We start from the raw sequence: 57,417 nt of genomic DNA, 5'->3' as shown, positions 1-57,417 counted from the left end.
AGGTGGTGCTGCTGCAGCAGGTGGGCGCGTTCGTGCGCGATCACCCCGCGCAGCTGGTCCGCGTCCAGCAGCTGCAGGAGGCCGCGGGAGAGTACGGTCGCCGACCGGGTCGCGCCGGGCAGGCAGTAGGCGACCGGTGCGTCGTGCTCGATCACAAGGGTGCCCGAATGGTGGGGCAGAGGCTCGCTGAGCAGCCCGATCAGGTGCCGGTGCCGGCGGTGCTGGCGCTGGGCGCGGGACAAGGTCGCGGCGAGGTTGAGCAGCAAATGACTGCCGAGGATCAGCGCCGCGCACAGCATGAGCACGCTGCCGAACGATGTGCCGGCCGGCAGAGTGCCGGTGAAGAGATGGCCGGCCAACGAACGGATGCCGTCGAGCAGGTTCTCGCCGAACGGGATCAGTCCGAAGCTGAGCAGTGAGCCGATCATCGAGAGCCCGCCCGCCAGGGCGAAGGACTGCCACAGCACCAGGGCGATCGCGGGGGAGCGGGACGGCCATCCGGCCTGGGCCAACCAGATCGGAACCGGACCGGCCAGCAGAACGGCGACGACCATGAGCGCTACGGCAGTGCCGAACACGACTTGACCATTCCGGTTCGCGCTGTCTGATGCGGGGACCGGGACAGGGTGCCGGTCACTCGCGAACGAGCGGCGCAGTGCCGAGGAGCACGCGCAGGGCGTCGGCCTCCTGCGGGGTGACGTCGCCGATGAACCGGGCGAGAGCCGCCTGCCGGTCGGGCGCCGAACCGAGCACCTCGTGCATCAGCTCCGCGGTGTGCTCGGCCCGGGTCGCCACGGCCCGGTAGCGGTGCGGCCGGATGTCCCGGTCCCGGGTGACGAAGCCCTTGGCCTCGAGGCGGGAGAGCACCGTGAGCACGGTCGTGGTGGCGAGTGGTTTGTGCCGGGCGGTCGCGGCCGTCGGGGTGAGCAGCCGGTCCCGGAGGTCGTTGGCAGGGAGAGGCTCCTCGGTGTCCCACAGGACATCCATCAGCAGTCTCTCGAGTACACCCAATCGCCCCATAGTGGGGAGTCTAGCGGGCGGGAATCGACTCTTCTACGTCTCGTAGAAGAGTAATATTCTACATAGTGTAGAAAATCCGTGGACGCTGGAGGGCGCATGTACGAGTGGCTGGATCCGTTACTCCTGTCAAGATGGCAATTCGGTCTGACCACCGTCTACCACTTCCTCTTCGTGCCGCTCACGATCGGGCTGGCATTCACGGTGGCGCTCTTCCAGACCGCCTGGGTGCGCACCGACAAGGCCAAATACCTTCAGCTGACCCACTTCTTCGGCAAGATTTTCCTGATCAACTTCGCCATGGGCGTCGTTACCGGAATCGTGCAGGAGTTCCAGTTCGGGATGAACTGGTCGGACTACTCCCGCTTCGTTGGCGACGTGTTCGGCGCCCCGCTCGCCTTCGAGGGCATCACCGCCTTCTTCTTGGAGGCCACCTTCATCGGACTGTGGATCTTCGGCTGGGACAAACTGCCCCGCGGCCTGCACCTGGCCACCATCTGGCTGACCACGGCCGGCTCGATCGCCTCGGCCTACTTCATCCTCGCGGCGAACGCGTTCATGCAGAACCCGATCGCGTTCCGCATCAACGAGGAGCGCGGCCGGGCCGAGTTGACCAGCATCGGTGAACTCCTGACCAACCCGATCGCGCTGGCCTCCTTCCCGCACACGATCTTCGCCTGCTTCATGGTGTCGTCGGGCCTCGTCATCTCGGTGGCGGCCTGGCACCTGCTGCGCAGGCAGAACGAGGACACCATGCGTCCCGCGCTCAAGCTGGGCATGTGGATGATGGTCGTCTCCGGGGCGCTCACCACCTTCTTCGGCGACTCGCTCAGCCTCGCCATGACCGCGGCCCAGCCCATGAAGATGGCGGCGGCCGAGGCGATGTACAAGACCGCGACGGGCGCCGAGGCATCCTTCTCGATCTTCACCCTCGGCACCCCCGACGGCGTGAGCGAGTTGTTCTCGATTCGCATCCCCTACCTGCTGTCCTTCCTGTCGACCCACACCCTCAACGGCACCGTCGAGGGCATCGACAACCTGCAGGCGCAGTACGTCACCCTGTACGGCCCCGGGGACTACACGCCGACGATCTGGATCACCTACTGGGCTTTCCGCTGGATGATCGGTCTCGGCATCGCGCACATCCTCGTCGCCGTGGTCGGCCTCTGGTTGACCCGGAATGGGCGCAGCCCGGAGGCCACCTGGGTCTGGAAGATCGCCATTTGGAGCTTCCCGTTCTCCCTGCTCGCGATGAGCGTCGGCTGGATCTTCACCGAGATGGGCCGGCAGCCCTGGCTCGTGTTCGGCCTCCTGCGCACCCAGGACGGCGTGTCACCCAATGTCAGCGGCGTCGAGATCCTGATCTCACTGATCGCGTTCACGCTGATCTACGGCGCTCTCGCCGTCGTCGAATTCAAGTTGATCCTGCAGGCCGTGCGGCAGGGACCGGCCCCGCTGGCGGAACCCGACCCGGTGTCCGGCAGGGTCAAGCCACAGGTCACGGTCTACTAGGAGCGCATGATGGAACTCAACATTCTCTGGTTCTGGATCATCGGTGCACTCTTCATCGGCTACTTCGTTCTCGACGGCTTCGACTTCGGCGTCGGCATGTCCCTGCCCTTCCTCGGCAAGGACGACCTCGACCGCCGGGTCATCATCAACACCATCGGGCCGGTCTGGGACCTCAACGAAACCTGGTTGATCGTGGCCGGCGCGGCCCTGTTCGCCGCGTTCCCGGAGTGGTACGCCACCCTGTTCAGCGGCTTCTACCTGGCCCTGCTCGTGATCCTGCTTGCCCTTATCCTGCGCGGGGTGTCGTTCGAGTACCGGCATCAGCGCCCAGAGGCGGCGTGGAAGAAGCGCTTCGACCTGATGATCGTGATCGGGTCCGCGGTTCCCGCCCTGCTCTGGGGTGTCGCCTTCTCCAACATCGTGCAGGGCGTGCCCCTGGATGCCGGCCACAACTACATCGGCTCCTTCTTCGACCTGCTCAATCCCTACGCCCTCCTCGGCGGCCTCACCACGCTGCTCCTGTTCTTCACCCACGGCGTGATCTTCATCTCCCTGAAGACCGAGGGGGACATCCGTCAGCGCGCCCAGAAGCTGGCCGTCAAGGCCGGGATCGTCACCATCGTGGTGGCCGCCTCATTCCTGGTCTGGACCACCCTCGCCTTCGGCAGCCTGGCCACCGCAGCCTTCGCCGTGCTCGCCGCCGTCGCCCTGATCGGGGCGTTCCTGGCGAACCTGCGCGGGTCCGAGGGATGGGCGTTCACGCTGATGGCCGCGACCATCGCCCTCGCGGTGCTGACGCTCTTCGCCTCCCTGTTCCCCGACGTGATGCCGGCCAGCAATGACGCGGCGAATAGCCTGACCATCGAAAACGCGTCCTCGACGCCGTACACGCTGCAGGTGATGAGCTGGACCGCCCTGTTCGCCATGCCGGTGATCCTCCTCTACCAGGGCTGGACCTACTGGGTGCTGCGCAAGCGGGTCAGTCGCACGACCGTCTCGGCCGACGTAGAGTCCGCCGTACACTGAATGTAAATGCGCCCATTCGATCCTCGGCTCCTCCGCTATGCGAGCGCCGCCCGGTGGTTCCTGTCGGTGGGTGCCCTGCTTGGACTGGCGCAGACCGTCACGGTCATCACGTTCTCCTGGCTATTGAGCCAGAGCATCACCCTCGCGGTGACGGGGGCGTCGCGGGCCGACCTCGCCTCGACCACCGCCGCCCTTGCGGGGGTGATCGTGGTCCGGGCCGCGCTGGTCTGGCTGCTCGAGGTGGCCGCCACCCGCGGGGCAGCCCAGGTCAAGAGCCAGCTGCGCCGCCAGGTGCTCGACCGCGTCGCCGAGCGCGGCCCGGACTGGATCAGCGGCCGGGCCGGCGCCGGCGTCTCCACCCTGGTCACCCAGGGGCTCGACGCGCTCGACAACTACTTCGCCCGCTACCTGCCCCAGCTCCTGCTGGCGGCGATCAGCACGCCCCTGCTGATCCTGGTGATGCTTGGGCAGGACCTGCCCAGCGGCATCACGGTCATCGTGGTGCTGCCGTTCATTCCGATCTTCATGGTGCTGATCGGCAAGGCCACCCAGTCCGTGCAGCACCAGCAGTGGGAGTCCCTGCAGCGGCTGTCGACGGGGTTCCTCGACCTCGTCGGCGGGCTCGGCACGCTCAAGATCTACGGCCGGGACCGTCGCCAGTTCGCCCGGGTACGCGCCATCACCGAGGACTACCGCGCCCGCACCATGACGGTGCTGCGGGTCTCCTTCCTCAGTGGTTTCGTGCTCGAGCTGGCGGCCAGCCTGTCGGTCGCCCTCGTCGCCGTCTCCATCGGCCTGCGCCTGGTCGACGGCACCCTCGCGCTCGGCGTCGGCCTGTTCGTGCTGCTGCTGGCCCCGGAGGCATTCTTGCCGGTGCGCCAGGTCGGCGCCCAATTCCACGCCGCGGCCGACGGCCTGGCCGCCGCGGCCGAGGTCTTCGCCATTCTCGACGACGCCGGGGCCGCGGCCGTCATCGCGTCCGCCCCGGCTGCCTCGGCCGCTCACCCCGGTCAGGGCCCCGCGGATGCCGGCGAGCTACGGTTCGAGCAGGTCACGATTCGGCGCGGCACGGATGCCCCGGTGCACGACTTCACCGCCGTGTTCCGCCCCGGCGAACTCACCGTGGTCGTTGGTCCGAGCGGCGCCGGAAAATCCACACTGGTGGCCGCCCTGCAGGGATTCGTCCCCTTCGACGGGCGGATCCGGCTGAATGGTGCCGAGCAGACTCCGGGCACACCTCGCCCCTGGCTGGCGTGGGCGGGGCAACGGCCGGGACTGTTCCATGGGACGATCGCCGACAACCTTGCGCTCGGCGACGCATCCGTCGACCCGGAGACCGTGACGCGGGCGCTGGAATGCGCCGGAGCCGCCGACCTCGACCCGGCCACCGTGCTCGGCGTCGCCGGCTCGGGGCTCTCCGGCGGGCAGGCTCAGCGGGTGGCCGCCGCGCGCGCGATCTACCGTGCCGAGGCGCACGACTGTGCCGTGATCGTTCTCGACGAGCCCAGTTCGGCCTTGGACGAGGCGGCGGAAGCTTCCCTCGTGGCCGGGCTGCGCCGGCTCACCGACCAGGGGCGGATGGTGATCGTGGTCAGCCACCGGCCCGCGCTGCGGGACGCCGCCGACCAGATCGTTGCCCTGAACGAGGTGGCCCATGTCTGATTCCCGACCGAGCGCGAGCACGAGCACGAGCACGAGCGCGAGCACGGAGGCGGCGGGCCCTGCCGAGGTGCGCGCCGTGCTGCGCCTGGCCCAGCCGCCGGCCCGCCGGTTCGCCCCTGGCCTGGCCGCAGGCGTGCTGAGCGCGTTCTTCGCGGTGGCTCTGCTGGCGTCGTCGGCCTGGTTGATCACCCGCGCGGCCGAGCAGCCGCCGATCATGTTCCTCTCGATGGCGGTCGTCGGCGTACGTGCGTTCGCGCTCGGCCGGTCCGCGTTCCGGTACCTCGAGCGGCTGGCCAGCCACGACGCCGCGTTCCGCCAGCTGGCGGACCTGCGTCTGGGCGTGTTCGCCCGCATCCTGCCGCTCGCCCCGGCCGGCCTCGGGGGCACGAGCCGCGGCGACCTGCTCAGCCGCCTCGTGCGCGACGTCGACGACCTGCAGGACTTTCCGCTGCGCGTCGTTCAGCCTCTCGCCACGGCCGGGATCCTCGCGATCGTGAGCGTGGCCGGGGTCTGGTCGGTGCTCCCCGCCGCCGGCCTGACGCTGGCGCTCACGCTGCTCGCCGCCGGCCTGCTGGCCACCTTCGCCTCCAGCGCGCTGTCCGCCCGATCGGAGCGGCGGCTCGCCCCTCTCCGCGGCGATCTCGCCGGAGAGGTGCTCGAGGTCGTGGAGAACCTCGACGTCCTGACCGCCTTCGGCGCCCTCGACGCCCGCCTGGCAACCCTCGCCGCGGCCGACGACCGGCTGCGCCGGACCTCGCTGCGCCGGTCCCTGGGGGTGGGCGTGCAGGGCGCCGTGCTGTCCCTGTTCGCCGGTCTGGCCACGGTCGCCGCGCTCTGGGTCGGCATTCCGGCTCTCTCCGGGCCGGCCGGAATCAGCGGTCCGGCCTTCGCCGTCGTCGTGCTGGTGCCCATGGCGGTGTTCGAGGTGTTCGGCATGGTCCCGCTCGCCCTCGGCGTCTGGCGCCAGGTGCACTCCAGTGCCGCGCGGGTGGCTTCCGCGGTGCCGACCGTGGTTCCGGTTGAGATTCCGGCGGAGCCGACCGTGGCCGGGGTGGGCGCGACTGCCGCCGTCGGCGCCCGCCCGGTGCTCGAACTCACCGACGTCGGCGCCCGCTGGCCAGGAGCCCTGACTCCCGGGGTCTCCGGCATCACCCTGCGACTGGCGCCGGGGGACCGCGTGCACCTGGCCGGTCCGAGCGGCGCCGGCAAGACCACGCTGGCCCAGACGCTGGTGCGCTTCCTCGACTACACGGGCTCGTACCGGCTCGACGGTGTCGAGGCACGCCTGCTGGCCCCGGCCGAGGTGCGCAGCCGGGTGGGACTGTGCGAGCAGCGTCCCTGGCTCTTCGACGACAGCATCCGTCAGAACCTGCTCTTCGCCCGCGAAACGGCCACCGACGACGACCTCGAGGCCGTGCTGGGCCGGGTCGGACTGGGGGAGTGGACCGCTCAGCGCGGCGGCCTCGACGCCCGGGTCGGTGAACGGGGCGCCCTGGTCTCCGGCGGTCAGGCCCAGCGGATCGCGCTGGCGCGCGCCCTGCTGGCGGACTTCCCGGTGCTCATCGTCGACGAACCCACCGCCAACGTCGACGAGGCGCAGGGCGACCTGCTGGTGCGGGACATCCTGGCCACGGCCAAGGAGGACGGACGCGCGGTGCTGCTCATCTCGCATACGCCCGTGCCCGACGACCTGATCACCGCGAGGGTCGCCGTGCCCGGACCGGCCCGCTGAAACCGGCCACTGAATGAAGCCGCCCCGCCGTGAGTGGTCAGAGCGTCGGCGGCTCGGGCTGTTCCATGTGCCGCTCCTCGCGCCGGTGCAGCCACCGCTTGACCAGGAAGGCGAGCAGTACGAAGGCCGCGATCGCGCCCACGAACAGATACCCGGCGAAGTGGAGCCGGTCGGAGAGTTCCCGGTAGCCCTCGGCGGCGGCAGAGCCGATCGAGACGTAGGCCACCGCCCAGATCACGCAGGCAGGAACGGTCCATCGCATAAAGGTGCGGTAGGGCATCGGGCTCATCCCCACCGTCAACGGGATCAGCGAGTGGAGCACGGGCAGGAACCGCGACAGGAACACGGCAATGCCGCCACGCCGGGCGAGGTAGATCTCGGCCCGGGCCCAGTTGCGCTCACCGAGGCGGCGCCCGAGTCGGCTCATCCGAATCCACGGCCCGAAATGGCGGCCCAGGGCGAAACCGATGCTCTCGCCGATCAGAGCTCCGACGATCACCGCGACGATGAGCCCCAGGAACTCGGCCGCGTTGCTCACCGCCGTGCTGGCGACGATCACGATGGAATCGCCCGGCACGACCAGGCCGACGAGCACGGATGTCTCCAGCAGCATCCCGAGTCCGGCCAGCAGGGTGCGCAGCACCGGGTCCACGCTGGACACTGTCTCGAGGATCCAGCTGAGGATGTCGTTCACGTCATACAGCCTAAGCCGTGTGCCCGCAGCGGGGCTGAGGACCCACCCTTGCCCCGCGACCGGGGGATACGCTAGCGTCTCCGCAGGGCCGTTCAACGACGACCGGCCCACGTTCGATCCAATCTGAGGGACCCTCATGACACAGAATCGGAATATTCGTCTGGCCGCCATCGGCACAGCCGTGGCGCTGTCCGTCAGCGTCGGGCTGCCTGCCCATGCCGACAACGGAACGGGCACCGGCGCGCTGCGCGAAGCCGTCACCGCGTCCGGAATCATCGAGCACCTGCAGGCTCTGCAGGACATCGCGGATGCCCACGGCGGCACGCGGGCATCCGGTACTCCCGGGTACGAGGCATCCGCCGTGTACGTCGAAGAGCAGCTCAGGGCCGCGGGGTACACGCCGACCCGGCAGCCCTACTCCTATGAACAGTTCGTGATGAACGCGGAATCGTTCGCGCAGCTCGCCCCCACCCCCACCACCTACCTGGGCGGAACCGACTTCGCCACGATGAGCTATTCCGGCTCCGGGCTGGTCGACGCGACGGTGCAGGCGGTCGACATCAACCTGGGGGGCGACCGGGCCTCGACCAGCGGCTGCGAAGCCGCGGACTTCGCCGGCTTCACACCCGGGAACGTCGCGTTGATCCAGCGCGGCACCTGCACCTTCCAGGTCAAGGCCGAGAATGCCATCGCGGCCGGCGCCGCCGGCGTGATCATCTTCAATCAGGGCAACGCCGACGACCGCCTCGGCCTCCTCAACGGCACGCTCGACGCCCCGCAGGCATCCGTGCCGGTGATCGGAACGAGCTTCGCGCTCGGCGAGGCTCTGGCCGGGCAGCCGGCCCCGTCTGTGCGCCTGGCCGTGGACGCCGAGGTCATCGTGACCGAATCCTTCAACATCCTGGCCGACACGGCCGGTCGGGCGGACCGCACGGTCGTGGCCGGGGCGCACCTCGACTCCGTCGCCGAGGGCGCGGGAATCAACGACAACGGCAGCGGCAGTGCCGCCATCCTCGAAACGGCCATCCAGCTCGCCGCCTCCGGCGACGCGCCCACCAACCGGGTGCGGTTCGCGTTCTGGGGAAGCGAGGAAGACGGCCTGGTCGGTTCCGAGTACTACGTGTCGCAGCTGACGAAACGCCAGATCAAGGAGCACGCCGTCAACCTGAACTTCGACATGGTCGCCTCGCCCAACTTCGTGCGCTTCGTCTATGACGGTGACGGCTCGTCCTTCGGCACCACCGGCCCGAACGGGTCGGCGCGGGTGGAGAAGGTCTTCCTGGACTACTTCGCCTCGCAGGGGCTGGCCGTGGAACCCACCGAGTTCGACGGTCGGTCCGACTACTTCGGGTTCATCGAGAACGGGATTCCGGCCGGTGGGCTCTTCACCGGTGCGGAAGACCTGATGACGGATGCCCAGGCGGTCACCTACGGCGGAGTCGCCGGCGCGCCGTACGACGCCTGCTACCACGCCGCGTGTGACGACATCACGAACATCAACGCGGTGGTGCTGGAGCAGATGGCCGATGCCATCGCCCACGCGACAAAGACCTTCGGAGAGACTACCTCCGCGGTCAACGGCACGACCAGGGGCGGCGGCTCCGGCACCATGGACCTTCAGTTCAAAGGCAGCCACGCCACGAAGTAGTAGCACTCTGTCACAGCTCCAGGCGCCTCCGTCCTGACGAATTCGACGGAGATTTTGCCGAAATCGGACCCGATCAACCCGGAACAGCCGATTTTCGCAAGAATCTCCGTCGAATTGGTTCGGAGCCGGTCACGGTGTGCGGAAGGGGTCTCGGCGGGGCGGCGGGGTGCTGCACTCCGGGGAGAATAGTGGCATCTAGGCTGGGAGCGTGACCGGGCCGATTCAGCGCATCCTCCTCACCGAGTGGTGGGACCCGGTCACCGTTTTCGACACCCTGTACCGTGACAGCCCGTACGCGTTCTGGCTGGATGCCGGAGACGGCGCTGCAACCGGCCTCAGCTACCTCGGGGCGGCGTCGTCCGGGTCCCGGTTCGCGATCGCCTCGGTACCGGAGGGGACCGTGACGGTCTCGGCCGCCGGGAACCCATCGGGGTCTGGTTTCGCCTCGCCCGGGACGATCTTCGAGTTCCTGCGCGCGGACCTGGCCGGCTCCACCGACGATTCCAGGGTCGGCACCGACAGCAGTCCGGCCGGCGGCACCGGCGGCTTCCGCCTCGGCTGGGTGGGCTGGCTCGGCTACGAACTCGGTGCCCAGACCGTGGGCACGCCCGTGCACGCCTCGCGCCACCCGGATGCCGCCCTGCTCGAGGTGCACCGGGTCCTCGTGTTCGATCACGCTGCGCGCACGGTCACCGCCCTCGCCCGTTGCGCCCCCGGCGACCCGACGGATGCCCCGCAGGCGTGGGCCGACGCCGTGCAGCACTCTCTCGCCGGGTCGGAGTCGTCACCGGCCGTAGCCGTGACCCGGCCTGTCCTGCAGTTATTCCGCGGCACCGGCACCGCCGATACCGACACCGGCACCGCCGATACCGACACCGCCGGCACCGTCGCGGCCCGGTGGCGGCACGATGCGCACCGATACGCCGAGCTCATCGCAGACTGCCAGGCCAGCATCCGGGCCGGCGACGCCTATCAGCTCTGCCTCACCAACGAGATCCAGGTCGACGTGCGACCGCACCCGGTCGACACCTACCTGGCCCTGCGTGCCGGCAGCCCCAGCCACCACGGCGGGTTCCTGCGCTTCGGGGACACCGCACTGCTCAGCGCCTCGCCCGAGGAATTTCTGGCCGTGACGGTTGACGGCCGGATCACCACCAAACCGATCAAGGGAACACGCGCCCGGTCCACCGGCGTCGTGCGCGACCAGGAACTCCGCGACGAACTCGAGGCCAGCGAGAAGGAACGCGCCGAGAACCTGATGATCGTCGATCTCATGCGCAACGACCTCGGCCGGATCGCCGAGCTCGGCAGCGTCCAGGTCACGACCCTTCTCGCCGTGGAGAGTTACGCGCATGTGCACCAGCTGGTCAGCACGGTCGAGGCGCGCCTGGCCGCGGGGCTGACCGGGGTGGATGTCGTCGAATCCTCGTTCCCGGCCGGTTCCATGACCGGAGCCCCCAAGATCAGTGCGATGACCATTCTCGACGCATTCGAGGACGGCCCGCGCGGGCTCTACGCCGGTGCCTTCGGCTATTTCGGGCAGGACGGCGCCGTCGACCTGGCCATGGTCATCCGCAGCATCGTTCTCGGCCCGGACGGGGCTTCCATCGGCACGGGGGGCGGCATCACGGCCCTGTCCGATCCGCTGGAGGAGATCGAGGAGACCCGGCTGAAAGCGGCGGCGCTCCTGGCCGTGCTCGGTGTTCACCTACCCGGCCCCGCAACGGGCCAGGGCCAGGTTTAGTAGCCTAGGAAAAGGACGCCGCCTCCGCGCGGCCCGGTGCCTGCTGGCGCAATCCCCACTGCAACGAAGAGAGTCACGTGGCACACGAGTACGACCACACCCGCACCGGCCGGGACAGCGACGAGGAAGTCTACGATTTCGCCGCCATCCAGGCGAAGTGGCAGCCGATCTGGGAAGAGCTCGACCCCTTCCGCACGAGCGACCCCGACGACAAGCGTCCGCGCAAGTACGTGCTCGACATGTTCCCCTATCCCTCCGGTGACCTGCACATGGGCCATGCCGAGGTCTACGCCCTCGGCGACATCGTCGCCCGGTACTGGCGCCAGCAGGGCTTCAACGTGCTGCACCCGATCGGCTGGGACTCCTTCGGGCTTCCCGCGGAGAACGCCGCGATCAAGCGCGGCATCGACCCGCGCGGCTGGACCTACGACAACATCGCGCAGCAGAAGAAGAGCATGAAGCTCTACGCGGCATCCTTCGACTGGTCCCGCGAGCTGCACACCAGCGACCCCGAATATTACAAGTGGAACCAGTGGCTGTTCCTGCAGCTCTACAAGAAGGGCCTCGCCTACCGCAAGGACAGCTGGGTCAACTGGGACCCGATAGACCAAACCGTGCTCGCCAATGAGCAGGTGCTCGCCGACGGCACCTCCGAACGCAGCGGCGCCGTGGTCGTCAAGAAGAAGCTCACCCAGTGGTACTTCAAGATCACCGACTACGCCGACCGCCTGCTCGACGACCTGAATCAGCTCGAGGGCACCTGGCCTGCCAAAGTGCTGAACATGCAGCGCAACTGGATCGGCCGCTCCATCGGCGCCGACGTCGACTTCGTGATCGAGGGCCGCGAGGAACGCATCAGCGTCTTCACGACCCGCCCCGACACCCTCTACGGGGCGACCTTCATGGTCGTCGCCCCCGACGCGGACCTCGCCGCCGAATTGGTCGCGGATGCCTCGCCCGCCGTCAAGGAACGGTTCCAGGAATACTTGGTCCAGGCTCAGAACAGCACCGAGATCGAGCGTCAGGCCACCGACCGGGAGAAGACCGGCGTGTTCCTCGAGCGCTACGCGATCAACCCGGCCAACGGTGAACGCCTGCCGATCTGGGCCGCGGACTATGTGCTCGCCGACTACGGCCACGGCGCCGTGATGGCCGTGCCGGCCCACGACCAGCGCGACCTCGACTTCGCCCGCCGTTTCGACCTGCCCGTGATCGTGGTCGTCGACACGACCGCCGCGGTCACCGGAATGGTTCCCGTGATCACCCAGGAGATGGTCGACGGCACCGAGGAGCTCCCCTCCCTCGAACCCGCCCGCACCGGGATCGCGCTGACCGGGGAGGGTCGCCTGATCAACTCCGGCGCGCTCAACGGCCTGAGCAAGAACACCGCGATCAAGCGGATGATCGAACAACTGGCCGCCGACGGAACCGGACGCGCCGCCAAGAACTACCGCCTGCGCGACTGGCTCATCTCCCGCCAGCGCTACTGGGGCACGCCGATCCCGATCATCCACGGCCAGGACGGCGCCGAGATCCCCGTTCCGGAAGACCAACTGCCCGTGCTGCTGCCGCCGACCGACGGCCTCGACCTCAAGCCCAAGGGCACATCGCCGCTCGGCGGAGCGACCGACTGGGTCAATGTTCCCAACCCGATCGACGGCACCCCGGCCCGCCGCGACGCGGACACCATGGACACCTTCGTGGACAGCTCCTGGTATTTCCTGCGCTTCCTCAACCCCACCGACGACACGTTGGCATTCGATCCCAAAGAAGCCGAGAAGTGGGCGCCCGTCGACCAGTACGTCGGGGGCGTCGAGCACGCCATCCTGCACCTGCTCTACGCGCGCTTCATGACCAAGGTGCTCTTCGACCTCGGCTATGTCAGCTTCACCGAGCCGTTCACGGCGCTGCTGAACCAGGGAATGGTCATCCTGGACGGCGCCAAGATGTCCAAGAGCAAGGGCAACCTGGTCTACTTCACCGAGGAGGTCGACAAGTTCGGCGTCGACGCGGTGCGGCTCACCATGGCCTTCGCCGGACCACCGGAAGACGACATCGACTGGGCGGATGTCTCGCCGGTCGGCTCCGCCAAGTTCCTGGCCCGCGCCTGGCGCGTCGCCCGTGACGTCACGAGCACACCGGACGTCGATTGGAGGGCCGGCGACGCCGGTCTCCGAAGGGTCACGCACCGGTTCCTCGCCGACGCCCCCGGCCTGGTCGAGTCGTTCAAGTTCAACGTGGTCGTCGCCCGCCTGATGGAACTTGTCAACGCCACCCGCAAGGTGATCGACACGGGCTCCGGCCCCGCGGATGCCGCGGTGCGCGAGGCCGCGGAGGTCACCGCCATGGCGCTCAACCTGTTCGCGCCCTACGCGGCCGAGGACATGTGGCAGCACCTCGGCTATGAGCCGTGTGTCGCGCTCGTTCAGTGGCGCAAGGCCGACCGCACCCTGCTCGTGGAGGAGTCGGTCACGGCGGTCGTGCAGGTCGACGGCAAGGTGCGCGACCGCATCGACGTGTCCCCGAAGATTTCCGGCGACGAGCTGGAGCGTCTCGCGCGCACCTCGGCCGAGGTCATTCGCCGGATCGGCGACCGCGAGATCATGAATGTGATCGTGCGCGCGCCAAGGCTGGTCAGCATCGTCACCCGCGGCCAGTAGCCCCAAAGGCCAGTAGTCCCACGTCCTTGCCTCCCCAGGGTGGCGCCTCACGGTGCCGCCCACAGCGTGCGGCCGCGCACCGGGGCTCCGGCTTACGTCGGCGTAGCCTGCCGGGATGGAGCCTGACCCGATAGTCGCGGCACTCGACCGCTTGGCCCCGAGCGCGCAGGGGCGTGCCCCTGCGCGCGTGCGCATCGGGGTCGGTGCGGCCGTGGTGCTGCTGATCGCGGCGCTGGCCACCGCGGTGGTCGTGTCCGCGCTCGGACAACAGGCCGGTCATCAGGTGGTGTCTCCGGCGGATTCGACTGCGGGATCGGGCTCGGGCGCCGGTGCCGGCACGGCTGCCGGCGGCGCCGACACCGGCCCGGCCCCGAGCTCGTCGGGGGCGGCTTCGGCATCCGGTGGCCTCATCTTCGTGCATGTGCTCGGTGCCGTGCGTCGTCCCGGGCTCTTCGAACTCTCCACCGGTGCTCGGGTGATGGATGCCGTTGCCGCCGCCGGCGGGCTGACCGAGACCGCCGATCCGGCCGGCACGAATCTCGCCCGCAAGCTCAGCGACGGGGAGCAGGTGTATCTGCCGCAGCTCGGGGAAGTGCCCGTCGGACCGCCGCCGGGTGCCGGCTCGGTCCCCGGTGGCGCACCCGGCCCGGGTGCCGGCCCGTCGGCCCTGGTCAACCTGAACACGGCCACCCTTGTCGACCTCGATACCCTGCCGCGCATCGGACCGGCCATGGCCCAACGCATCCTGGACTACCGCGACACCAACGGGCCGTTCGCCACCGTCGAGGACCTGCGCAATGTCACCGGCATCGGCGAGAAGACCTTCGAGGGGCTCAGCGCCCTGGTCACGGTGTGAGCGCGGGCGATCGGATTCGTCCGGCGAATCGGAGCGGCGCCAATTAGGAGCGGCGATCGTACTCTGTGCGGCATGACGGATGGCACTCTGATCGGTCCGGTGAACGCCCCTGACCTGCACATGATGACGAACAACATCCGTCGGCGCCGGACACCGCTGCGGCCGGGGAGCCCCGATCATTGGGGCACCCGGAAGCAGCTCGTGCGGCGTCTCCTCACCGCCGAGCAGCCGACACTCCACGGCGTGCAGGAGGCGCCGGCCGACCAGGTCGACTTCGTCGCGGACACGCTCGGATCGCACAACCGGTGGGTCGGTCACGGGCGCAGTGCCTCCGGAGATGGTTCTCCTGGCCGTGTGGCGCAGCGTGCTGCAGATCTGCACCTCGATCCGGCGGTGGGACCTTCCGATGCACTTCCTCACCAACGGGCTCTGCGCCGCGCTGTGCTACCTCCTGTCGGTGAGGCTCGGAGTCCTGGCCGACGCCGTGACCCTCCCACGACTGATGCTCTCGGCCGTCGTGATGACAACCTCGTTGAGCCTGGCTCTCGGAGTGCTCTGGGAGATTTTCGAGTGGTTCGGCCACACGTTCATCGATGAGGAGATCTTCGTCGGGTACGTCGACACGATCGGAGACGTGGTCTGGGGCGGTGCCGGCGCGCTGCTTGCCGGGTTCAGCGTGTCGTTCCTGAACACCCGCACGGCTGCCGTGAACCGGCTGGCAGAGGACATCCTCGAATAGTGGGCACGCCTCCCCACCCACGGGCCGGAGGGAACGGCCCACAGATCATGGAGGGAACCGAGGAGAGTCACGGGCGCGCTTAGCCTCCCGGTATGACGCGCAGACCCCCCGCTGCAGGATTCGCTCAGCGGATCACGGCATGACCGGGCTCGACCTGCGCCTGGTGCTCCCCGCGGCGGCCGCGTGGCTGGCGGCCTGGTTGCTCATTGCCGTCCCCGAGTGGGCGGCCGGTGCGCAGGCCGCGCTCTGGAGCGTTTCACTCTGCGTGGGTCTGGTCGTGGCTCTGCGTCTGGTCCGGCCCTGGGGAGCACCGGTGTGCGGAGTGCTCCTGGTCTGCTGCGCGGCGGCCGCGCTGCTGGCATCCGCCGTCACGGTCGCCGCGCCGGGGCGGTTGCCGGACGCCGTGCGGGAGGAAGCGGCCCGCCAAGCCGGCGTGACCCTGCTCCTCACGGTGTCGTCGATCCCGGTGCAGACGCAGTCGTTCGGTGCGCCCACCCTGTTCGGCCCTGCAGGGGCCGACTCCGACACCGACCTCGGCGCATCTCCCCGGGTGCGATTCCGCGGCATCCTGACCGGGATCGAGCGGGGCGGGGCTGCCAGCGGCGATACGGCCAGGGACGACGCTGTGCGGGACGATGCCGTGCGGAACGGCACTCTGCGGAGCCTGTCGGTTCCAGTGGTCGTGTTCGCAGAGGCCGCCCAGGACACGGCGGCGACGCTCCAGATCGGCAGCGTCCTGCGGCTGGACGCCACCCTCCGGCTCACCGCGGCCGGGGATGCGGCGTCCGCCCTGGTCTTCGGGCGCGGAATGCCCGAGCTCGTCGATACGCCGCCCTGGTGGCTCGGCTGGGCCGCGGAGCTGCGCACCCTGTTCACGGCCGCCGCGGGGGAGCTGCCCGGTGACGGCGGCGACCTGCTGCCCGGCCTGGCTATCGGCGACACGAGTTCAGTCGAGGCTGATCTGGATGAAGCGATGAAGACGAGTTCCCTCAGCCACCTCACAGCCGTGTCTGGGGCCAACTGCGCCGTGGTGATCGCGGGCGTTATGCTCCTGACTGGGTTTCTGGGACTGCGCCGCGGCATCCGGATCGGGATTTCGCTGCTCACCCTGCTCGCGTTCGTCGTGCTGGTGACACCCGAACCCAGCGTGCTGCGCGCCGCCCTGATGGCCACGATCCTGCTGCTCGGGATTGCCTCGGGGCGGCCGGGCCGAGGCGTGCCGCTGCTCGCCCTCGTCGTGATTCTGCTGCTCGCGGCCGACCCGTGGCTGGCCCGTAGCTACGGCTTCGCCCTGTCGGTGCTCGCGACGGCGGGCCTGCTCGTACTGGCCGCGCCGCTCACCCGGCTGCTGCACCGCTGGCTGCCCGCCTGGCTCGCTGCGGTGATCGCCATCCCGCTGGCCGCACAGCTGGCCTGCCAGCCGGTGCTCGTGCTGCTCACCCCAACCCTTCCGCTGTACGGGGTGCCCGCGAACCTGCTGGCCGGTCCCGCGGCTCCGGCCGCCACCGTGATCGGTCTGATCGCGTGCCTGCTGCTGCCGTGGTTGCCCGGCGTCGCCGGGGGAGTGCTTTACCTGGCTTGGTTGCCAGCCGCCTGGATCGCGGCGATCGCCCGCACGTCCGCAGGGCTTCCCGGCAGCCGTCTGCCCTGGCTGGGGGGCGCGATCGGTATGCTCGTGACCGTCCTGCTGACCGTGGCGGTGGTTGCGTTGGTGCTGCGCGGCCGGGGGCAGGTCCGGGCGCACTGGCCGATCGCGGCGATTGCGGTTCTGGTCCTGGCCACCGGCAGCTACGGCGGAAGCCTGATCGGAGCCGGCGTCGGCCGGGCCGTGGCGTTTCCGGCGGACTGGCAGATCGCCGCCTGCGACATCGGGCAGGGTGACGCGATCGTCGTGCGTGACCGTGAACGCTACGCGCTCGTCGATGTGGGGCCCGACCCGGTTCTCCTCAGCGAATGCCTAGACACGCTCGGCATCGACCGGATCGACATCCTCGTGTTGACCCACTACGACCTGGACCACATCGGCGGGGTCTCCGCCGTGATCGGCCGGGTCGACACGGCTCTGGTCGGCATCCCGGAGAATGCCGACGATGAGCGCCTGCACGATGCCCTTGCCGCGGGCGGGGCCGAGATCCGGGAGGCCGCCCGCGGTGACACCGGCACCCTCGGGGAGCTGCGCTGGGAGATCCTCTGGCCGGTGCGGGGCTCGCCGGTGATGCAGACCGGCAACGAGGGCAGCGTGACGATCGGGTTCGACGGTCGGGGCATCCGTTCCCTCTTCCTGGGAGATCTCGGCGAGGAGTCCCAGGACGCGCTCCGGCGTCGTGATGGTCCGGGCTCGGTGGATGTCGTCAAGGTCGCCCACCACGGGTCGGGGGACCAGAGTCCGGCGCTCTACGCCGATCTCCGGGCCACGGTGGGGCTGATCTCCGTCGGCCGGGAGAACGGCTACGGGCATCCCACGGACACGATCCTGGACATCCTCGGGTCCGTGGGCACGCTGGCCTTCCGCACCGACCAGCAGGGGCTGCTCGTGATCGCCCCGGGGCCGGGCGGTGGTGCGCTGACGGTCTGGACCGAGAGCGTGCGGGGCGAGACCGTGGCGGTCGCCGGCCCCGGATAGTCTTGACAGAACCTGCACCGCCTCGACCGAAGGAACCCCGAGTGGCCGCACGAACCGCCTCATCCGGCCGGGCCGCACCCCGCGCCGCGCCGAAAACGGCCGCCATTCCGCAGTTGGCCTGGCATCAGGTGCGGCCGGCCCCGATCATCCTGGTGTCCGGAACCGAGGTCTTCCTGGCCGAGCGTGCGATCCGCCAGCTGCGGGACTTCCTCAAGCTCGAAGACCCCAGCCTGGAGATCAGCGACGTGCAGGCAGACAGTTATGCGCCCGGCGAGCTACTCACCATGGCCAGCCCGTCTCTCTTCGGCGAACCGCGGCTGATCCGGGTCAGCTCGGTGGAGAAGTGCAGCGATACCTTCCTCGCGGAGGCCCTGGACTACCTGCAGAACCCGGCCGAGGACACCTACGTGGTGCTCCGGCACGGCGGCGGTGTGCGCGGCAAGAAGCTGCTCGACACCATCCGCTCCGGCATCGGAGGCGGCATCGAGGTCGTCTGCGCCGAGTTGAAGAAGGACTCCGACCGCCACGACTTTGCCTCCGCCGAGTTCAAGACGGCCGGCAAGCGGGTCACGCCCAGCGCGCTGCGGTCCCTGGTCGCCGCGTTCTCCGGCGACCTGGCCGAACTCTCCGCGGCCTGCCAACAGCTCATCGCGGATGTGGGCGCCGAGGTGACCGAGACGACCGTGGACCGCTACTACGGTGGCCGGGTCGAGGCCAACGCGTTCAAGGTGGCCGACGCGGCGATCGCCGGGCATCAGGGTGAGGCGCTCGTCATCCTGCGCCACGCCCTGTCCTCCGGTGCGGACCCGGTCCCCGTGGTGGCCGCGTTCGCTATGAAGATCCGCACCATGGCGAAACTCTGCGGGGCGCGCGGCGGCTCGGGCCAGCTGGCGTCGCAGTTCGGGCTCGCCCCCTGGCAGGTCGAGCGTGCCCAGCGCGACCTGCGGAACTGGACCGACGAGGGTTTGGCCCGCTGCGTCGTGGCACTGGCCGAGACGGATGCCGCGGTGAAGGGTGCCGAGCGCGACCCCGTGTTCGCCCTCGAGCGGCTCATCGGCGTGATTGCCCGACGGGGTGAGAACTGACCGGGCTCGGCCCGGCTGAGGTCAGCTGCTCCGGCACCTGCACGGCAACGTCTTCCTCTCGCACTCCCCGTTGCGGTCCGGACCGCCCGAGGGGACCATCGAGACATGACCAAATACCTCATCTCCTTCCCTGGTGAAGCCATGGTGCTCACCGATGATGACTTCCCGCTCGCCGTCGCGGAATCCCATGCGGTGATCGAGGAGGCCAAGGCCGCTGGCGTCTATGTGTTCGGTGGCGGAATCGAGGAGGGAATCGATCCTGTCCTGGTCTCCGCCGACGGGACGGTGAGTATGGATCTCTATCCGGGAGCGACCTCACGGGCGGGTTCACCGTGTTGGAGCTGCCCACGCGGGAGGCCGCGGTCGGGTGGGCGAGGAAGCTCGCGCAGGCCTGCCGGTGCTCGCAGGAGCTCCGCGAGTTCGGGTATGACTCGGCGAGCTAGGAACAGGACTGAATCATCGGCGAAGAGTCAGGGAGAGGCCGGCTCCTTGTCGACCCGGTAGCACCTCCCGCAACATTTGGAGCCTAGGACCGGACACACGAAAGCCCCCACCGAAACGGAGGGGGCGATTGTGTGCGCCGGTCAGGGCCGGTGAAGGGTCCTGAGCCGGGTCAGGCGGAGACTAGACGAGGGCGTTGACCGACTTGGCGATCGCGGACTTCTTGTTCGCGGCCTGGTTCTGGTGGATGACGCCCTTGCTGACGGCCTTGTCGAGCTTCTTCGAAGCAATGGCGAGGCTGGCGACGGCCTTGTCCTTGTCGCCGGAGGCGATCGCGAGGCGCGTCGCGCGGACGGCGCGCTTGAACTCGCTCTTGACCGACTTGTTGCGCTCCTGGGCCTTCTTGTTGGTGCCGATACGCTTGATCTGCGACTTGATATTTGCCACGTTTATACGCTTTCGTTAGGTTCTTGTTCGGATGGGCCGCTTGGCGGTAGAGGGCGCCGTGCGGCAATAATCGTGTGGGGTGGGACCCAACACGCAAGCCAACAGGAAACGATACCAGTTATTCGCTCAGGCCGACAATCGGACCCGGCCGGTCGATGGCAATGTCCTTGAGGATGCCGCGCAGCACCGCCGCGAACCGCTCCGGCTGGGCAAGGCTGACGAGGTGCGACGCACGGGGAACGATCACGAGGCGGCCGTCCCGGCAGGCGGCGAGGAAACGTCGCTCATGTAGCCGGAACTGGTCGAGTGAACCGTTGACCAGCCACACCGGTCCGGGATAGCGTGCCAGGCTGTCGAGCGGGCGGAGGGTTCCGGTGGCGCCGAGCCCGGCATCCATCACGCCCAGCGGTACCCCACCGGAGAGCGTGTCGGCGGCCCCGTGCGGTGGCAGGAGCACTCGCACGAGCGTGGTGTGGAGCCACAGTCCCTGGTCGGGCAGCCGGCGGATCAGCCGGGCCAGTCCCCGGTAGGCGTCAAGCGGCCAGCCGGCGGGAACCGCACAGCTTCCCGCGGCGACCAGCCCGGCCACCTTCTGCGGGTGGCGTGCGGCGTACTCGATGGCGTAGTAGCCGCCCAAGGACAGTCCGACCAACAGCACCCGGCCACCCAGGGCGTCGACTCCTTCGTCGATGGCGGCCAGGGCGCCCGCCACGGTGAACGGTTCGTCCATGCGGGAGCCGTGCCCCGGCAGATCGATCGCGAGCGCCGGATGCCCCGTCTCGCCCAGCATGAACAACTGGTGCCGCCACATGGTGCTCGACGTGCGGATCCCGTGGACGAAGAGAACGGGGATGGCGGGTGTCATTCATTCCTCCTCAATGAGCAGCGATATTACAGAGGTGGCCCGTACCGAGGGAGCCTCACACGGGAACCGTTGCTCGGTGCAGTCGTGAGAACGAATTCGACGGACATTTTTCCGAAATCGGACACAGATGGGTGGAAAAAGCTCATTTTCGGGAAATTCTCCGTCGAAGTGGTTCACGGCAGTGATGCACGGCAGTGGTTGGCTGCGAGCGTCGAGCGTCGAGCGTCGAGCGTCGAGCGCTGAGCGCTGAGCGTCGAGCGTCGAGCGTCGAGCGTCGAGCGTCGAGCGCTGAGCGGTCCAGAGCGGCCGCCTGGAACGCGGAGCAGCAGCGGCGAAACGGGGACCCAGCCACCTATGGGAGAATTGCCAGACCATGTCACCGAGACCCCTCACGGCGCTTGAACCGGCCGCCACCCCGCCCGAGTTCATCCGCAACTTCTGCATCATCGCCCACATCGACCACGGCAAGTCCACGCTGGCCGACCGGATGCTGCAGATCACCGGCGTCGTCGACGACCGTTCGATGCGCGCCCAGTACCTCGACCGGATGGATATCGAGCGCGAGCGCGGCATCACCATCAAGAGCCAGGCCGTTCGGATGCCGTGGGAACTCGACGGCCAGACCTACGCACTGAACATGATCGACACTCCCGGCCATGTGGACTTCACCTATGAGGTGTCCCGCAGCCTGGCCGCGTGCGAGGGAGCCATCCTCCTCGTCGACGCCGCCCAGGGCATCGAGGCGCAGACCCTCGCCAACCTCTACCTGGCGCTGGAGAACGACCTCACCATCATCCCGGTGCTGAACAAGATCGACCTGCCGGCCGCTGACCCCGACAAGTATGCGAAGGAGCTCGCCAGCCTGATCGGCGGCAGCCCCGACGACGTGCTCCGGGTCTCCGGTAAGACCGGCGTCGGCGTCGCCGAACTCCTGGACCGGGCCACCCGCCTCATCCCGGCCCCGGTGGGCGACCCGGCCGCCCCGGCCCGCGCGATGATCTTCGACTCGGTCTACGACAGCTACCGCGGCGTCGTCACCTACGTGCGCATGATCGACGGCAAGCTGGGCCCGCGCGAGAAGATCCAGATGATGTCGACCCGGGCCACGCACGAGATCCTCGAGATCGGCGTCACCTCGCCCGAGCCCACCAACAGCAAGGGCCTCGGAGTCGGCGAGGTCGGCTACCTGATCACGGGCGTGAAGGATGTGCGCCAGTCGAAGGTCGGCGACACGGTCACCACGGCGCTCCGCCCCGCGACCGTCGCCCTGCCCGGTTACACCGAGCCCAAGCCGATGGTCTTCTCGGGCCTGTACCCGATCGACGGCAGCGACTACCCGGCCCTCCGCGAGGCCCTCGACAAGCTCAAGCTCTCCGACGCGTCCCTCGTCTACGAGCCCGAGACATCCGTCGCCCTCGGATTCGGTTTCCGCTGCGGCTTCCTCGGCCTGCTGCACCTCGAGATCATCACCGAGCGGCTCGACCGCGAATTCGGCCTCGACCTGATCACCACCGCTCCCAGCGTGATCTACGAGGTCACCACCGACGATAAGAAGTCGGTCACGGTGACCAACCCGAGCGAGTTCCCGAACGGCAAGATCGCCAAGGTCGAGGAGCCCATCGTGAAGGCGGCCATCCTCGCGCCCAAGGACTACGTCGGTGTGATCATGGAACTCTGCCAGAGCCGCCGCGGAACCCTGCTCGGCATGGACTACCTCGGTGAAGACCGGGTCGAGATCCGCTACACGATGCCGCTCGGCGAGATCGTGTTCGACTTCTTCGACAACCTGAAGAGCCGCACCGCCGGCTACGGCTCGCTCGACTACGAGCCGATCGGCTCGCAGGAGGCCGACCTGGTCAAGGTCGACATCCTGTTGCAGGGCGAACAGGTCGACGCGTTCAGCGCGATCGTGCACCGCGACAAGGCCTACGACTACGGCGTGCTGATGACCGGGCGCCTCCGGAAACTCATCCCGAGGCAGCAGTTCGACGTTCCCATCCAGGCCGCGATCGGCGCCCGTATCATCGCACGCGAGTCGATCAGCGCCATTCGCAAGGACGTCCTCGCCAAGTGCTACGGCGGTGACATCTCCCGCAAGCGCAAGCTGCTGGAGAAGCAGAAAGAGGGAAAAAAGCGAATGAAGATGGTCGGCCGGGTCGAGGTTCCCCAGGAGGCGTTCATTGCCGCCCTGTCCGGCGACGAACCCCCGAAGAAGAAGTAGACGGATGCGCCGCGCCACCTTCACCGACACAGCCGTCACCTACGCGTCCATCGGCGGCACCCTCGCCCCCGACCTTCTCCGGTTCCCACCCAAGGGGTACCGGCCCCTCGAGCGCACCGTGCGCCTCGGCAGCGGCGAGGAGCGCTTCGAGCTCGCCTCGAAGTCGCTGATGACCTGGGGTGTGCAGCGGGGGAGCGGCATGACCGTCACCGACCTTCTGGACGGCACCGGTCAGCAGTACACGGGGCTCGTCTTCGACGCCGACGGTCAGGCCGCCCGCAACCAGAAGGTCGAGCCGGACGAGGCCGTCTTCGCCGAGGACGGAACCCCCTACATCGTCAACGGGATGTCCGCGCACCTCACGACCAAGTTCGGGCCCTTCACGATCGACGCCCCCGTGCGTGTGGTCTACGTGATCGATGAGCCCAACCGCCTCGGCTACGCCTACGGCACCATGGCCGGGCACCCAGCCAGCGGTGAGGAGTCATTCATCGTCGAGAGGCGCGCGGACGACTCGGTCTGGCTCACCATCCGTGCCTTCTCGCGCCCCAGTTCCTGGGTCTACCGGCTCGGCTGGCCGCTCGTGCGACGGCAGCAGTCGAAAATCACAGCACGGTACCTGCGCGCGCTGCATCCGATCGGCGCGGTCTAACCGAATGGGCAGTGCCCTCCCTCTCGGCGACCCCGCACCCCGCGACGGCCTGCTACCGGCCTCGGCCGCCGTGGGGGCGGCCGGGCGCGACTTCGGCGTCTACCTGCACGTGCCGTTCTGCCGGGTGCGTTGCGGCTACTGCGATTTCAACACCTACACCGCCACCGAGTTGCGCGGCGCATCACAGCACGACTATGCCGGTCAGGCGATCAGCGAGGTCGAGGCGGCCGGCCGCATCCTGACCCTGTCGGGCGTGCCAGCCCGCGAGGCGGCGACCGTCTTCTTCGGCGGCGGAACCCCCACCCTGCTTCCGGCCGACGACCTGGTGCGGATGCTGCAGGCCGTGCGCTCCACCTGGGGCATCGCGCCCGACGCGGAGGTGACCACCGAGGCGAACCCCGACTCTGTCGACGCCGCCTACCTCGCCCGCCTCGCCGAGTCAGGCTTCACCCGGGTGTCCTTCGGCATGCAGTCCGCTGTGCCGAGCGTGCTGGCCACCCTCGAGCGCACCCACGACCCCGAGCGCGTGCCACTGGTCGTGCAGTGGGCCCGCGAGGCCGGCCTCGACGTGTCCCTCGACCTGATCTACGGCACTCCGGGGGAGACCCTCGCGAATTGGCGCACCAGCCTCGAGCACGCCATCCGTCAGGCACCCACGCACATCAGCGCGTACTCGCTCATCGTTGAGGAGGGCACCAAACTCGCCCGCCAGATCAAGCGCGGCGAGTTGGCCTCGGTCGACGACGACGTGCAGGCGGAGTTCTACGAGTTGGCCGATGACCTTCTGTCGCGGGCCGGCTACAGCTGGTACGAGGTGAGCAACTGGGCCACGGACCACGCTCACCGTTCCCGCCACAACCTTGCCTACTGGCGCAGCCAGGACTGGTGGGGCGTCGGGCCCGGAGCGCACAGCCACATCGGCGGGGTGCGCTGGTGGAACGTCAAGCATCCGTCGGCCTATGGCGACCGGATCCGCGCCGGCGACTCACCGGCCGCGGGTCGGGAGACCCTCGACGCGGCCACCCAGGAAGTGGAGCGGGTGCTGCTGCTCACCCGCATCCGCGAGGGAATTCGCATCGACTCCCTCGGCCCGCTCGGCCGCCGCGAGGTGGCCGGGCTGATCGCTGACGAACTCATCGACGCGCGAGCAGCCCTCTCCGGGTCCGTCGAACTGACCCGAAGAGGACGCCTCCTGGCGGATGCCGTCGTGCGCCGACTGGTCGCGGACTGACTAGTTCACGAACTTGATCGTGAGCGGGTACGTGTAGTACTCGCCCCGGTTCGCCGCAAGGGCGGCCATGATGCCGAAGACGATCGCCAGCACCCAGGCGGCAGCCAGGAGCAGGAAGCCGACGACGACGATGGTGAGGACCGAACCCACGATGTAGGCGAGCAGCAGCGTCAGCTGGAAGTTCAGGGCGGCCGCCGTGTGTGCCCGGATGAACGGGCCGCGTTCCTTGAGCACGATGTAGCCGACCAGAGCGGGCAGCGGGCCGAACAGAATCCCACCGATGTGGATGAGAGTGGCCCACAGCTTCTCGTCGGCCGGGTTCAGTTGAGTCGGTGCCTGGTACGGGTTAGGCGGAGGCGGGGTGTAATCGGACATGTTGCTCCTTCGATAGAAAAGACTGGCTCGGGCCGGCTACTTGATGAGGCGCAGGGCGAACGGGTACCGGTAGTGGTTCCCATCCTTGGCCTGGAGATAGCCGAGCACCGAGAAGACTACGCCGAGGATGTAGAGCACCCAGGCGAGACCACCGATGACGCCGCCGATGCCGAACGTGAGGAAGCCGATGACCGTCGCAAAGAAGTTGACCGCGAAGTAGCCGATCAGAAGTGTGATCTGAAAATTGAGCGCTTCCTTGGCCTCGACGCCGGTCAGGGGTCCGCGGTCCTTGAAGAGCAGCCACAGCACCAGGGACGGCAGGAACATCAGGATCCCGCCGAGGTGGGCGAGGGACGCCCACTGGCGGTCATCCGCCTCGGACACAGGTGACGGTCCGGGGGCGGCAGGCTGATACGGCGGTTGCGGCGGCCGCTGGCCCTGGTAGGGATCATCGGGTCCGGGTCCGGGACCGGTGAAATTGCTCATGATCGTGCCTTTCAGTGCACAGGGGAAGGGGTGGTACATGCCAAAGTTACCGCGCCCAGACATTCGGGAGCAATGGGGAAGCCCAGCCGGTCGCGGTATGATTGGCAGTCACATACCCCGAGTGCCAACCAGTGCTGCACTCACGACGCTGGGAGGAGGCGAGAGTCATGGTGTCCGATCGCAGTCTCGAAGTCCTGCGGGTGATCGTTCAGGACTACGTTGCCTCCCGCGAACCCGTCGGGTCCAAATCTATCGTCGACCGGCACTCCTTCGGGGTCTCGGCGGCCACGATCCGCAACGACATGGCCCTGCTCGAAGAGGAGGAGTTGATCGCGGCCCCGCACACCTCGTCGGGCCGGATCCCCACCGACAAGGGTTACCGCCTGTTTGTCGACCACCTCGCCGATCTGCGGCCGCTCTCGGCGGCGCAGCGCCAGGCCATCGAGACGTTCCTCGGCCAATCGGCCGACCTCGACGAGGTGCTGGCCCGCAGCGTGCGGCTGCTCTCCCAGCTCACCCACCAAGTCGCGCTGGTGCAGTATCCGTCGCTGTCCCGCGCGAAGGTGCGCCATATCGAACTGGTTCCTCTATCCGAAACCCGCCTCCTGTCCGTTCTGATCACGGATGCCGGACGTGTCGAGCAGCGCGTCGTCGACCTGCCCCGGCCGCTGGCGGAAACCGTTCTGGTCGAGCTGCGGGCCCGGCTGAATGCGGCCCTGGTCGGTCTCGGCATGAGCGAGGCCGCCGGTTCCCTCACCGCGGGCACCCTGACCGCCGCCGCCGACCTCGGCTCGTTCGATCAGCAGGAAGCCGTGGAGCTGATCATCGGCACACTGCGCGACCAGGTCGGCGCGAACCGGCAGGACCGGCTCGTGATGGCCGGCGCCGCCAACCTCGTGCGCACCGAGGAAGACTTCACCGGCAGTATCTACCCGGTGCTCGAGGCCATCGAAGAACAGGTCGTGCTCCTGCGGCTGTTCGGTGAGATGGCCACCGACCAGCACGGCGTGTCTGTCAGCATCGGCCGGGAGAACGCCCCGTTCGGTCTGGCCGAGACATCCGTGCTCACCAGCGGCTACTCGTCGCAGGGCGGCAACCTGGCCCGCCTCGGCGTGCTGGGCCCCACCCGAATGGACTATTCAAACAACATGGCGGCCGTCCGAGCGGTCGCCCGCTACCTTTCACGCCTTCTCGGCGAGAATTGACCAGGTCCCCCTGCCCAGAGGTCGGGGGCCCGCATTCAGAACGAACCCATATTTCAGAACAGACCTAGGAGAGCCAGCTTTGGCTGACCATTACGAAGTACTCGGCGTTGCACGCGACGCCTCGACCGACGAGATCAAGAAGGCCTACCGCAAGCTCGCCCGGCAGCTCCACCCCGACGTGAACCCGGGAGCGGATGCATCCGAACGTTTCAAGTCCGTCACGCACGCCTACGACGTGCTCAGCGACGCCAAGCAGCGCGACAACTACGACCGCGGCGGCAACGGCCGCTCGGGGGGAGGCGCGGGTGGCGGTTTCGACGGCAACTTCGGCAACTTCGGCGACATCTTCGAAACCTTCTTCGGCGGCGGCGGGGGATCCACCCGCGGCCCCCGGTCTCGCCGCGAGCGCGGCCAAGACGCCCTGATCCGGGTCGAACTCGACCTCGACGAGATCATCTTCGGCACGCACCGCGACCTCGAGGTCGACACGGCCATCGTCTGCGGTACCTGCAGCGGAACCTGCTGCCAGCCGGGCACTGCACCCGTCACCTGCGACATCTGTCACGGCACCGGCAACATCCAGCGCGCTGTGCGCTCGCTGCTCGGCAACGTCATGACCAGCAGCCCCTGCGGGTCCTGCCGCGGCTACGGCACGATCATCGCCACGCCCTGCGTCACCTGCCAGGGCCAAGGCCGCGTGCGCGCGCGACGCACTGTCCCCGTCGACATCCCCGCCGGGGTCGACACGGGCCTGCGCCTGCAGATGCCCGGAAGCGGCGAGGCCGGCCCGGCCGGCGGCCCCAACGGCGACCTCTACCTCGAGATGAAGGTACGCCACCACGACGTCTTCAGCCGCGACGGCGACGACCTGCTCGCCACCCTCGAGGTGCCGATGACGGATGCCATCCTCGGCACCTCCGCGACCGTCAAGGCGCTCGACGGCGACATCGAGGTCGAACTCAAGCCGGGCACGCAGAGCGCCGAGGTCATCACGGTCAAGGACCGCGGCGTCACCCGACTGCGCGGAAACGGGCGCGGTGACCTGAAGATCGGCGTTCACGTGGTCACGCCGACCCGCCTCGACCACAAGGAACGCGAACTGATCGAAGCCTTCGCCGCCCGCCACAAAGCGCCGGAACCGTCACTCAGCGCCTTCCAGCAGGGCCTGTTCGCCAAGCTGCGCGATCGGTTCCGCGGCTAGACGTCCATGGCACATTTCTTCATCGATGAGGCGCTCCTGGCCACCGACTGCGTGCCGGGGGCAGTCGTCGGGATCACCGGCGCCGAGGCGCGGCACGCGGTCACCGTCAGCCGGGTGCGACCGGGTGAGCACCTGCAGATCGGGAACGGGGCCGGGCTGATGCTCTCCGCCACCGTGGTCGGCGCGGACGCGAGCCTGTTGACCCTGCGCGTCGAAACGGTGACCGTGACCGCGCGCGTGACGCGGCGCATCCGTTTGGTCCAGGCCCTCGCCAAGGGAGACCGGGACGAACTGGCCGTGCAGGCTGCCACGGAGCTCGGCATCGACGGGGTCATCCCCTGGGCCGCATCCCGGTCGGTGACCCGCTGGGAGGGTGCGAAGGTGCAGAAGGGCCGAGATCGCTGGTCCAGCATCGTGCGCGAGGCCTCCAAGCAGTCGATCCGCGCGTGGCTGCCCACTGTCGCGGACCTGATGAGCACAAAAATGCTGGCCGAGCTGGCCGGCTCCACCCGAATGCTGCTATTGGAACCCTCCGCGACTGAACGCCTCACGTCGCAGGCGGCGCCGACCGACGACCGGGAGATCCTGCTCGTCGTCGGCCCCGAGGGCGGTATCTCCCCGGCCGAGCTGACCCTGCTGGAGCAGGCCGGCGCCACCCCGGTGCGGCTGGGGGACAACGTGCTGCGCACCTCCACCGCGGGTCCAGCCGCGCTCTCCATTCTGAACTCGACGCTCGGCCGCTGGTAGCGCGCGAGCTTAAGATAGAGATATGTCTTCCACCGGAGAACCGTCCATCTTCACCCGTATCGCCGCGCGCGAGATCCCGGCGACCATTGTCGCCGAAACCGACCGGATCATCGCCTTCAACGACATCGCCCCGCAGGCGCCCGTGCACATCGTGATCACGCCGAAAACGTCCCAGTACAGCAACGTCGTCGAACTCGCGGCCGGAGACCCCGGGCTCCTCGTCGAACTCGTCGAGGTCGCCAACGCTGTGGCGGCCACGGTGTCGAACGGCCAGTTCCGGCTCGTGTTCAATACCGGTGCCGCAGTCGGACAGACCGTCTTCCACGTTCATGCGCACCTGCTCGCCCCGCAGACCGCCGCCGGAACCCTCGGGGAGGGAACGCTTGGCTTCCGCTGAGACCACGGGGCCCGGAACGGAGGGTCCCGGCCAGGCCGAGGTACACATCACGGTCGATGGCGTCGCCATGGTGCGCCTGCTGGGCGCCGACGACCGCCTGCTCGCCACCGTCGAGAAGGAACACCCCGGAGTCAGCGTGCACGTGCGCGGCAACGAGATCACCCTCACCGGCCAGACCGAGCAGGTCGAGGCGGCGCGGCGCCTGATCGAGGAACTGCTGCTCATGGTGAGCGGCGGCCGCGACCTCGCCGAGTCCGAGGTGAGCACGTCGTCACGGATGCTGCACGAGGACAGTTCCACAAGCCCGTCCGAACGCCTCGGCCCGGCCATCCTCAGCTCCCGAGGGAAGAGCATCCGCCCCAAGACCATCGGGCAGAAGGAATACGTCGACGCCATCGACACCGACACCATCGTGTTCGGGGTCGGGCCGGCCGGCACCGGAAAGACCTACCTGGCGATGGCCAAGGCCGTGCAGGCGCTGCAGCGCAAGGAGGTCGACCGGATCATCCTCACCCGCCCGGCCGTCGAGGCCGGGGAACGGCTCGGCTTCCTGCCGGGCAGCCTCACCGAGAAGATCGACCCGTACCTGCGCCCGCTCTACGACGCCCTGAACGAGATGATGGACCCGGAGCTCGTGCCCAAGCTGCTGGCCGCCGGAACCATCGAGGTGGCCCCGCTCGCCTATATGCGTGGACGCACGCTCAACAACTCCTTCGTCGTGCTCGACGAGGCGCAGAACACCACCCCCGAGCAGATGAAGATGTTCCTGACCCGCCTGGGGTTCGGTTCCAAAATGGTCGTGACCGGGGACATCACCCAGATCGACCTGCCGGCTGGATCGAGCGGGCTGCGCCTGGTGAGCCGGGTGCTCGACGGGGTCGACGACATCCGTTTCGTGCGTCTGACCAGTGCCGACGTCGTGCGGCACTCCCTCGTGGGCCGGATCGTCGACGCCTGGACCGAGTACGACGCGCAGAAGCAGGCCGACCGCTACGAAAGCGACCAGGCGCGTGAATTCGCCAGTCGAGGACCCGGCCGCCCCAACACTCCCCGCGACCGCCTTCCGAAACGGAGATCCTCTTGAGCATCGACATCAACAACGAATCGACCATCCCGGTCGATGAGGCCGCCATCCTGCGCCTGGCCGCTTACGCTCTGGACTCCATGCACGTGCACCCCGACGCCGAACTGGCGATCGTGCTCGTCGACGAGGGCGCGATGGAGCAGTTGCACGTGCAGTGGATGGATGAGCCGGGCCCCACCGACGTGCTCAGCTTCCCGATGGACGAGCTGCGCCCGGGCACCGAAGAGGCCGAAACCCCGCCGGGGTTGCTCGGCGACATCGTGCTCTGCCCGCAGGTGGCCCAGGGCCAGGCCGAGACGGCCGGGCACAGCACCCTGGAAGAGCTGCTGCTGCTCACCACGCACGGCGTGCTGCACCTGCTCGGATTCGACCATGCGGAACCCGCCGAGGAGAAGGAGATGTTCGGCATCCAGCGCGACATTCTGATCGGCTTCGCCCTGCAGGAACGCCTCCGCGACCGATGATCGGGTGGTTTCTCACGTCGGCCATCCTGTTGGTCGCCTTCGGCGGCCTGATGGCCGCGGTAGATGCCGCCGTCACGAGCCAGTCACGAGCCGACATCCACGACCTGGCCGAGAAGTCCCGGGCGAGGCGCTCCCTGACCGCCATCGCCGCCGACACCGGCGCGCACCTGAACACCATCAGTTTCGTGCGGATCATCGCCGAGACCACGGCGGCCGTGCTCGTCACCCTCGTCTTCGCGACCACAATCGAGGAGCTGTGGCTGGCACTGCTGCTGTCCTCCCTGTTGATGACCGCGGTCTCCTTCGTGCTCGTCGGCGCCAGCCCGCGTAGCGTGGGCCGGGCGCACCCCGTGGAACTCCTGGCCGCGACCGCGCCGCTGGTGCACTTCCTCCGGGTGCTCCTCGGCCCGATCGCCAACGCGCTCGTGGCGCTCGGCAACCGGGTCACCCCCGGGCGCACGCGGCTGGCCACGTTCACGTCGGAGGACCAGCTGCTCAGCATGGTCGACGAGGCCACCGAGCTCGACGTCCTCGAGGAGGACGACCGGGAACTGATCCACTCCATCTTCGAGTTCAACGAGACCGTCGTGCGCGAGGTGATGATCCCGCGCACCGACATGGTCACCATCGAAGCGGACTCCTCGATCGGCGCGGCGATGGGCTTGTTCCTGAGCAAGGGCTTCTCCCGGGTGCCGGTCATCGACGGCGAAGTGGATGACGTCACGGGCATCCTGTACCTGCGCGATGTGGCCCGCCTCGTCTACGAGCGGCCGCCGAACGTGGAGAGCCTCACGGTGCGCGAACTCGAGCGGCCCGCCGTCTTCGTGCCCGAGTCCAAGAAAGCCGACGCCCTGCTCCGCCAAATGCAACTCGAGTCGAACCACCTCGCCATGGTGGTCGACGAGTATGGTGGAATCGCCGGACTGGTCACCCTCGAAGACCTGATCGAGGAACTCGTGGGAGACATCTCCGACGAGTACGACCGCGACGTGGTGGAAGTCGAAGACCTCGGCCACGGCCGCTTCCGGGTCAGTGCGCGGCTCCCGGTCGACGAGCTCGGCGAACTGTTCGACCTGGAACTGGATGACGACGACGTCGACTCGGTGGGTGGCCTGCTGGCCAAGGCCCTCGGCCGGTTGCCGGTCGCGGGTTCGGTCGCCCGGGCGAGTGGGCTGGTCCTCACAGCCGAACGCACCGAGGGCCGCCGCAAGAGAATCAGCACCGTGCTGGTTGAACGAGACCAAGCGCTGATAGACGCGCAGAACGCATTCCTCGGAGTGTCGGACGATGAGAGAGTGAACGGTCATGACTGAAGTAGAGGGATTCCGAGCGGGGTTCGTGTCGTTTGTGGGGCGCCCCAACGTGGGCAAGTCCACCCTGACGAACGCGCTGGTGGGGGAGAAGGTCGCGATCACGTCATCGAAGCCGCAGACCACCCGGCGTGCCATCCGCGGCATTGTGCACCAGAAGAACGGCCAGCTGATTCTGGTCGACACCCCGGGCATCCACAAGCCGCGCACCCTGCTGGGCGAACGGCTGAACAGCCTGGTGCAGTCGACGCTGTCCGGCGTGGACGTGGTGGGCCTTTGCATTCCGGCCAACGAACCGATCGGCCCGGGCGACCGGTTCATCAACGAACAGCTGGACAATTTTCCGCGGGCCCGGAAGGTGGCCATCGTGACCAAGATCGACATGTCCTCCAAGACCAGTGTGGCCAACCAGCTCCTCGCAGTCTCGCAGCTGCGTGACTGGGAGGCGATCGTGCCGATCTCGGCGACCAGCCGCATCCAGCTCGATATCCTCGGCGCCGAGTTGTTGCGACTGCTGCCCCTGTCGGATGCTCCGCTCTACCCGGCCGACGCGGTCACCGACGAGAGCCTCGAATCGCGTATCTCGGAGTACATCCGCGAGGCGGCGCTCGAGGGCGTCACCGACGAACTGCCGCACTCGATCGCCGTGACCATCGACGACATCATCGAGCGCGACGACCAGGAACTGGTCGAGATCTACGCGAACCTGTTCGTCGAGCGGGACAGCCAGAAGGGCATCATCATCGGCAAGTCGGGCAGCCGGTTGAAGGACGTCGGCGTGCGCGCGCGCAAACAGATCGAACCTCTCGTGGGCAAGCGGGTCTTCCTCTCGCTCCGGGTCAAGGTCGCCAAGGAGTGGCAGCGCGACCCGAAACAGCTGGGTCGCCTGGGCTTCTAGCGGCCCGTCGGTTGACCTTCCCGCGGGGGATGGTAGCCTGCACTTATGTTTTTCGGTGAGCTCCTTCTTCGCTGCCGCGACGAGTCCTAATCTGAGGCCTCCCTCGTCGCGGAGTTCGTCGTTGGCTACCCACCATTCGCGAGGAGATCACAGATCATGAAGAACAACCAGTCCGCATCCCGGATGCCGATTCATAAGTACCGCCCATACCAGGAGCAGTTCACGGTCGAACTGCCCGACCGCACCTGGCCGGGCAAGCACATCACCGAGGCCCCGCGTTGGTGCGCGGTCGACCTGCGCGACGGCAACCAGGCGCTGATCGACCCGATGAGCCCCGAGCGCAAGCGCATCATGTTCGACATGCTCGTGCGCATGGGGTACAAGGAGATCGAGGTCGGCTTCCCGTCGGCGAGCCAGACCGACTTCGACTTCGTGCGCAGCCTGATCGATGACAATGCCATCCCGGATGACGTGACCATCCAGGTGCTCACGCAGGCGCGCGAGCACCTGATCCGGCGCACCTACGAGTCGATCGCGGGGGCCAAGCAGGCCATCGTGCACCTCTACAACTCCACCAGCGTGCTGCAGCGCGAGGTCGTGTTTCGCGAGGACAAGCAGGGCATCATCGACATCGCACTGGCCGGCGCGCGTCTCTGTCGTGCCGCTGAGGCAACCGTCCCCGGCACAACGGTCTATTACGAGTACTCCCCAGAGAGCTACACCGGCACCGAGCTCGAATTCGCCGTCGACGTCTGCAACCAGATCCTCGAGATCCTCGAGCCGACTCCCGAGCGCAAGGTCATCATCAACCTGCCCGCAACCGTCGAAATGGCCACCCCCAACGTCTACGCCGATTCGATCGAGTGGATGTCCCGGCACCTCGCCCACCGCGAGAACGTGCTCATCTCCCTGCACCCGCACAACGACCGCGGCACCGCCGTCGCGGCCGCGGAATTGGGCTACCTCGCCGGCGCCGACCGCATCGAAGGCTGCCTGTTCGGCAACGGCGAACGCACCGGCAACGTGGACCTGGTGGCGCTGGGCGTCAACCTGTTCACCCAGGGAATCGACCCCCAGATCGACTTCAGCAACATCGACGAGGTCAAGCGCACCGCCGAGTACTGCAACCAGCTGCCGGTTCCCGAACGCAGCCCCTGGGCCGGCGACCTGGTCTTCACCGCGTTCAGCGGCTCGCACCAGGACGCCATCAAGAAGGGCTTCGAGGCCATGGCCGCGAATGCCGCCACACAGGGTTGCAGCGTCGACGACCTCCTCTGGGCGGTTCCGTACCTGCCGATCGACCCGAAGGACCTCGGTCGCAGCTACGAGGCGGTGATCCGGGTCAACTCCCAGTCCGGCAAGGGCGGCGTGGCCTACCTGCTCAAGACCGACCACGCCCTGGACCTGCCGCGCAAGCTGCAGATCGAATTCTCCGGCGTCGTGCAGTCCAAGACCGACCAGGAGGGCGGCGAGGTCACCAGCGAGCAGATCTGGGCGATCTTCAACGACGAGTACCTGCCGGCCAGCCAGACCACGCCCGACGCCAAGTGGGGTCGGTTCGAACTGCACGCCACGCGCACCTCGAGCGACCTCTCCGGTTCGGTCGAGCTGTCTGTCGACCTGCGCGATGATGCGAGCGTGTCCAGTGCGGTCGCTTCGGGCAACGGCCCCATCGCGGCGTTCCTCGGCGTGATGGCCGAGCGCGGGATCGCGATCACCCTCTACGACTACGTCGAGCACGCCATGTCGGCCGGCGGCGACGCCCTCGCCGCCGCCTACGTCGAACTCGACGTCAACGGCAAGCGGTTCTGGGGTGTCGGCATCGACGCGGACATCTCGACTGCCTCGCTCAAATCGGTGGTGTCCGCGGTCAACCGCGGTATCCGCGCCGAGGCGGGCGAGCGATCCCTGGCAGACGCGACCGCCTGAACCGGTGCGGCCTCAACCGCTGCGTGAACTGAGAATCGCCGTCCCGGCCGAAAGACCTCCCTCCGGGGACACGTTCGGCCGGAACGGCGATTCTGGTGGTGCGTGCTGTGGTTCTCAGAGTCGCGCGGCATCCTTCGACCGTGCCCGGTTGGCCGGAGCAACGTGGGTCGGCTCCGCGGTCGGCGTGGCCGGCCGGGTCGCGGGCTCCGGGGTCAGCACCATCGTGCAGTCGTCGATCGCCCCGGCGAGCAGGTCGTAGAGCTGGCCGTCCGGGTCGGGAACACACGCTTCCGCGATGCCCTGCACGGACACCCGGATGATGGTCTCCGCCGTGCGATCCGTGAACTTGCTCCGGGACCAGGATCCCATCGACGAGATGAACTCCCGTGCCCACCGTTCGGTCGTCGGTGCCGCGTCGAACGCAGTGCGGATGCGCAGGGCGACGTCGTCTGGAATCATTCCGTCGGCCTCGGTCAGGTGCCGTTCGCAGTTGAGGATCCCCACGGCGAGGGCCCGCTGGTGGTCGGCGCTGGTGACCGGGAGCGCCGAGGTGGCCGCGCGCAGCGCGATCAGCAGTCGCACCCTCGCGTTGTCCCCGCGCAGACCGATCACCGGCGGAATCAGCGGGACCAACCGGGCACGGGCGGTGTCCGACGTGCAGTCGTTCACCATTCGGGCCACGGAGGCGAGCAGGGGATGCGTGCAGGCCGGGTGGTCGCTCCACGCCTCACCGGCGAGATAGGAGGCGAACTCCATGAAACAGGCGCCGGAACGCGGGTTTCTGTGCTTGCCTCGGGACAGGACCGGCATCAAATCCGGCATGGAATCGGGCACGTTGCCCTTCAGCATGTTCATGAGGTTCCTCCAAACGACGTGAGTTCTTCTCATTAGTTTCACCCGGGACGCAGGGAAAGGCGAGAGCGGATTCCGTCGTATGTGGTCCAGTTTCGGAACTGTTCGGACTCAGGCCCCGGGGCCCCTGTGCCGCCGGAAGGCCACGATATTGTCGCGCCGCCACCGCGGCCAGCTGCCGATCGCCCGCTGCTGCGGCAGGCTCCAGCCATATCGGGCGGCGAGGATCCGGATGACCGTCGTCACCACGACGCAGGCGATCCCGGCCACCGTGATCGGCACCTGCAGAAGGAAGAGCACCACCAGCAGCCCGCTGCCGACCCCGGCCGCGACGGCGTAGAACGACCCCACGTGCATCACCGCGATCGGCACGTTCAGCATCATGTCCCGCAGGGCCGACCCGCCCACCGCTGTGATGACCCCCACGAACAGGGCGGGAATCTCCGGCAGGCCGGCAGCGAGCGCCTTGCTGGTTCCGAGGGCTCCGAACAGTCCGATGGTCACCGCGTCGAGGGCGATGATGAACGGGCCGAGCCGGTTGAACAGGCTCTGCAGCAGCATTCCCAGCAGGGCAGCCCCCGCGCACACCGGCAGGTACCAATTGCTCTGCAGGGCGGCGGGCACGCCGCCCAGCAGGATGTCGCGGAGCAACCCGCCACCGAGCCCGACGGTGACCCCGATCAGTGCGATCCCGAGCAGGTCGAAGCGGCGGTCGGTGAAGCGGCCGGCGAACATGGCGCCCTGCACGGCTCCGATGGCGACGGCAGTGAGGTCGAGCCAGAGCGGGATGAAGAAAGAGGTCGAGGGCACCCCTAATGAAACCACTGAAACGGTGGGCGTCGGCGCGCTCGGCATCCAGTGCTCCCGCCAGGTGGGAGAATCCTAGGGTGCCTGTCTACCGTGATGATGTCGTCGTGCTGCGCACCCAAAAACTGGGCGAAGCCGACCGCATCGTCACCATGCTCACCCGCCAGCACGGCAAGGTGCGCGCGGTCGCCAAAGGCGTGCGTCGCACCGCGTCGAAATTCGGCGCCCGACTGGAACCGTTCATGGTCGCCGATGTGCAGCTCTGGGAGGGTCGGAGCCTTGACGTCATCACGCAGGCGGAGTCCATCGCGTCCTACGGGGCCCTGATCACAGCGGACTATCCGAGCTACACGGCGGCCAGTGCAATGGTGGAAACAGCCGACAAGCTCACCGAGGCGGAGGGGTCGCTGCAGCAGTACCTGCTGCTGGTGGGTGCCCTCCGGTCGTTGTCCCGCCGTGAGCACGGCGCCGGTCTCACCCTCGATTCCTATCTGCTCCGGGCGCTGTCGATGGCCGGCTGGGCTCCCAGTTTCCAGGATTGCGCGCGGTGCGGCGCCCGGGGTGACCATTCCGCGATGGTCGTGCAGGTCGGTGGGATCGTGTGCGACGACTGCGCGGCCCCCGGCTCGCCCCGGCTCGATCCGGCCACCATCGCCCTGCTCGGCTCCCTGCTGACCGGGGACTGGGAGCACACCACGTCCACCCCGCCGCAAACCAGAGCCCAGGCCACCGGGGTCGTCGCCGCGTACACGCAGTGGCACCTCGGACGCGGCCTCCGATCGTTGGAACACGTGAGTCGATGACCTCCAAGCCGTTCAACCTCAACCCCTTCGGCCAGAAGCCCCTCACCCACAAGGATGCGGTGCCGTTCAAGCCTCTGGACTGGACGGGCCTGTACCCTTCCTCCCTGCCAAGGAAGGCCGTGCCCGAGCATGTGGCGGTCGTCATGGACGGCAACGGCCGGTGGGCGAACGCGCGCGGCCTGCCGCGAGTGGAAGGCCACAAGGCCGGGGAGGCGGCGCTCCTCGACGTCGTCGCCGGCGCCATCCAGATCGGCGTCAAGCATCTGAGCGTCTACGCGTTCTCAACCGAGAACTGGAAGCGGTCGCCGGACGAGGTGCGCTTCCTGATGGGCTTCAACCGGGATGTGCTGCACCGCCGGCGCGACCAGCTCAATGAGTGGGGAGTGCGCGTGCGGTGGGCCGGACGCAAGCCCCGGCTCTGGGCATCCGTCATCACAGAACTTCAGTTCGCCGAACGGCTGACCGCGGGCAACGACGTGCTCACCCTGACCATGTGCGTCAACTACGGCGGGCGCACCGAGATCGCGGATGCCGTGCGTGCGCTGGCCGAGGACGTCGCCGCGGGCAGGCTGAAACCGGCCGGCATCACCGAGAAATCGATCCAGCGGCACCTGTACACCGCGGACCTCCCCGACGTGGACCTGTTCGTGCGCAGCTCGGGGGAGCAGCGCACCAGCAACTTCCTGCTCTGGCAGAGCGCCTACGCGGAGATGGTGTTCCTGGACACCCTCTGGCCGGACTTCGGCCGGGTGGACCTGTGGCGGGCGATCGAGATCTACGCGTCCCGCAATCGCCGGTACGGCGGCGCGGTGGACACGCCGACCGCGTAGGCCGGAAATCCCCGGTGATCGAGCACCCCCGGGCACCGAGTTCGTCGAGATCCGGGAATAGACGAGCACCCTCCGTCGGTTGGTCCCACAGTGAGTGAAACCATCAAAGTAGACATCTGGTCCGACGTGCAGTGCCCCTGGTGCTACATCGGAAAGCGCAAATTCGAGGCCGGGGCGGCCCTGTTCGACGGAAACGTCGAGGTCGAATACCACAGCTTCGAACTCGCGCCGGATACCCCGGTCGACTTCGACGGCAGCCCCGTCGATTACCTGAGCCAACGCAAAGGCCTGCCGGTCGCGGAGGTCGAGCTGATGCTCGAGCGCGTCACCGGCATTGCCGAGAACGTCGGGCTGCACTACGACTACGACTCGGTGCACCAGACCAACACCGTCATCTCGCACGAGCTGCTGCACTACGCGAAGGCGCACGGCCGCCAGCTCGACATGAAGGAACGCCTGCTCAAGGCCTACTTCGTCGACGGCCGCCACGTGGGCCGGATCGAAGACCTCGCCGACCTGGCCGCCGAAATCGGCTTGGACCGCGACGACGTCGTCCGCGCCCTGACCGCCCACGACTTCCTCCCGGACGTCAAGGCCGACGTCGCCCAGGCCAACGCGTACGGAATCCAGGGGGTGCCCTTCTTCGTCATCGACGGAAGATACGGGATCTCAGGTGCACAGGACCCGGACACCTTCGCCGAGGCCCTCCGCCAGGCACAGACCGAAAAAATCGAGGAGAAGAACGCATGAGCACCGCCCCCGACACCACCACCCCGACCGTCCCCGTCGAGGCCCCGGCCCATCCCCCGATCAAACTTCTCGGCCGAGCCGACGCCGGCGGATGCTGCGGCGGCGGCTCCTGCGGCGTCTAGCCGGGTCGTCAGCGGGGCGCCCCGGCGTGGGAGAGAATTGAACGGATGACTTCCGCACCCCAGACCAGCCCGGCGCCCCTCACGATCGGCCCGCTCACGCTCGACGTGCCCGTCGTTCTCGCGCCCATGGCCGGGATCACCAACACGGCGTTCCGCCGACTGTGCCGGGAATACGGCGCGGGCCTCTACGTCAGCGAGATGATCACCTCCCGTGCCCTGGTCGAACGCACGACGGAGTCGATGCGCCTGATCAACCACCACGAGAGCGAAAAGACGCGCTCCATCCAGCTGTACGGCGTGGACCCGAAAACCGTGGCCGAAGCGGTCACCCTGCTCGTGGCCGAGGACCGAGCCGACCACATCGACCTGAACTTCGGCTGCCCGGTTCCCAAGGTCACCCGCAAGGGCGGTGGCGCGGCCCTGCCCTGGAAGCTCGGGCTCTTCCGTCAGATCGTCGAGGGGGCCGTCACCGCGGCCGGCAACGTTCCGGTGACCGTGAAGATGCGCAAGGGGATCGACTCCGACCACCTCACCTATCTGGAGGCCGGCAAGGCGGCCGAGGGGGCCGGTGTCGCGGCCATCGCCCTGCACGCCCGCACGGCCGCCGAGTACTATTCCGGCCAGGCCGACTGGTCCGCCATCGCAACCCTCAAGGACACCATCACCAGCGTGCCCGTGCTCGGCAACGGCGACATCTGGTCCGCCGAGGACGCCCTGCGCATGGTCGCGGAGACCGGCTGCGACGGCGTCGTCGTCGGCCGCGGCTGCCTGGGCCGGCCCTGGCTTTTCGGCGACCTCGCCGCGGCCTTCCGTGGCGGCGAGTCGGGTGCGGCGGCCGCCAGGATCCAGCCCGACCTGGGACAGGTTGCCGACGCCTTCCGGCGCCATGCGGTGCTATTGACCGAGTTCTTCGAGAGTGAGGAGCGGGCCTGCCGGGACATCCGCAAGCATGTGGCCTGGTACTTCAAGGGCTACCCGGTCGGCGGAGACCTGCGGGCGAGCCTGGCCTCCGTCGTCTCGCTCGCGCAGCTCGACGACCTTCTCGGCACGCTCGACGGAGACCAGGAATACCCCGGCGAGGGCGCGGAGGGTCCCCGGGGGCGGGCCGGAAGCCCGAAGAAAACCTCCCTGCCCGAACACTGGCTCGACTCCCGGGAGCTCGTGTCGGCGGAGCGCGCCAATCTGACCGAAGGTGAAGGGGACACAAGCGGTGGCTAACGAGACCGGATACAGCAGGCACGACGAGGAACGCTGGCTGCCGGAGGAGCACGGCTCACGGCGCAGCGATTTCGCGCGCGATCGCGCCCGACTCCTGCACTCGAGCGCGCTGCGTCGGCTGGCCGCCAAGACGCAGGTGCTCAGCCCGGCCGCCGGCCTCGATTTCGCGCGCAACCGACTCACCCATTCCCTCGAGGTGGCCCAGGTCGGGCGCGAGTTGGCCCTGCGGCTGGGCCTCGACCCGGACATCGTCGACACCGCCTGCCTGGCGCACGACATCGGCCACCCGCCCTTCGGACACAACGGCGAGAAGGCTCTCAACACCTGGTCCGCGGACATCGGCGGCTTCGAGGGCAACGCGCAGACACTGCGTCTGCTCACCCGCCTCGAGCCCAAGGTCTTCGGCCGCGACGGCCGCAGCTACGGGCTCAATCTCACCCGTGCGAGCCTCGATGCGAGCTGCAAGTACCCGTGGCCGGCGGAGTCGTCGGTCGCCGATCCGAGCGGCCGCGCCAAGTACGGTTTCTACCCGGATGACCGGGAGGCATTCGAGTGGATGCGTTCCGGGGCCCCGGAGCGCCGGCTCAGCATCGAGGCCCAGGTCATGGACCTCTCCGACGACATCGCGTATTCCGTGCACGACTTCGAGGACGCCGTCGTCAACGGCTACATCGACGTCGGCCAGCTCGGCAGTCGGGCCAACCACGAGTCGCTCCTGGCCACGATGACCGAATGGACCGGCGACGGTCTCTCCGAGGAAGACCTGGCCGACGCCTTCGACCGACTCGACTCGCTCAACGCCTGGCTCGAGACCTGGTCGGGCAGTCGCCACGACCAGGGCCTGCTGAAGAATCTGACCAGTCAACTGATCGGCCGTTTCAGCGGTGCCGCCGTGCGCGCCACCCGCGAAGCCAGCCCGGGCGCAGACCTGATCCGCTTCGGTGCCCACGTGGTCGTACCACGGGAGGTCGAGGCGGAGATCGCCGTGCTCAAGGGGATCGTGGCGACCTTCGTGATGACGCGCCAGACCCGAAAGCCCATCTACGTGGAGCAGAGGCAGGTGCTCACGCTGCTGGCGCGAACGCTGCACGCGACCGGGGACGAACACCTCGACGCGGGGTACCGGGAAGACTGGCACGCGGCCACCGACGACGCCGCCCGCAAACGCGTGGTCGTCGACCAGGTGGCCAGCCTCACGGACCAGTCCGCGCTGGCCTGGTACACGCGCCTGGTGAAACACTGACCATCAGCGTGGACGACGGCACGGTCAGCTCCGACAGCACCGCACAGAACGATGGCACCGCACCGAACACCGACACGGGCAGGACTAACATTCAGCTATGGCAGGCCTGATTCGACAAAACGACATCGAAGAAGTCAAGGCCCGTACCAACATCGCCGACATCGTCGGTGACTATGTGAGTCTCAAGTCCGCCGGCGTCGGGTCGATGAAGGGGCTGTGCCCCTTCCACGACGAACGCAGTCCGAGCTTCCACGTGCGCCCGCAGGTCGGTTTCTACCACTGCTTCGGTTGCGGCGAGAGCGGCGACGTCTACTCCTTCCTGCAAAAGATGGACCACGTCAGCTTCAGCGAGGCCGTCGAACGGCTCGCCGGCCGGGCCGGTGTCGAACTGCACTACGAGGGCGGCGCCGGCGACGCTCCGGACCACACCAATCGGGCCCGCCTGTACGCCGCCAACCAGGCCGCGGCCGATTTCTTCGTGGAGCGCCTCGGCAGCCCCGGCGCCCTGGTCGGGCGCACCTTCCTCGGCGAACGCGGCTTCGACTCCCTCGCGGCCACCCGGTTCGGGGTCGGCTTCGCCCCGAAAAGCTGGGACGAGCTCACCAACCACCTGCGCGCCAAGGGATTCTCCACCGATGAACTCACTCTCGCCGGTCTGGTCTCCAGCAGGGAAGGGGCGAGCGGGGTGTACGACCGTTTCCGCGGACGCCTGGTCTGGCCGATCCGCGACATCACCGGGCAGACCATCGGCTTCGGGGCGCGCCGGCTCCTCGACGACGACAAGGGACCCAAGTATCTGAACACCCCCGAGACGCCGATCTACCACAAGGCCCAGGTCCTCTACGGTCTCGACCTCGCCAAGCGCGACATTTCCCGCGGTCACCAGGTCGTGGTCGTCGAGGGCTACACCGACGTCATGGCTTGCCACCTCGCGGGGGTGACGACCGCGGTCGCCACCTGCGGCACATCCTTCGGTGTCGACCACATCAAGGTGCTGCGCCGGGTTCTCGGCGACGACAGCGGGGTCGGTGAGGTCGTGTTCACGTTCGACCCGGATGCCGCCGGCCAGAAGGCCGCCGTGCGTGCGTTCAGTGAGGAGCAGCGTTTCTCCGCCCAGACGTACGTGGCCGTCGCCCCCGAGGGGCTAGACCCCTGCGACCTGCGGCTGCACCGCGGCGACGACGCCGTGCGCCGGCTGATCGACTCGAAAAAACCCATGTTCGAGTTCATGATCCGGCAGCTGCTGGGCCAGTACAACCTGGACACCGTGGAGGGTCGCGTTGCCGCGCTTCGCGCCGCGGCTCCGATCGTCGGCGACATCCGCGACCCGACCCTGCGCCCCGGCTACACGCATGAGCTGGCACGCATGCTCGGCATGGAGCTCGGCGAGGTGGGCAAGGCAGTCTCCGCGGCCCTGTCCCGCTCCCGGAGCACTGGAACGACCACTCCGAGTGCCCGGCCGGGGGAGGACGAGCCGGCCGCGCGGGAGCAGCCGTTCTCCATGATCGACCTGGCGACCGACCCGGTGACCCGGCTGGAACGCGACGGCCTGATGGCCATGCTGCAGCGCCCGACCGTCGTCGGGGTGGACCTGATCCAGCGTGCCGCGGCGACGAGTTTCGTGAACAGCTCACTGGCGGTGGTGCGCGACGCCATCGCGGCCAGCGTTCCGCACCACGACGCCGTCGACTGGCTCGACCGCATCGTCACCGAGGTGCCGGCTTCGTTGGAGAACCTGGTCAAGGAGCTGGCGATGGCCTCGCTGCCGGAACGCTCCGAACGCGAAATCGGACGCTACGTGCGCGACATCACCGTGGCCCTGATCGACCGGGACCTGCTGCGTCAGAAGGCCGAGCTGCTCGGCCGGCTCCAGCGTGCGGATGCGACCAATCGCGAGGTCTACGTTGCGTTGCAGCGGGAGCTGGTGCGGGTCGAGGCCGAGCGCCGCAACCTCAGAGAGGAGTGAGCGCGCCTCGTCCCGCCCGGCTCCTCCTTGATTGCAGCTCGATAAAGTTGATTGCAGCTCGATATAGATGCGCCATATTCCGGCTGGATTGCGGCGGGGCGCCGGGAATTCTGTGCTAGTTCTGTTCCTACAGCAATGCCGGCGCGCATGATTCGTGCGCCGCGGCATCGGTTTTCTAGAGGAAGAGGCTCACGGCTATGGCATTCTCATCCACTTCACGCGCGAGAGGGCTCAGCGCCGCTGCGGTTGTCGCGGTCGCCGCGTTGACCCTGGCGGGCTGCTCCGCCGGCGGAACCGACGACGAGACCAGCACCGGTGGCGAAGCCATCACGATCGGCACGACCGACAAGATTACGTCGCTCGACCCGGCCGGGTCCTACGACAACGGCTCCTTCGCCGTTCAGAACCAGGTCTTCCCGTTCCTGATGAACACCCCCTACGGCAGCCCCGACGTCGAGCCCGACATCGCCACCGCGGCCTCGTTCACCAGCCCCACGGAGTACACGGTCACCCTCAAGCCAGGTCTGAAGTGGGCCAACGGCAACGAGCTCACCTCCTCTGACGTCAAGTTCACCTTCGACCGCCAGCTCGCGATCGCGGACGACAACGGCCCCTCCTCGCTGCTTTACAACCTGGACAGCGTCGCGGCGCCCGATGACACGACCGTCGTCTTCACCCTCAAGCAGGCCGACGACCAGATCTTCCCGCAGATCCTGTCAAGCCCGGCCGGCCCCATCGTCGACGAGGACACCTTCTCGGCGACGGAGCTCACGCCGGACCAGGACATCGTCGACGGGAACGCGTTCGCCGGCCAGTACGTCATCACCAGCTACGACTTCAACAACCTGGTCGGCTACAAGGCCAACCCGGACTACCAGGGTCTCCTCGGCGCCGCCAAGACCGACGTCGTCAACGTGAAGTACTACGCCGACGCCTCCAACCTGAAGCTCGAAGTACAGCAGGGTGACATCGACGTCGCGTTCCGCAGCCTGTCGGCCACCGACATCGAGGACTTGCGCGGCAACGACAAGGTCAAGGTCGTCGATGGCCCCGGCGGCGAGCTCCGCTACATCGTCTTCAACTTCGACACCCAGCCGTTCGGCGCCAAGACCGCCGAGGCCGACCCGGCCAAGGCTCTCGCAGTGCGCCAGGCCGTGGCCGACCTGGTCGACCGGGATGAAATCGCCGAGCAGGTCTACAAGGGCACGTACACCCCGGTGTACTCCTACGTTCCGGCCGGACTCACCGGCGCCACCGAGTCCCTCAAGGGCCTCTACGGCGACGGAGAGGGTGCCCCCGACGCCGACAAGGCGGCGGCAACCCTCGAGGCCGCCGGCGTGACCGGTCCGGTCGAGCTGAACCTGCAGTACAGCAACGACCACTACGGCCCGTCGTCGGGCGACGAGTACGCCCTGGTCAAGGACCAGCTGGAAGCATCGGGACTCTTCAAAGTCAACCTGCAGACCACCGAGTGGGTTCAGTACTCGAAGGACCGCACGACGGATGTCTACCCCGTGTACCAGCTGGGTTGGTTCCCGGACTACTCCGACGCCGACAACTACCTGACCCCGTTCTTCCTCGAAGGCGGATTCCTCAAGAACCACTACAGCGACACGGTGGTCGACGCCCTGATCCTCAAGCAGGCCGTCACGGCCGATCCCGACGCGCGCACCGCGATGATCGAGGAGATCCAGGACAAGGTCGCCGCGCAGCTGTCGACCGTGCCGCTGCTCCAGGGTGCCCAGGTCGCCGTCACCGGCACCGATGTGACAGGAACCAGCGACACGCTCGACGCGTCGTTCAAGTTCCGCTACGCGGCGCTGGCCAAGGGCTAGTCCGTCAACCGGTTAGAGTTTCTCTAATTTGAAACCCGGGGGCATCCAGACGCTTGCGCGCTGGGTGCCCCCGTCCCGCTCCGGTGGTCTAGCCAATCGCACGCCCAATCGCACAGCCCAATCGTTAGGCAGGAATGACCACTGTGACCACGCGGTCCCCGTCGCCTCGCGCGACGGGTCGCACGAAACGTCCGGCATCCGAAAGCGGGATCGGCCGCTACATCCTGATCCGCTTCCTGCTGATCTTCCCCACCATCTTCATCCTCGTCTCCATGGTCTTCTGGCTGATGCGCACGACCGGAGACCCGATCACGGCCGCACTCGGCGGGCGCCTCGGACCTGAGCAGCTGGCCGAGCGCATCCAGGCGGCCGGTTACGACCGGCCCATCTTCGTGCAGTACGTCGAGTATCTGGGCCAGGTCTTCACCGGCAACTTCGGCACGACCATCAGCACCAACCGCCCGGTCGCCGAGATCCTGCTCACCTACGGGGTGGCCACGTTCGAGCTCGTCTGCTACGCCCTGCTCGTGGCATTCATCGTCGGGATCCCGCTGGGCATGGTCGCCGCCTACTGGCGGGACAAGCCCGCTGACGCCTTCCTGCGCGTCTTCGCAATCCTCTGCTACGCCACCCCGGTGTTCTTCTCGGGGCTGCTGTTCAAGCTCGTCTTCGCCGTGTACCTCGACGTGCTGCCCGTGTCCGGGCGGGCGTCGACCGGCTCCGAGCTGCAGATGCAGCTGTTACCGAACAAGACGGGCCTCTACACGATCGACGCCATCATGACCGGAGACCCAGGCGTGCTCGCAGACGTGCTCGAGCATGCCGTGCTTCCCGCGCTGACGCTTGGGCTGCTCACCGCGGGGATCTTCCTCCGCCTCGTGCGCACCAACGTGATCGGAACCCTCGGCACCGACTACGTCGATGCGGCCCGCTCGCGCGGGGTGAGCGAATTCCGCCTCGTGCGGAAGCACGCCTACCGGCCGGCCCTGATCCCGATCATCACCGTCATCGGCCTCCAGATCGCGCTGCTGCTCGGCGGCGCGGTTCTGACCGAAACCACCTTCGAATGGAAGGGGCTGGGATTCATCCTCTCCGAGTTCCTCAGGGCCCGGGACTTCGTGGCCGTGCAGGGGATCGTCGCCCTGCTCGCCGTGATCGTGGCCCTGTCCAACTTCGTCGTGGACATCATCGCCGCACTGATCGACCCGAGAGTGAGGTACTGACATGAGCGACGCCACCGGCAGTCCCGCCGCGCAGAAACGCAGCGCCTGGTCCCGCCTCCCCATCGTGCACCAGCTCCGGCAGAGCATCGGACTTCAGCGCGGGATGCTGATCGCCGGCCTGACCATCACCACTCTGTTCGTGCTGACCGCCATTTTCGCGCCCGTGCTGGCGCCGTACGGCTTCAGCCAGCTGCGCGGCGCCGACGGCGCCTTCGGGGCCCAGCAGCCGCCCGGCGGCGCGCATCCGCTCGGCACCACCGTCGGCGGTTACGACGTGCTCTCCCGGGTGCTCTGGGGTGCCCAGACCGCCCTGTTCGTGATCGTCGTGGCCGTGCTGCTGTCGATTTTCGCCGGGGTGTTCCTCGGCCTGGTGTCGGGCTACTTCGGCGGCTGGCTCGACCGCATCTCGGTGGTCGTTTCCGACGCCGTCTACGCGTTCCCATCACTGCTTCTGGCCATCGTGATATCGATCGTCATCTCCGGCGGCAAGTCCAACCTGATCGGCGGCGTGCTCGCGGCGGCGATCTCGATCACCGTGGTCTTCATCCCGCAGTACTTCCGGGTGATCCGAGCCGAGACGGTGCGGATCAAGGCCGAGGCCTACGTGGAATCCGCCCGCGTGCTGGGTGCCGGCAGCGGCCGGATCATGTTCCGGCACGTGTTCCGTAACGCCACCCGCACCCTGCCGCTGATCCTGACCCTGAACTCGTCGGAGGCCATCCTGACCCTCGCGGGCCTCGGCTACCTCGGGTTCGGCATTGAACCGACGGCCGCCGCCGAGTGGGGCTATGACCTCAACAAGGCCCTCTCGGACGTGACCAGCGGCATTTGGTGGACGTCACTGTTTCCCGGCCTCGCCATCGTGCTGGTGGTGCTCGGCATCACCCTGGTCGGCGAAAGCCTGAACGACCTCGCCGATCCCCGGCTGCGCGGTCGCCGCGCCGTCGGCCAGACGGCCGGCGTCGTCGCGCAGACCTCGGTCGTTCCCGGCGGCACCCTGGTCGCCGGTCCCGGCGGGCTCGGCGGGCGCGAAGGCGCCGCAACCCATCCCACCGACGGACTCGAGGACCGACCATGACCGACGTGCTCACCATCACCGACCTCGGCATCTCCTTCGCGACGGATGCCGGGGCCGTCCGGGCCGTCGACGGTGTGACCCTGCGGGTCGCACCGGGCGAGGTGCTCGCCATTGTCGGCGAGAGCGGCAGCGGAAAGACCGTCACCGCCAAGACCATCCTGGGGCTACTACCGGAGACGGCGACCGCCTCGGGCGCCGTCATTCTCAGCAGCAAGGACGGTTCGAGCGAGAGCAACGTCATCGCGCTCAGCACCGCGCGGTTGCGGCAGGTGCGCGGCACCGACGTGGCCATGGTGTTCCAGGAGCCGTCCATGGCGTTGAACCCGGTCTACACCGTGGGCTGGCAGATCATGGAGGGCATCCGCGCGCATGGCCGGTTCAGCCGCAAGGAAGCACGGGCCAAGGCGATCGAGATCCTCGGGCGGGTCGGCATTCCCGACCCGGAGACCCGCGTCGACTATTATCCGCACCAGTTCTCCGGCGGTCAGAAGCAGAGGGTGGTGATCGCCATGGCCCTGGTGCTCGACCCCGGCCTGATTGTCGCCGACGAGCCGACAACGGCGCTCGACGTGACCGTGCAGGCGGAGATCCTGGACCTGCTGCGACGCTGCCGTGACGAATTCGGCACGGCGATCGTGCTGATCACCCACAACATGGGCGTCGTCGCCGACCTCGCCGACCGGGTCGCGGTGATGTACCAGGGCAAGGTCGTCGAAGAGGCGGATGCCCAGACGCTCTTCAGCTCGCCGCAGAACGACTACACCAAGAGGCTTCTCGCCGCCGTGCCGCACGTGGGCCAGGGGGTCGTGCACGCCGCCGAGCGCGCCCGGGCGCGCACGGACGACTGGGAAGAGCAGGCCCCGGTCGTGGTCGCCGACCAGCTCCGGATCGAATACCCCGGCAGGCTCGGCCGGTCCGGTTTCACCGCCGTCGACGGGGTGAGCTTCCTGATCCGGCCCGGCGAGGTCCTCGGTCTGGTGGGGGAGAGCGGCTCGGGCAAGACCACGATCGGGCGGGCCATCGCCGGCCTGACCCGGGTGACCGGCGGATCCCTGACCGTGATGGGTCACGAGATGAACGGGTTCAAGGAGCGTGCGTTCAAGAAGTTCCGCAGTGACATCGGTTTCGTATTCCAAGACCCGGCGTCGAGTTTCAACCCCCTGCTCACCATCGCCGACTGCGTGGCCGAACCGCTGGTGGTGCACGGGCGGGCGAAGAACGCCGCCGATGCCCGGACACGGGTCAACGAGCTCCTCGAGGCCGTGCAGCTGCCGCGCGCCTACGCCGACCGCTACCCGCACGAACTGAGCGGTGGCCAGCGTCAGCGCGCCAGTCTGGCACGGGCGCTCGCCCTGGAACCGCCGCTGCTGATCGCCGACGAGCCCACCAGCGCCCTCGACGTCTCGGTGCAGGCGCGGGTGCTGGAGCTGTTCGCCGAGCTCCAGCGGGAGTTCGGATTCGCGTCCTTGTTCATCAGCCACGACCTGGCCGTCGTCGACCTCGTCGCGGACCGGATCGCGGTGCTGTACCGCGGCAAACTGGTCGAGGAGGGCACGAGTGTCGCGGTGCTCGGCGCGCCAAAGGATCCCTACACTCAGCGGCTCCTCGCCTCATTGCCTGTGCCTGACCCGGCCGAGCAGGCCCTGCGCAGGGAGGGACTGCGGCGGCTGCGTGAGGCAGGATAGACACATGATCCGCGGCGCCGAACCGACCAGTCCGACCAGTCCGACCAGTCCGGTCTCCACCAGTGACCTCACGGTCGAGTATCCGGCCCACGGCGCCAGTGGTGCCTTCCTGGCCGTGCGCGGCCTCACCCTCCAGATCAGGACCGGCGAGGTGCTCGGACTGCTCGGGCAGAGCGGTTCGGGCAAGAGCACGCTGGCTCGGGTGCTCTCGGGTGCCGCGTTCGGCTCCGGCGGCGGGGGCTCCGGCGACGTGCGACCAGAAATCACCGGGGGAGAGGCGACGGTGCTCGGGTACCGGCTCCGCGGCATCCGTCGGCGCAAGCTGACCCGGCTGACCTTCGAGGTCGGGCACCTGCCTCAGGATGCCTCCGACACCTTGCCCTCGACCCTGACGGTCGCGGAGATCGTTGCCGAGCCAGTGCTCGACCGGGACCGGCGCTACAACAGGCAGGACCTCGACGATCAGGTGGCGACCATGATCGACGCGGTGCGCCTGCCGCTGTCGGTGCTCACCAAGTTCCCCTACGAGCTCAGCAACGGGCAGCGCCAGCGGGTGGCGCTGGCCCGGGCCCTCGTGTTCGGGCCTGCGCTCCTGATCGCGGACGAGCCGACGGCCGGCGTCGACGCCACCGTGCGGGACGCCGTGGTCGATCTGATTGCGGAGCTTCAGCGCGAGCGGGCCTTCTCGGCGCTGGTGATCAGCTCCGACCTCAGCGTGCTCCGACGGGTCGCGGATCGGATCGCCGTGCTGCACCAGGGAGTGCTGGTGGGGCTGGGCACCATCGATGAGGTGTTCGACGACCCGTGGCATCCGTATGTCGCCGGCCTGGCCGCGGCCCTGATACGGGATACGCCGGGCGACGAGAACGGCGACGAGAACGACGACGAGAACGACGACGAAAGTGAATTCGAGGACGATGTCATCGAAAATTGAATCCGTTCAACACCAGGCCGTGCTTGCCGACGATGTCACCCCGCTGTCGGCGGACCGGCTTCCGGTTCCCGGCCCGATCACCATCCTGCCGCGGCCGGAGCCGGCCTTCGCCCAGGCCGTCGAGGCCGCCGGGGGCACCGTGGCGGAGCTCACCCGGGAAACGCGGGGACTGATCTGGCTCGACTACGGCCGCGCCGACGAGCTGCGCGCCACCCTCGACGCCCATCCCGGGATCGGCTGGGTGCAGCTTCCCTGGGCCGGGGTGGACGCCTTCAGTGGTGTGCTGGCGGGCATGGACCGCGCAGACCTGCTCTGGACCAGCGCGAAGGGCGCGTACGCGCAGCCCGTCGCCGAACACGCCCTCACGCTCACCCTGGCGTTGCTGCGCGTGTTGCCGAAGCGCGCGCGCTCCACACGCTGGAGCACCCTGCCCGAGGGGCGCTCGCTCTACGGTCTCAACGTGACCGTGATCGGCGCCGGCGGGATCGCCCGCGAGCTGATCCGCCTGCTCGCGCCCTTCGGCACCCACATCACCGTCGTGCGCCGCAGCAGCGAGCCGGTGTCCGGGGCCGAGCACACGGTGGCGACGGATGCCCTCCCAGGAGTCCTCCCGACCAGCGACGTCGTCGTGGTGGCGGCAGCCCTCACGGACGGCACCCGCCATCTGATCGGCCGGGCCGAATTCGAGCTGATGCGGCCCGAGGCCGTGCTCGTCAACATCGCCCGGGGCCCGCTCGTCGACACGGACGCCCTCGTGGCGGCGCTGGCCGCGGCGTCCATCGCCGGTGCGGCCCTTGACGTGACCGATCCGGAACCGCTGCCGCAGGGGCATCCGCTTTGGGTCGAACCGCGGTGCCTGATCACGCCTCATTCGGCCGACACGCCCGAGATGACCGCGCCGCTCCTGGCTGAGCGGATTCGCCTGAATGTGGGTGCCTTCCTTGAAGACGGGCGGTTCGTCGGGGTCGTCGACCCACGAATCGGCTACTGATCGACCCCGTGGATTTGGCAGATCGCCAACTTTTGATAAAGTAGTAGGGCTGCTCAAGCAGTATTCCTCGATAGCTCAATTGGCAGAGCAGCGCACTGTTAATGCGCAGGTTCTTGGTTCGAGTCCAAGTCGGGGAGCGAAAGGCCACCAAGGGCTCCACCCCTGGTGGCCTTTTTTGTATCCCGTTCGTTTCCGTGCGGCGTGGAGTGAGAAAAGGCGGCATCCGTGGAGTCCTGGCTCACTCTGAGCACAATTCTGGCCGTGCTCGTCGTCGTGTTGCTGGCCCTGTGGCTGGTCACCCTGTTCCGGGCCCGGCGTGTGGTGTTCGATCGCAACGCGGCCGAACGGATGCGCATCGACCTGCAACTGTCCCTCGCCGAACAAGAGGGCCGCCTCGGCATCATCCGGGAGCTTCAGGACGTGGCCGTGCTGTCCGTCGCCCGGCTGATCACCCGCGCCGAGGGTGCCCGCTACACGGCCGAGAGCGACCCGTCCAGCGCCGTCCGCGTGGCGACGGCACTGGTCGAGGACGGTCGGGTGGCCCTGGCCGACATGCGCCGTGTCCTCACGATCGTGCGCGAGGGCGAATCCGTCGGTTCGGCGCAACCGGACCTGCAGTCGGCGCGGGACCTGTTCCGGGTCATGCAGGGCGCGGGCGTCTCCGTGGCCTTCACCGAGTCCGGCGAACGGTTCCCGCTCAAGCCGGGCGCCGAACTGGCCGTCTTCCGGATCCTGCAGGGCGCGCTGGCCAACACTCTCACTCACGGCGGCCGAGGCACGGAGGCCCGGGTCACGTTCACGTGGACTCAGGACGGGCTGCAGCTGGTGGTCGCCGACGACGGCATCCGTGCTGCGGCTCGCCGGGACAGCGCCGACGCCGCCGACTTCCAATCTCGCACGAAATACACCATCGACGATGATCTCAAGGCCCTCAGTGCTAACGTCTCCGGGGCAGGAATCACCCGCATGCGCGAGCGCACCGAGATGTTCGGTGGCATCTTCAACGCGGGGACCGTGCCCGGTGTGGGGTTCACGGTCACGGCCGTCTTCCCGTCGCTGCGCTTCCATAACGGGATCCACGGCGTGGACCTCACCCGCGGCTGACCCGGATCCGGGCCTGCGGGTCCTGCCGGTTCAGCCGGTCCTGCCGGTTCAGTCTTCGAGGTTGTCGACGCCGGGTATCCAACTGAGGCCGGGCACGCCCCAGCCGCGCTTGCGGGTCACCTTGGTGGCGATCTTGGCGTAGAAGTGCTCGAGGCGATCGACGTACAGCGTGCCGTCGAGATGATCGTATTCGTGCTGGAAGATGCGTGCCAGCCAATCGTCGGCTCGAATTTCGAAGGGCTTCTGTTCGAGGTCCACCGCGCGAAGGATTGCTGAGGGGGAGCGCAGCAGCGGAAAGCGTTCGCCCGGGTAGGACAGACAGCCCTCGACGTCCTCATCCTCGTCGGCCTCGCCCGCGGGAACCGGGGTGATCCAGAGTTCGGGATTGATGGCCACGCCCCGCCAGAGGTGGTCGTCGTCGTCGAGGAAGCTGTAGGTGAAGAGTCTGAGCGGCACACCCACCTGCGGGGCCGCCAGACCGACGCCGGGCGCGGCATCCATCGTCTCGAACATGTCCTGCACGAGTTCATGCAGATCGTTCCCGAAATCGGTGACGGGGAGGGCGGGGGAGTGGAGAACGGAATCTCCTGAAATAACTATCGAGCGAACGGCCATTCAGCAAGGATAACGGCCTGATTCTCTATAGGCTGGCTTGAGTGAACCCCGACTTGACCGACCTGGCTGCGGAAATCGCCATCGATCCCCGTCAGGCCATCGGGATTCCGCTCGCTCTGGTCGGTGCGGTCTTCCTGTCGCTCGGGGCGCAATTTCAGCACAGCGGCGTGACCAAAGTCGAGGCCAAAACGGCTGAGGTTACCGGCGGGCTCAACCCGCGCCAGCTGATGCTGCTGCTCGGCCGGCCGTCGTGGGTCTTCGGCACGGTCATGCTCGGACTGGCGATCGTGTTCCAGCTCTCCAGCCTGGCTTTCGCGCCCATCATCATGGTTCAACCGCTCGGCGCCGTCGCCCTGGTGATCACGTCGATCCTGAACTCCCGCATCACCCGGGTCCCCGTCAACCGCGCGTCGAAGATCGCGATCGCGATGTGCGTCGGCGGAGTGGCGCTCTTCGTCACGGTGGCCGCATTCACCGCGGTGGACAAACCGGTCACCGACGGTAACCTGATCACGATCCTGATCGTTCTCGGTGTCGTGTTGTCGGTCTTCGGCGTCGCTTTCTTCAAGCTCCGCACTCGGTTCAAGGCGATGTTCTACATCGTTGGCGCCGGGGTGCTCTACGGGTTCGTCGCCACGTTGGCCAAGGTCGTCATCAACCGCACCCAGAACGGCAACTTCGAGTGGCTGACTCTGACCTGCGTCATCGGGCTGCTGCTGGCGGCGGGCCTTGGTGCCTACTTCGTGCAGAACGCATACGCGTCTGGCCCACCGGACTTGGTCATCGCCGGGCTCACCGTAATCGATCCGCTGATTGCCGTCGGCATCGGTATCGTCGTTTTGGGCGAGATCGAGCAGGCCCCGCCGTGGGCGGCTGTCGCCTTCCTTGTCGCGGGTGTCATCGCGATCGTGGGGGTCTTCCTGTTGGCCCGGTACCACCCTCTCGCCGACGACTGAAGCAGCAAAGGGAGCTCCGTTCGGTGTTTGTATGGGCGCGCCGCCCCTGTATGGCGGTTGCAGCGCCGGTTTAGAATAGGGTTCTAGAAGACCACGTCAGCGTGCGCGTCGTCGAAAACCTGAATTCTCGCCGGATGACGAACTCCGGCCCACATACGTTGGGACAGTGTCTTTTGTCAGATTTGACCGATTTGCCGAGCGAGTCGACTCGCAGCGAGCCGGTGTTGAAGAAGCCGCTGCGCATCCTGATTGCGGCAGACACCTTCGCGCCCGACGTGAATGGCGCTGCCCGGTTTGCCGAGCGTCTTGCTGCGGGGATGGTGGCCCGCGGGCACGAGGTGCACATCATGGCTCCGTCCGCATCTCGTAAGCACGGCACCTGGACCGAGGTGCACGAAGGCCAGCCGATGGTCGTGCACCGCCTGCAGAGCTGGCGCTGGTACCCCCATGACTGGTTGCGCTACGCCCTGCCGTGGTTCATCCCGCGGGAAACCCGGCGCATCCTCGACACGGTGAAGCCGGATGTCGTGCACTTCCAATCCCACATCAACGTGGGCCGCGCCGTCACGATCGAGGCGGCGAAGCGGGGCATCCGCATCATCGGCACGAACCACTTCATGCCGGAGAACATGCTGGAATTCACTTTGGTTCCCAAGGGCCTGCACGATCGCCTCATCAAGGCGGCCTGGCGTGCAGCGAGGCGCACCTACGGTCGGGCGGAAGCGGTCACCACGCCCACCCTCCGAGCCGCGGAGTTCCTGGAGCGCTACACCGGGCTCGAGGGTGTGCTGGCGATCTCGTGCGGCCTCAACGCCCAGAACTACTCGCCGAGCTTCGCTCCCCGCACCGAGAACCGCATCCTCTTCGTCGGCCGTGTGACCGGCGAGAAACAGATCGACGTGCTGCTGCAGGCCGTGGCCCTGCTGTCGCCCGACCTCGATGTGAAGGTGGAGATCGTCGGGGGCGGCGACCAGAAGCGCAATCTGGAAAGTCTTTCGCAGACACTCGGCCTCACGCGCCGGGTCACTTTCGCCGGTTATGTGACGGATGCTGAACTGGCGGCCGCTTACACCCGCTCGACCGTGTTCGCTATGCCGTCGATTGCGGAGCTGCAGAGCATCGCAACCATGGAGGCGATGGCATCCGGCCTGCCGATCGTGGCCGCAAACGCCATGGCACTCCCGCACCTCGTGCACGACGGGCAGAACGGCTATCTGTTCGAGCCCGGCAACGCACAGGACCTCGCCGACAAGCTCACGACAGTCCTGACGGCCGCACCCGACGATCTGAACGCGCTCAAGAATGAGTCCCTGCGGCTGATCGGTGTGCACGACATCAACCGCACCCTGAACACCTTCGAGTGCCTGTACCGCGGCGAGCCGGTCATCGACGCGGTTACGTCCGACGCGGGAACCCGCGGCGCAGAGTAGCCGGGCACGGTCGCCATTCGAGTGCCTGTATCGTGGGAGCCGGTGATCCATCCGATCACCGCAGAATCAGTCGCACTCTCGTCGGAGGAGTCGCGTCGATTGGGGCGGTAGCTCAGCTGGTTAGAGCAGCGGACTCATAATCCGTCGGTCCTGGGTTCAAGTCCCAGCCGCCCTACTGTGAATTAGATCTGATCGGGGTTTCTTGTCTGTACCGAAAGGGCAAGACTTGATGCACTATCCGTTTATTCACCGTTTATTCGAAAATTTTCACCTTCTACAGTGGCTTGTGAAGAAGGTGCACGACCCGGTTCGAATCGTCTGGAGTGACCTCGAACACCTACGGGTTATGGACACTGAAAGACTCACGGGGCTCGGTCTCGAGCCTGTATTGACGACAAGCGAGCTCGCCGAATATCTCGGCCTTCAGGTGCAGGCCATGTATGACCTCCGTACCGACGGACGCGGCCCCTCCGGCATTCGAGTCGGCCGGGAGATTCGCTACCGCGCCTCCGATGTCCTGCGGTGGCTGGACGGGCTCCATGAGCCCGAGTCAGCCCTCAGTCGTCGTGGAGTTGAGCACTGATGGCTGGACGACCCCGACTGCCGATCAGTACGTTCGGCGCAATCACGACGACACAGGTCAGTCTTGGAGTCTTCCGTGCGGTGACCCGCTTCCGCGACTGGGACGGTCAGACGCGGAAGGTGACAGCGACCAGCTCGAGCCGTAACGCCGCACAGGCAGCCCTCAAAGCGGACCTGGCGGCTCGGTTGCATGCCGGGGACGTCGGCGACTCACTCCATGCTGGCTCACCATTCCCCCTCCTCGCTGCCGCCTGGATGGAGGACGTGATGAACGATGTCGACCGTTCCCAAGGCACAAAGGACACCTACCAGCGTCAACTGCGTTTGCTTGTGCTGCCCTTTTTCGAGAACTTCACGGTTCGCGAGGTGACCGTCGGGCGCATCGAGCTCTTCTTGAAGAAGCAGCGCGAGACGTCGTATACGCGAGCAAAGCACTCTCGTACGATCCTCGGGATGATCCTGGCATTCGCGGTGCGGCGGGGGATCATTCCGCGAAATCCCATCAAGGAGGCCTCACGCATGAAGAAGCCCTCTCACGCCCCGAAGGCACTCACGACGGAGCAGATAGCCGCTATCCGCCTCGCGGCACGCGAATGGCGCACGGGGGAGGGCCGGATGGGGCCGCGGTCAGACGGGCAGGTTCGAGACATCATCGAGGTGATGCTCGGTACCGCTACTCGCATCGGCGAGGCGCTTGCCCTTCGGCAGTGCGACGTCGACATGGACGCCGATCCGCCACGGGTGAACATCAGCGGCACGCTTGTGGTGCATAACGGCGCCGGCGTGCACCGCCAAGCACATCCCAAAACACACGAGTCGAACAGGGTCATTGCTGTGCCACAGTTCGTGGCCGACGTGATTCGCCAGCGGTTGGCGCTTCTCGACCCGGAAGACTCCGAGCACCTGCTCTTCTTCTCGCGGGTCGGTACACCGCTCGCACCGTATAACGTGAGGCGCTCGTTCCGGGGGATACTCTTGAACGCTGGCCTCGAGGGCCTGGAAATCACGCCCCACTCCTTTCGGCGCACGGGGGCGACGCTGCTTGCCAAGGAACTCGGCATTCAGGCCGCAGCCGACATGCTCGGTCACACTTCGACTTCGACGACCAAGGCACACTATGCCGAGCCCGACCGCACGGTGAAGTCCGGCCCGGCGGATGTCCTGCAACAGCTGGCGCCACCCGTGAAGTGAGGGACGGCGCCATCCGGCTCATCGATACTCTGGCGAGAACATCGGGGAGATTGAGACCCACACGATCCTGATCGAGCTCAAAGGCGAGGCCCCTGGCATCATCGACGGTGCCGTTATGCACCATAGGCGTGCTACTGATGTTGGTCACGTCCCGCTGAGTGGTGGAGTTTCTCAACACCGTGCGGGTCAGCTGTTTTAGTTTAGGCGGCGGCGAGTTCGGGGAGGATCACCGCCTCGTCGATGACCTCGAT

51 protein-coding genes, 2 tRNA genes and 1 pseudogene (1 of these 54 only partly in view) are annotated in these 57,417 nt (G+C 67.7%); 44 read left to right on the top strand and 10 right to left on the bottom strand.

Going from position 1 to position 57,417, the window contains the following annotated elements; all coding sequences use genetic code 11:
- Positions 1 to 578: the 5' portion of a M56 family metallopeptidase gene (locus E3T28_RS13580; RefSeq protein WP_134432270.1), read on the bottom strand. 361 nt of this gene lie to the left of the window's left edge; 578 of the gene's 939 nt are visible here — the first part of the coding sequence; it begins with the start codon at positions 576 to 578; its stop codon lies beyond the left edge, outside the window.
- Between the two features lie 55 nt (positions 579 to 633).
- Positions 634 to 1,020 carry a BlaI/MecI/CopY family transcriptional regulator gene (locus tag E3T28_RS13575; protein ID WP_134432268.1) on the bottom strand — a complete coding sequence of 129 codons (387 nt, stop codon included), beginning with the start codon at positions 1,018 to 1,020 and terminating at the stop codon, positions 634 to 636.
- A 96-nt stretch (positions 1,021 to 1,116) separates the two neighbouring features.
- Here E3T28_RS13575 and E3T28_RS13570 point away from each other — a divergent pair, with 96 nt between their 5' ends.
- Genes E3T28_RS13570 through cydC form a run of 4 tightly spaced genes read left to right on the top strand, consistent with a single transcriptional unit; the run spans position 1,117 to position 6,949 of the window.
- Positions 1,117 to 2,529 (top strand): cytochrome ubiquinol oxidase subunit I, encoded by a 1,413-nt coding sequence (locus E3T28_RS13570; RefSeq protein WP_134432266.1) that lies wholly within the window; start codon positions 1,117 to 1,119, stop codon positions 2,527 to 2,529.
- A 9-nt stretch (positions 2,530 to 2,538) separates the two neighbouring features.
- A complete protein-coding gene (cydB, locus tag E3T28_RS13565; RefSeq protein WP_134432264.1) occupies positions 2,539 to 3,555 on the top strand; it encodes a cytochrome d ubiquinol oxidase subunit II in 1,017 nt (338 codons plus the stop codon).
- A 6-nt stretch (positions 3,556 to 3,561) separates the two neighbouring features.
- Complete coding sequence (gene cydD, locus E3T28_RS13560) at positions 3,562 to 5,217, top strand: thiol reductant ABC exporter subunit CydD (RefSeq protein WP_134432262.1); 1,656 nt, start codon at positions 3,562 to 3,564, stop codon at positions 5,215 to 5,217.
- A complete protein-coding gene (gene cydC / locus E3T28_RS13555) occupies positions 5,210 to 6,949 on the top strand; it encodes a thiol reductant ABC exporter subunit CydC (protein ID WP_134432260.1) in 1,740 nt (579 codons plus the stop codon). Before cydD ends, cydC begins: the two co-directional genes overlap by 8 nt.
- 37 nt (positions 6,950 to 6,986) lie before the next feature.
- Here cydC and E3T28_RS13550 read toward each other — a convergent pair whose 3' ends face one another.
- Complete coding sequence (locus E3T28_RS13550) at positions 6,987 to 7,643, bottom strand: DedA family protein (protein WP_134432258.1); 657 nt, start codon at positions 7,641 to 7,643, stop codon at positions 6,987 to 6,989.
- Between the two features lie 136 nt (positions 7,644 to 7,779).
- Between E3T28_RS13550 and E3T28_RS13545 the strand changes: the two genes are divergently transcribed.
- From E3T28_RS13545 to E3T28_RS17435, 8 genes and pseudogenes are all read left to right on the top strand, one after another.
- The gene (locus E3T28_RS13545; protein WP_134432256.1) at positions 7,780 to 9,291 is read left to right on the top strand and encodes a M20/M25/M40 family metallo-hydrolase; all 1,512 of its coding nucleotides are present in this window, start codon (positions 7,780 to 7,782) and stop codon (positions 9,289 to 9,291) included.
- Positions 9,292 to 9,499: 208 nt separating this feature from the next.
- Positions 9,500 to 11,035: an anthranilate synthase component I family protein gene (locus E3T28_RS13540; RefSeq protein WP_134432254.1), complete on the top strand. Its 1,536-nt coding sequence runs from the start codon at positions 9,500 to 9,502 to the stop codon at positions 11,033 to 11,035.
- A gap of 77 nt (positions 11,036 to 11,112) precedes the next feature.
- Positions 11,113 to 13,695, top strand: a complete 2,583-nt coding sequence (gene leuS, locus E3T28_RS13535) for a leucine--tRNA ligase (RefSeq protein ID WP_134432252.1) — start codon at positions 11,113 to 11,115, stop codon at positions 13,693 to 13,695.
- Between the two features lie 115 nt (positions 13,696 to 13,810).
- Positions 13,811 to 14,551: a helix-hairpin-helix domain-containing protein gene (locus tag E3T28_RS13530; protein WP_134432250.1), complete on the top strand. Its 741-nt coding sequence runs from the start codon at positions 13,811 to 13,813 to the stop codon at positions 14,549 to 14,551.
- A gap of 337 nt (positions 14,552 to 14,888) precedes the next feature.
- On the top strand, positions 14,889 to 15,290 hold the full coding sequence (locus E3T28_RS13525) for a DUF2238 domain-containing protein (protein ID WP_134432248.1): 402 nt from the start codon (positions 14,889 to 14,891) through the stop codon (positions 15,288 to 15,290).
- Positions 15,291 to 15,429: 139 nt separating this feature from the next.
- Positions 15,430 to 17,913, top strand: coding sequence for a ComEC/Rec2 family competence protein (locus E3T28_RS13520; RefSeq protein ID WP_134432246.1), 2,484 nt, complete (start codon positions 15,430 to 15,432; stop codon positions 17,911 to 17,913).
- Between the two features lie 41 nt (positions 17,914 to 17,954).
- Positions 17,955 to 18,998, top strand: coding sequence for a DNA polymerase III subunit delta (gene holA / locus E3T28_RS13515; RefSeq protein ID WP_134432244.1), 1,044 nt, complete (start codon positions 17,955 to 17,957; stop codon positions 18,996 to 18,998).
- Positions 18,999 to 19,103: 105 nt separating this feature from the next.
- Positions 19,104 to 19,441 (top strand): annotated as a pseudogene (locus tag E3T28_RS17435) (YciI family protein).
- Between the two features lie 181 nt (positions 19,442 to 19,622).
- Here E3T28_RS17435 and rpsT read toward each other — a convergent pair.
- Positions 19,623 to 19,886, bottom strand: coding sequence for a 30S ribosomal protein S20 (gene rpsT / locus E3T28_RS13505; RefSeq protein WP_134370311.1), 264 nt, complete (start codon positions 19,884 to 19,886; stop codon positions 19,623 to 19,625).
- Positions 19,887 to 20,004: 118 nt separating this feature from the next.
- On the bottom strand, positions 20,005 to 20,751 hold the full coding sequence (locus E3T28_RS13500; RefSeq protein ID WP_134432242.1) for an alpha/beta fold hydrolase: 747 nt from the start codon (positions 20,749 to 20,751) through the stop codon (positions 20,005 to 20,007).
- A 373-nt stretch (positions 20,752 to 21,124) separates the two neighbouring features.
- On the opposite strand from E3T28_RS13500, the gene lepA reads away from it, so the two are divergent.
- From lepA to hemW, 3 genes are read left to right on the top strand one after another with little or no spacing between them, the layout of a single operon-like run.
- Positions 21,125 to 22,972 (top strand): translation elongation factor 4, encoded by a 1,848-nt coding sequence (gene lepA, locus E3T28_RS13495; RefSeq protein ID WP_134432240.1) that lies wholly within the window; start codon positions 21,125 to 21,127, stop codon positions 22,970 to 22,972.
- A gap of 4 nt (positions 22,973 to 22,976) precedes the next feature.
- The gene (locus E3T28_RS13490) at positions 22,977 to 23,624 is read left to right on the top strand and encodes a DUF1990 family protein (protein ID WP_134432238.1); all 648 of its coding nucleotides are present in this window, start codon (positions 22,977 to 22,979) and stop codon (positions 23,622 to 23,624) included.
- A 4-nt stretch (positions 23,625 to 23,628) separates the two neighbouring features.
- Positions 23,629 to 24,855, top strand: a complete 1,227-nt coding sequence (hemW, locus tag E3T28_RS13485; protein ID WP_134432236.1) for a radical SAM family heme chaperone HemW — start codon at positions 23,629 to 23,631, stop codon at positions 24,853 to 24,855.
- Here the strand turns inward: hemW and E3T28_RS13480 are convergent, their stop codons facing one another.
- Together E3T28_RS13480 and E3T28_RS13475 are read right to left on the bottom strand one after the other, a co-directional pair.
- Complete coding sequence (locus E3T28_RS13480) at positions 24,856 to 25,230, bottom strand: DUF4870 domain-containing protein (protein WP_134432234.1); 375 nt, start codon at positions 25,228 to 25,230, stop codon at positions 24,856 to 24,858.
- Between the two features lie 36 nt (positions 25,231 to 25,266).
- Positions 25,267 to 25,716 carry a DUF4870 domain-containing protein gene (locus tag E3T28_RS13475; RefSeq protein ID WP_134432232.1) on the bottom strand — a complete coding sequence of 150 codons (450 nt, stop codon included), beginning with the start codon at positions 25,714 to 25,716 and terminating at the stop codon, positions 25,267 to 25,269.
- 167 nt (positions 25,717 to 25,883) lie between these two features.
- Between E3T28_RS13475 and hrcA the strand changes: the two genes are divergently transcribed.
- The 9 genes from hrcA to leuA all read left to right on the top strand — a co-directional run bounded on the left by hrcA (position 25,884) and on the right by leuA (position 34,951).
- Positions 25,884 to 26,921, top strand: a complete 1,038-nt coding sequence (hrcA, locus tag E3T28_RS13470; protein WP_134432230.1) for a heat-inducible transcriptional repressor HrcA — start codon at positions 25,884 to 25,886, stop codon at positions 26,919 to 26,921.
- Positions 26,922 to 27,000: 79 nt separating this feature from the next.
- The gene (gene dnaJ / locus E3T28_RS13465) at positions 27,001 to 28,122 is read left to right on the top strand and encodes a molecular chaperone DnaJ (RefSeq protein WP_134432228.1); all 1,122 of its coding nucleotides are present in this window, start codon (positions 27,001 to 27,003) and stop codon (positions 28,120 to 28,122) included.
- A gap of 6 nt (positions 28,123 to 28,128) precedes the next feature.
- A complete protein-coding gene (locus tag E3T28_RS13460; RefSeq protein WP_134432226.1) occupies positions 28,129 to 28,869 on the top strand; it encodes a 16S rRNA (uracil(1498)-N(3))-methyltransferase in 741 nt (246 codons plus the stop codon).
- Positions 28,870 to 28,891: 22 nt separating this feature from the next.
- Positions 28,892 to 29,266: an HIT domain-containing protein gene (locus E3T28_RS13455; protein ID WP_134432224.1), complete on the top strand. Its 375-nt coding sequence runs from the start codon at positions 28,892 to 28,894 to the stop codon at positions 29,264 to 29,266.
- Complete coding sequence (locus E3T28_RS13450; protein ID WP_420898272.1) at positions 29,253 to 30,350, top strand: PhoH family protein; 1,098 nt, start codon at positions 29,253 to 29,255, stop codon at positions 30,348 to 30,350. Before E3T28_RS13455 ends, E3T28_RS13450 begins: the two co-directional genes overlap by 14 nt.
- A complete protein-coding gene (gene ybeY, locus E3T28_RS13445; protein WP_134432220.1) occupies positions 30,347 to 30,814 on the top strand; it encodes an rRNA maturation RNase YbeY in 468 nt (155 codons plus the stop codon). Before E3T28_RS13450 ends, ybeY begins: the two co-directional genes overlap by 4 nt.
- Complete coding sequence (locus tag E3T28_RS13440; RefSeq protein ID WP_134432218.1) at positions 30,811 to 32,127, top strand: hemolysin family protein; 1,317 nt, start codon at positions 30,811 to 30,813, stop codon at positions 32,125 to 32,127. Before ybeY ends, E3T28_RS13440 begins: the two co-directional genes overlap by 4 nt.
- Complete coding sequence (gene era, locus E3T28_RS13435; protein ID WP_134432216.1) at positions 32,120 to 33,022, top strand: GTPase Era; 903 nt, start codon at positions 32,120 to 32,122, stop codon at positions 33,020 to 33,022. Before E3T28_RS13440 ends, era begins: the two co-directional genes overlap by 8 nt.
- Positions 33,023 to 33,178: 156 nt before the next feature.
- Entirely contained in the window at positions 33,179 to 34,951 is a 1,773-nt protein-coding gene (gene leuA / locus E3T28_RS13430) for a 2-isopropylmalate synthase (protein WP_134432214.1), read from the top strand.
- A gap of 114 nt (positions 34,952 to 35,065) precedes the next feature.
- Here the strand turns inward: leuA and E3T28_RS13425 are convergent, their stop codons facing one another.
- On the bottom strand, positions 35,066 to 35,806 hold the full coding sequence (locus tag E3T28_RS13425; protein ID WP_174776780.1) for a hypothetical protein: 741 nt from the start codon (positions 35,804 to 35,806) through the stop codon (positions 35,066 to 35,068).
- 108 nt (positions 35,807 to 35,914) lie between these two features.
- Entirely contained in the window at positions 35,915 to 36,613 is a 699-nt protein-coding gene (locus tag E3T28_RS13420; protein WP_241979345.1) for a trimeric intracellular cation channel family protein, read from the bottom strand.
- A 77-nt stretch (positions 36,614 to 36,690) separates the two neighbouring features.
- Between E3T28_RS13420 and recO the strand changes: the two genes are divergently transcribed.
- The 15 genes from recO to E3T28_RS13350 all read left to right on the top strand — a co-directional run bounded on the left by recO (position 36,691) and on the right by E3T28_RS13350 (position 52,392).
- Positions 36,691 to 37,413 carry a DNA repair protein RecO gene (gene recO, locus E3T28_RS13415; RefSeq protein ID WP_134432210.1) on the top strand — a complete coding sequence of 241 codons (723 nt, stop codon included), beginning with the start codon at positions 36,691 to 36,693 and terminating at the stop codon, positions 37,411 to 37,413.
- Positions 37,410 to 38,243, top strand: coding sequence for an isoprenyl transferase (locus tag E3T28_RS13410; protein ID WP_134432208.1), 834 nt, complete (start codon positions 37,410 to 37,412; stop codon positions 38,241 to 38,243). The genes recO and E3T28_RS13410 overlap by 4 nt, the downstream gene beginning before the upstream one ends.
- A gap of 90 nt (positions 38,244 to 38,333) precedes the next feature.
- Entirely contained in the window at positions 38,334 to 38,993 is a 660-nt protein-coding gene (locus E3T28_RS13405; protein WP_134432206.1) for a DsbA family oxidoreductase, read from the top strand.
- Positions 38,990 to 39,115, top strand: a complete 126-nt coding sequence (locus E3T28_RS17580; RefSeq protein WP_255575484.1) for a hypothetical protein — start codon at positions 38,990 to 38,992, stop codon at positions 39,113 to 39,115. Before E3T28_RS13405 ends, E3T28_RS17580 begins: the two co-directional genes overlap by 4 nt.
- A gap of 45 nt (positions 39,116 to 39,160) precedes the next feature.
- Positions 39,161 to 40,333 carry a tRNA dihydrouridine synthase DusB gene (gene dusB, locus E3T28_RS13400; RefSeq protein WP_134432204.1) on the top strand — a complete coding sequence of 391 codons (1,173 nt, stop codon included), beginning with the start codon at positions 39,161 to 39,163 and terminating at the stop codon, positions 40,331 to 40,333.
- Positions 40,326 to 41,576 carry a deoxyguanosinetriphosphate triphosphohydrolase gene (locus tag E3T28_RS13395; RefSeq protein ID WP_174776779.1) on the top strand — a complete coding sequence of 417 codons (1,251 nt, stop codon included), beginning with the start codon at positions 40,326 to 40,328 and terminating at the stop codon, positions 41,574 to 41,576. The genes dusB and E3T28_RS13395 overlap by 8 nt, the downstream gene beginning before the upstream one ends.
- 97 nt (positions 41,577 to 41,673) lie before the next feature.
- Positions 41,674 to 43,542 carry a DNA primase gene (dnaG, locus tag E3T28_RS13390; RefSeq protein ID WP_134432200.1) on the top strand — a complete coding sequence of 623 codons (1,869 nt, stop codon included), beginning with the start codon at positions 41,674 to 41,676 and terminating at the stop codon, positions 43,540 to 43,542.
- 197 nt (positions 43,543 to 43,739) lie between these two features.
- Positions 43,740 to 45,377, top strand: coding sequence for an ABC transporter substrate-binding protein (locus E3T28_RS13385; RefSeq protein WP_134432198.1), 1,638 nt, complete (start codon positions 43,740 to 43,742; stop codon positions 45,375 to 45,377).
- 134 nt (positions 45,378 to 45,511) lie between these two features.
- Entirely contained in the window at positions 45,512 to 46,600 is a 1,089-nt protein-coding gene (locus tag E3T28_RS13380; protein ID WP_134432196.1) for an ABC transporter permease, read from the top strand.
- Between the two features lies 1 nt (position 46,601).
- Positions 46,602 to 47,678, top strand: coding sequence for an ABC transporter permease (locus tag E3T28_RS13375; RefSeq protein ID WP_134432194.1), 1,077 nt, complete (start codon positions 46,602 to 46,604; stop codon positions 47,676 to 47,678).
- Positions 47,675 to 49,363, top strand: a complete 1,689-nt coding sequence (locus E3T28_RS13370) for an ABC transporter ATP-binding protein (RefSeq protein WP_134432192.1) — start codon at positions 47,675 to 47,677, stop codon at positions 49,361 to 49,363. Before E3T28_RS13375 ends, E3T28_RS13370 begins: the two co-directional genes overlap by 4 nt.
- A gap of 4 nt (positions 49,364 to 49,367) precedes the next feature.
- Positions 49,368 to 50,297 (top strand): ATP-binding cassette domain-containing protein, encoded by a 930-nt coding sequence (locus E3T28_RS13365; protein ID WP_134432190.1) that lies wholly within the window; start codon positions 49,368 to 49,370, stop codon positions 50,295 to 50,297.
- Positions 50,281 to 51,288 carry an NAD(P)-dependent oxidoreductase gene (locus E3T28_RS13360; RefSeq protein WP_134432187.1) on the top strand — a complete coding sequence of 336 codons (1,008 nt, stop codon included), beginning with the start codon at positions 50,281 to 50,283 and terminating at the stop codon, positions 51,286 to 51,288. Before E3T28_RS13365 ends, E3T28_RS13360 begins: the two co-directional genes overlap by 17 nt.
- 64 nt (positions 51,289 to 51,352) lie before the next feature.
- Positions 51,353 to 51,425, top strand: a tRNA-Asn gene (locus E3T28_RS13355).
- 88 nt (positions 51,426 to 51,513) lie between these two features.
- Positions 51,514 to 52,392 carry a sensor histidine kinase gene (locus E3T28_RS13350; RefSeq protein ID WP_134432184.1) on the top strand — a complete coding sequence of 293 codons (879 nt, stop codon included), beginning with the start codon at positions 51,514 to 51,516 and terminating at the stop codon, positions 52,390 to 52,392.
- Between the two features lie 48 nt (positions 52,393 to 52,440).
- Here E3T28_RS13350 and def read toward each other — a convergent pair whose 3' ends face one another.
- Positions 52,441 to 53,007, bottom strand: a complete 567-nt coding sequence (def, locus tag E3T28_RS13345; protein WP_134432181.1) for a peptide deformylase — start codon at positions 53,005 to 53,007, stop codon at positions 52,441 to 52,443.
- Positions 53,008 to 53,048: 41 nt separating this feature from the next.
- Here def and E3T28_RS13340 point away from each other — a divergent pair, with 41 nt between their 5' ends.
- The 5 genes from E3T28_RS13340 to E3T28_RS13320 all read left to right on the top strand — a co-directional run bounded on the left by E3T28_RS13340 (position 53,049) and on the right by E3T28_RS13320 (position 57,166).
- Positions 53,049 to 53,963: a DMT family transporter gene (locus E3T28_RS13340; protein WP_134432178.1), complete on the top strand. Its 915-nt coding sequence runs from the start codon at positions 53,049 to 53,051 to the stop codon at positions 53,961 to 53,963.
- A gap of 191 nt (positions 53,964 to 54,154) precedes the next feature.
- Complete coding sequence (locus tag E3T28_RS13335; protein WP_241979355.1) at positions 54,155 to 55,393, top strand: glycosyltransferase; 1,239 nt, start codon at positions 54,155 to 54,157, stop codon at positions 55,391 to 55,393.
- 101 nt (positions 55,394 to 55,494) lie between these two features.
- A tRNA-Ile gene (locus E3T28_RS13330) sits at positions 55,495 to 55,568 on the top strand.
- A gap of 111 nt (positions 55,569 to 55,679) precedes the next feature.
- Complete coding sequence (locus tag E3T28_RS13325; RefSeq protein WP_241979344.1) at positions 55,680 to 55,976, top strand: helix-turn-helix transcriptional regulator; 297 nt, start codon at positions 55,680 to 55,682, stop codon at positions 55,974 to 55,976.
- Positions 55,976 to 57,166, top strand: a complete 1,191-nt coding sequence (locus E3T28_RS13320; RefSeq protein WP_134432172.1) for a tyrosine-type recombinase/integrase — start codon at positions 55,976 to 55,978, stop codon at positions 57,164 to 57,166. The genes E3T28_RS13325 and E3T28_RS13320 overlap by 1 nt, the downstream gene beginning before the upstream one ends.
- The last annotated feature ends 251 nt before the right edge of the window (positions 57,167 to 57,417 follow it).

Origin of the sequence: Cryobacterium sinapicolor, from assembly GCF_004403465.1 — a bacterium.
GTDB lineage: Bacteria > Actinomycetota > Actinomycetes > Actinomycetales > Microbacteriaceae > Cryobacterium > Cryobacterium sinapicolor.
This window is presented reverse-complemented; position numbering and strand designations above follow the sequence as displayed.

What these genes read in the sequence shown, in the direction of transcription:
- hemW (WP_134432236.1), top strand. Translation starts at nt 23,629, where the DNA reads ATGGGCAGTGCCCTCCCTCTCGGCGACCCCGCACCCCGCGACGGCCTG.
- cydD (WP_134432262.1), top strand. Translation starts at nt 3,562, where the DNA reads ATGCGCCCATTCGATCCTCGGCTCCTCCGCTATGCGAGCGCCGCCCGG.
- hrcA (WP_134432230.1), top strand. Translation starts at nt 25,884, where the DNA reads ATGGTGTCCGATCGCAGTCTCGAAGTCCTGCGGGTGATCGTTCAGGAC.
- E3T28_RS13370 (WP_134432192.1), top strand. Translation starts at nt 47,675, where the DNA reads ATGACCGACGTGCTCACCATCACCGACCTCGGCATCTCCTTCGCGACG.
- lepA (WP_134432240.1), top strand. Translation starts at nt 21,125, where the DNA reads ATGTCACCGAGACCCCTCACGGCGCTTGAACCGGCCGCCACCCCGCCC.
- E3T28_RS13490 (WP_134432238.1), top strand. Translation starts at nt 22,977, where the DNA reads ATGCGCCGCGCCACCTTCACCGACACAGCCGTCACCTACGCGTCCATC.
- E3T28_RS13480 (WP_134432234.1), bottom strand. Translation starts at nt 25,230, where the DNA reads ATGTCCGATTACACCCCGCCTCCGCCTAACCCGTACCAGGCACCGACT.
- E3T28_RS13475 (WP_134432232.1), bottom strand. Translation starts at nt 25,716, where the DNA reads ATGAGCAATTTCACCGGTCCCGGACCCGGACCCGATGATCCCTACCAG.
- E3T28_RS13455 (WP_134432224.1), top strand. Translation starts at nt 28,892, where the DNA reads ATGTCTTCCACCGGAGAACCGTCCATCTTCACCCGTATCGCCGCGCGC.
- E3T28_RS13385 (WP_134432198.1), top strand. Translation starts at nt 43,740, where the DNA reads ATGGCATTCTCATCCACTTCACGCGCGAGAGGGCTCAGCGCCGCTGCG.
- E3T28_RS17580 (WP_255575484.1), top strand. Translation starts at nt 38,990, where the DNA reads ATGAGCACCGCCCCCGACACCACCACCCCGACCGTCCCCGTCGAGGCC.
- E3T28_RS13460 (WP_134432226.1), top strand. Translation starts at nt 28,129, where the DNA reads ATGGCACATTTCTTCATCGATGAGGCGCTCCTGGCCACCGACTGCGTG.
- E3T28_RS13500 (WP_134432242.1), bottom strand. Translation starts at nt 20,751, where the DNA reads ATGACACCCGCCATCCCCGTTCTCTTCGTCCACGGGATCCGCACGTCG.
- E3T28_RS13520 (WP_134432246.1), top strand. Translation starts at nt 15,430, where the DNA reads ATGACCGGGCTCGACCTGCGCCTGGTGCTCCCCGCGGCGGCCGCGTGG.
- E3T28_RS13360 (WP_134432187.1), top strand. Translation starts at nt 50,281, where the DNA reads ATGTCATCGAAAATTGAATCCGTTCAACACCAGGCCGTGCTTGCCGAC.
- E3T28_RS13525 (WP_134432248.1), top strand. Translation starts at nt 14,889, where the DNA reads ATGGTTCTCCTGGCCGTGTGGCGCAGCGTGCTGCAGATCTGCACCTCG.
- leuA (WP_134432214.1), top strand. Translation starts at nt 33,179, where the DNA reads ATGAAGAACAACCAGTCCGCATCCCGGATGCCGATTCATAAGTACCGC.
- E3T28_RS13410 (WP_134432208.1), top strand. Translation starts at nt 37,410, where the DNA reads ATGACCTCCAAGCCGTTCAACCTCAACCCCTTCGGCCAGAAGCCCCTC.
- E3T28_RS13365 (WP_134432190.1), top strand. Translation starts at nt 49,368, where the DNA reads ATGATCCGCGGCGCCGAACCGACCAGTCCGACCAGTCCGACCAGTCCG.
- E3T28_RS13545 (WP_134432256.1), top strand. Translation starts at nt 7,780, where the DNA reads ATGACACAGAATCGGAATATTCGTCTGGCCGCCATCGGCACAGCCGTG.
- E3T28_RS13380 (WP_134432196.1), top strand. Translation starts at nt 45,512, where the DNA reads ATGACCACTGTGACCACGCGGTCCCCGTCGCCTCGCGCGACGGGTCGC.
- E3T28_RS13440 (WP_134432218.1), top strand. Translation starts at nt 30,811, where the DNA reads ATGATCGGGTGGTTTCTCACGTCGGCCATCCTGTTGGTCGCCTTCGGC.
- E3T28_RS13375 (WP_134432194.1), top strand. Translation starts at nt 46,602, where the DNA reads ATGAGCGACGCCACCGGCAGTCCCGCCGCGCAGAAACGCAGCGCCTGG.
- E3T28_RS13425 (WP_174776780.1), bottom strand. Translation starts at nt 35,806, where the DNA reads ATGAACATGCTGAAGGGCAACGTGCCCGATTCCATGCCGGATTTGATG.
- E3T28_RS13570 (WP_134432266.1), top strand. Translation starts at nt 1,117, where the DNA reads ATGTACGAGTGGCTGGATCCGTTACTCCTGTCAAGATGGCAATTCGGT.
- E3T28_RS13320 (WP_134432172.1), top strand. Translation starts at nt 55,976, where the DNA reads ATGGCTGGACGACCCCGACTGCCGATCAGTACGTTCGGCGCAATCACG.
- E3T28_RS13575 (WP_134432268.1), bottom strand. Translation starts at nt 1,020, where the DNA reads ATGGGGCGATTGGGTGTACTCGAGAGACTGCTGATGGATGTCCTGTGG.
- era (WP_134432216.1), top strand. Translation starts at nt 32,120, where the DNA reads ATGACTGAAGTAGAGGGATTCCGAGCGGGGTTCGTGTCGTTTGTGGGG.
- cydC (WP_134432260.1), top strand. Translation starts at nt 5,210, where the DNA reads ATGTCTGATTCCCGACCGAGCGCGAGCACGAGCACGAGCACGAGCGCG.
- dusB (WP_134432204.1), top strand. Translation starts at nt 39,161, where the DNA reads ATGACTTCCGCACCCCAGACCAGCCCGGCGCCCCTCACGATCGGCCCG.
- cydB (WP_134432264.1), top strand. Translation starts at nt 2,539, where the DNA reads ATGGAACTCAACATTCTCTGGTTCTGGATCATCGGTGCACTCTTCATC.
- dnaG (WP_134432200.1), top strand. Translation starts at nt 41,674, where the DNA reads ATGGCAGGCCTGATTCGACAAAACGACATCGAAGAAGTCAAGGCCCGT.
- def (WP_134432181.1), bottom strand. Translation starts at nt 53,007, where the DNA reads ATGGCCGTTCGCTCGATAGTTATTTCAGGAGATTCCGTTCTCCACTCC.
- E3T28_RS13530 (WP_134432250.1), top strand. Translation starts at nt 13,811, where the DNA reads ATGGAGCCTGACCCGATAGTCGCGGCACTCGACCGCTTGGCCCCGAGC.